The organism is Streptomyces sp. MUSC 14 (assembly GCF_001866675.1).
GTDB lineage: Bacteria > Actinomycetota > Actinomycetes > Streptomycetales > Streptomycetaceae > Streptomyces.
Window position 1 is genome coordinate 112130 of the sequence record NZ_MLYN01000022.1, and the last position, 56208, is coordinate 168337.

The following is a 56208-nucleotide window of genomic DNA, read 5'->3' on the forward strand; positions in this document are numbered from 1 at the left end:
GGAGCGGCGCTGGTGGGTCGAGCAGTGGCCGGACGGGGTGGCGTACGTCGCCGGGCTGGTCGCGCAGGACGTGCAGGACGCGCTGCTGGAGCGGTACGGCCGCTGGCCGCTGTGCCCGGTGTGCGGCTCGGGCGACCCGCACGCCCTCGACGTGGAGCCGGAGCTGGGCCCCGACCCGCACTGGGTCTGCCACAAGGCGGGCGTGAAGGTCGCGGCGGTCGGCTCGCTGGGCTCGGCCGCCGGCCCGGCGGCCTCGTCGTGAGGCGTGCGGCGTGCGGCGTATGGCGTGCGGCACCGGTGACCCCGTGACCCTCTACATCGACCCGCCCACCTGGCCCGGTCACGGACGCCTGTGGTCGCACCTGGTGAGCGATGTGTCGTACGACGAACTGCACGCGTTCGCCGTGAAATTGGACATCCCCGGCCGCGCCTTCGACGGCGACCACTACGACGTTCCGGAGCGCCGGTACGCGGACGTGGTGGCGGCGGGGGCGGTGGAGGTCAGCAGCCGCACGGTGGTGCGGCTGCTGCACGCCTCGGGGCTGCGGCGGCGTAAGCGCAGGGGGGATCAGGCGCGGCGCAGGTAGAGCGCGAGTCCCTCCTCCATGCCGTGCTCGGTCCGGGCGGTCCGCTCCTCCTCCGGGGTGGCCCGGGTGAAGCCGGCCCGCGCGACCACCCGCTGCGAGGGGATGTTGGTGTGCTCGATGGTCGCGACGACCGTCGAGACGTCGTCCCGGGCCAGCGCCCGCTCGGCCAGGGCGCGCAGCGCCTCGGTGGCGTAGCCGTGTCCCCGAGCGCCCTCGGCGAGGTCGTAGCCGACCTCGACCCGGCCCTCCTCGTTCGGGGCGCTGTGGAAGCCCATGCCGCCGATCGCGCGGCCGTCCTCGCGCCGGACGAGGGCGAAGACCCCGAACTCCGGCCGGTGCGTGCCCGCTTCGTACGCCTTCACCAGGAAGCCGGACGCGTCCCGGGTGCCCTCGTAGGGGCCGCCCTCGATCCAGTCGAAGCCGCCGTCGCCGCCGAGGCGCAGGTCGCGGGCGGCGGCCGGCCGGATGCCGACCAGGTCGAGCCGCTCGGCCGGGACGACCAGGTTGTTGTGCCAGCGCCACTCGGTGACCGGGGCGCGGCCGGGCAGCTCGCCCCGGCCGGTGGCCCACAGCAGGGTCGGCCAGGGCGCGGGACCGGGCTGGACCTGCGGGAAGATGCAGGTCAGAACGGATTCGGCCAGGTCCTCGTCCGGTGCGTAGGGGAGTCCGAGGCCCTCGGCGATGTCATGGGTGTGCAGCAGTACCTCGGCGATGCCCATCGCCGCGAAGCCCTCGCGGTCGGCGCTGCGGAACGGGTAGGGGTGGAAGGCGCGCACGCCGGGCGGGGTGGTGTCGACGGTGGCGGCGAGCAGTGCGCCGGTCGTCTCGATCACGTGCAGCAGGCCGGTGTTGTCGGTGCCCTCTTCGAGGGTGATCTCGAAGGGGACGTACGCCTCCCGGGCGCGTCCGGCGAGGTTGCCGGCGTAGCCCAGGAAGTCCTCGGCGACGTGGAACGCGGTGGCGTGGCAACTCCACTCCACCCGGCCCGCCTTGACGGCCGTCCAGTCCCGGTCCGCCGCCTGCCGCAGCGTCGCCGTACAGCTCGCGACGGCCCGCTTCACATCGTCCCCGCTGATCATTCGCATGGGGCGCACTGTAGGCGGGGGCGTCGGCTCAGGTCGACAGCAATTCCAGCTCGGATCCGAGGTTGTAGCGGGCCGTGGCCTCCCAGTGCTCCTGGCCGTACGGGGTGTGGAACAGGCGTGGCAGTGCGAGGAGTTGGCGCAGGATCGCGCAGCGGCCGTCCCGGAAGGCGTCGTTCGGCACGAAGTGGTACTCCTCGCGCACCTCGGCGGTGTAGGCGGCGTACGCCGACGGGGGCGCGGCCAGGATCGCGAGGTCCGCGTCGCACAGCACCTGGCCGTCGTGGTCGTCGCCGGCCGGGTCGTGCGTGACGGTGAGCCGGACCAGCCGGGCCACCTCGGCGGTCTGCTCCGGTGACACCCCCGCCTCCGGGAGCGCGCGCTCGGCGAGCCGCGCCGAGCGCTCCTCGTTCTCGGACCGGTCGGGCAGGTAGACGGCGTCGTGGAACCACGCGGCCAGCCGTACGACGTCCGGGTCGGCGGCGTGGTCCGCGAGGTCGTCGACGTGGTCGAGCACCGCCGCGAGGTGGGCCACCGTGTGGTACCGGCGCTGCGGCTCCTGCCAGCGGGCGAGCAGGTTGTCGGCGTACGGCGCGGGGTCGGGGCCGCCGCCGGGGGCGCGGGCGGCTTCCAGGGCGCGGGCGAAGCGGAGGCGCAGGGCGTCGAGGTCGGCCATGGGCTCATTGTGGCGTGCGGGTGGCTGATCGCCGCGTGCGGTCGGCCACGGGGTGGGGCAGGGCGTACCCTTTGGATTGGACTAGACCTCTAGAGCCGTACTTGGATACCTGGATCTGTAGCCGCGATGAATGGGGTGCCATGAGCAAGCGTGCAGTCCTGGAGGTGATCGCGCTCGACGTGGCGGACGCGGTCGCCGCCCAGGTGGGAGGCGCGGACCGGCTGGAGCTGGTCACCGAGATGGCGGCCGACGGGCTCACCCCCGCGACGGCCACCGTCGCCGGGATCCGGGCCGCCGTCGACATCGACCTGCGCGTGATGCTGCGGCTGTCGGACGGGTTCGCGGCGGGAGCCGCCGAGGACGTCGCCGCTCTGGTCCGGGCGGCGGGCGAGCTGCGGGAGGCGGGGGCCGACCAGTTCGTGCTCGGCTTCCTCGACGCGGACGGCGCGGTGGACCTGGCGGCGGTGGAGCGGGTGGTCGCCGCCCTGGACGGCTGCGCCTGGACCTTCCACCGGGCGATCGACCACGCCGCCGACCGCGACGCCCTGCGCAAACAACTCGCCGACCTGCCCGGCCTGGACGCCTACCTCACGGCGGGCGCCGCCGCCGGCGTGGACGAGGGGCTGCCCACGCTGGTCGCGGAGGCCGGCCGCCGTGGTGAGCCCGGGTACGACCAGACGGTCCTGGTCGGCGGCGGGCTGCGCCTGGAACACGTCCGCCCGCTGCGGAACGCGGGGATCGACGCGTTCCACATCGGCGGCGCGGCTCGCTCCGCGGGTTGGGACGGGTCTGTTTCCGAGGAGCTTGTGCGGGAATGGCGAAGGGCGGTGGACGGGGAGTAGGACAGCCCCGCCCACCACCGTCACCCTGTCGCGATCGCGACCAGGACGAACAGGAACACGAGCACGAAGCCGCTCAGCGGGAGCAGGCCGAACATGCCCGCCGGGCGGCGCAGGACCGGCTTGCCCGGGTCCAGGCCGGGGCCCATGGCGGCCATCGGCGGGGGGATCTTGCGGATCTTGGACAGGGCGAAGAGGTTGATCAGCAGCGTGATGGGCGTGATGATCACCGACATCGGGCCCCACCAGCCCTGCACCATCGTGTCCGACTGCATCTTGCGGAACACGGCGAGCGCGCAGGTCTGGCAGAAGGTGCCCTTCCGCCACAGGTTCCGCATCACGATCAGGAAGCCCTGGTGGCCACGGATCGTCACCCGCGTGGCCGGCCCGGCCCCGCACACGTCGCAGCCGGGCCCGGCGGGTGCCTGCTGGTAGGCGGCCTGCTGACCGTAGTCGACGGGACCCTGCTGGTACGGCGCCTGGGGCTGGCCGTAACCGCCGGGCGCCGGGGCGGGCTGATACGGCGCGGGGGCGGGCTGCTGGTACGCCCCGGGCGCCTGTGCGTACGGCCCGGGGGCCTGCTGGTACGGACCCGGCTGCTGCGGGTAGGCACCCGGCTGCTGGTAAGGCCCCGGCGCCTGCGGGTAACCGGGATACGGGGACGGCGGTGTGCTCAACGGAGGCCTTTCCATGGGGACGTGGCGGAACGGAGCAGCACCCTACTCATCGTTCTTCTCAGCCAGTTGCGCAGGCACCGGTGCCGCGTGCGTCACGATCAGTCCGGACACCGCTCGCGTGAGCGCCACGTACAGCCGCCGCAGGCCGGTCCGTTCGTCCGGCTCGCCGTCCACCACGGCCTGGGGCTCGTCCAGGGCGACGTAGTCGTACTCCAGGCCCTTGGCGAGGGAGGCCGGGACCAGGGTGAGGCGGGTCTCGCGGGTGGTCTCCTCGCCGGGGGCGAGATACGCGATCCCCGCCGCCGTCAGCGCCTCGGCCAGGACCGGGATCCGGGCGTCGGCGGCGATCAGGCCCGTCGAGCCCTCGTTGCCCAGCAACTCCTCGCAGGCGGCGACGACTTCGGCGGTGTCCGTGATGGCGCGGACCTCGAAGAAGCCCGGGTTCTCACGGACCGAGGCGACCGGGGTGAGGCCGGGCGCGATGTGCGGCAGGAGCCGGGAGGCGTACGTGATGACGTCCGTCGGCACACGGAAACCGGCCGTCAGCTCCTCGATCACGCCCTCGCGCTTGCCGAGGTGGGCCAGCGCCTCGTCCCAACTCCGGGTCGCCCACGGGGTCGTGCCCTGGGCCAGGTCGCCGAGGACGGTCGCGCTGCCGGTGGTGCAGCGGCGGCCCACCGAGCGGTACTGCATCGGGGACAGGTCCTGCGCCTCGTCCAGCACGACATGGCCGAGCGAGTGCGTGCGCTGGATGAGGTCGGCCGCCTCGTCGACCAGCACCGCGTCGGCCGGCGACCACCTGGCCGACTTCACGCTGCGCACCGGCCTGTCCCACAGGATCGTCTTCTGCTCGTCCTCGTCGAGGACCCCCTCGGCGTGCTCGGCGAGGAAGTCCGCGTCCGTCAGCAGGCGCAACACGAGCTTCGCCGGGTCGACGGCCGGCCAGAGAGCCTTCACGGCCGCCTTGACCGCGCTGTTGCGCGCCACCGCGTCCTGCACCCGGTCGTCCGGCGCCTCACCGGCCCGCTCCATCTGCACCAGCACCGCGTGCGCGATCCGCTGCGGCAGCGCCTCACGGGCGGCGCCGTACCGGATGTCCCGCTCCAGCAACTCCCGTACGACGTCTTCCAGTTCGTACGCCGGTACGCGCCAGCGCCGGGAGCCGCGCACCACCACGACCGGTTCCGTCGGCATGCTCACGTGCGCGTACAGCGCCCGGCGCAGCACCTCGGCCATCCGGGCGTCACCCTTGATCACGGCCGCCGCCGCCTCGTCCGCGCCGCGCACCTCCACGTGCGCCACCAGGTCGTCCACCGTGGCCTGCTGCACCGCCAGCTCGCCCAGCGCCGGGAGGACCTGCTCGATGTAGTGCAGGAACGACTTGTTCGGCCCGATGACGAGGGTGCCGGTGCGGGCCAGCCGCTCCCGGTGGGCGTAGAGGAGGTAGGCGACCCGGTGCAGGCCGACGGCGGTCTTTCCGGTGCCGGGCCCGCCCTGGACGCAGACGGTGCCGCCCAGCCCGGAGCGGACGATCTCGTCCTGCTCGGGCTGGATGGTGGCCACGATGTCCCGCATGGGGCCGACGCGCGGCCGCTCGATCTCCTGCTGGAGGAGCCTGCTGGTCTTCGCGCTCTCCTCCGGGTCGGACAGGTGCTCGTCCTCGTACGCCGTGAGGTCCCCGCCGGTGTAGCCGAAGCGGCGGCGCAGGCCGACGTCCTGCGGGTCCTTCTTGGAGGCGCGGTAGAACGGCTGCGAGACCGGGGCGCGCCAGTCGATGACCATGGGGTCGCCGTCGTGGTCGTGCACATGCCGGCGCCCGATGTAGAACTGCCCGCCCGTCTCCCACCGCCGCCCTTGCAAGGAAGGCGCTTCGCGCCTCTTTTTTGATTCCTCGGCGCCCTCCGCCTGATCCGCGCCCGGCGCGTGCAGGTAGTCCAGCCGGCCGAAGAACAGCGGGGTGTCGCTGAGGTCGGCCAGCGCCTTGATCCGGTCGTCGATCTGGCGGGCCAGCACCTGGGCGTTGACCCAGTTCGCGGCGACGTCCTTGATGTCCAGCGCCTCCACGTCCTCGCGCATGGCGCGCAGCGCGGCACGGGAGGACGTCAGATGGGCGCGCTCCCGGGCGAGCGGGTCGTCGAGCGGGGCGGCGGACGGGGCGTCGAGCGGCTCTTGGGCGGGCGTGGACAAGGGGGTGCCTCCGGTAGACCTGCTGGGTAGCTACGACGATGCCGCACGGTTACCGACCGGGCGGCGGCGCTCCGCTGAGGGGAGGCGGGCAAGAGAGGAGATTTTAGTCGGGGCGGGGAGACGAGCGCCAATGAATTTCCCGGGCGGTGTTCCCGGGCGGTGCCTCAGCTCCCGGTGTCCCGCGCTCGCACCGCGTCGAACAGGGGCCAGCCGTCCACCTCCGCCTCCACCGGCCCCGCCGCCGGAAACAGCCCACGTGCCAGAGCCTCGTCCAGCAACGCCCGCACGCTGCCGGGCTCGTGCAGGTTCAGGTACGCGCGGTCCGGCAGACGCATCGCGGCGCCCTCGTCGTGGTAGCCGTCGGCGATGATCCGGCCGGCCGCCGGCCGGAACACCAGACGCAGCCGGGCCCGGCTGCCGAGCCGCCACAGCGACACCGTGCTCGCGCACCCGGGACAGCCCCGCGCCCGATCGTGCCGGTGCCAGAAGCACCAGCCGTACACCGTGCCGTCCACCACCAGGCGACGGACCCTGCGTCTGCTCCCCATGACCGCACCCTAGGGGACCCGTCCCCCTCGAAGTAGGGGTCGAGGTCCACCCGGAGGTCTAGTCCGAGCCGCTCACAACTGGCTCTGGAGACCGATGCGGGTCCGGTGTCCGTGGAGCCACCATGGAGACATGAGCGCAGCAACCATCTCCCCGGCCCCGGCCGCCCGGCCCCCGTCCGGTGCCACGGCGACCGACGGCCCCCACCACCACCCGCTCGGCAACGCCCTGCGTGCCGTCAAGGTGTTCGCGGAGGCCGCCTTCAACGTGATCATCCTCGGCGAGTACGGCGAGGAAGCGGGCATACGCCGTCGGTGACGGGCCCCGGCCCCCACCGGCGCGCCGCCGGCTCAGCCCTCCGCGAGGAGCTCGTCCGCGTCCACGATCCGGTAGGCGTAGCCCTGTTCCGCCAGGAAGCGCTGGCGGTGGGCGGCGAAGTCCTGGTCGATCGTGTCGCGGGCGACCACCGAGTAGAAGTGCGCCTGATGGCCGTCGGCCTTGGGCCGCAGCACCCGCCCCAGCCGCTGAGCCTCCTCCTGCCGCGACCCGAACGTGCCCGACACCTGGACGGCGACCGTCGCCTCCGGCAGGTCGATGGAGAAGTTCGCGACCTTCGAGACGACCAGCACGCTGATCTCGCCCTCGCGGAAGGCGTCGAAGAGCTTCTCGCGCTGCGCGTTGGAGGTCTCGCCCTTGATGACCGGGGCGTTCAAGTGCTCGCCCAGCTCGTCGAGTTGGTCGATGTACTGCCCGATGACGAGGATCTGCTGCCCGGCGAACCGGCGCACGATCGCCTCGGTGACCTTCCGCTTGGTGTCCGTCGTCGCGCAGAAGCGGTACTTCTCCTCCGTCTCGGCGGTGGCGTACGCGAGCCGCTCGGAGTCGGTCAGGTTGACCCGCACCTCGACGCAGTCGGCGGGCGCGATGTACCCCTGCGCCTCGATCTCCTTCCAGGGCGCGTCGAACCGCTTCGGCCCGATCAGCGAGAACACGTCCGACTCACGGCCGTCCTCGCGCACCAGCGTGGCCGTCAGCCCCAGCCGCCGCCGCGCCTGCAGATCGGCGGTGAACTTGAAGACGGGAGCCGGCAGCAGATGCACCTCGTCGTAGACGATCAGGCCCCAGTCCCGGGAGTCGAACAGTTCCAGGTGCGGATAGACACCCTTCCGCCGCGTCGTCAGCACCTGGTACGTGGCGATCGTGACCGGCCGGATCTCCTTCCGCGTGCCGCTGTACTCGCCGATCTCGTCCTCGGTCAGCGAGGTCCGCTTCACCAGCTCGTGCTTCCACTGCCGGGCCGAGACGGTGTTCGTGACCAGGATCAGCGTCGTCGACTTCGCCTGGGCCATCGACCCGGCCCCGACCAGCGTCTTTCCGGCACCGCACGGCAGCACGACCACACCGCTGCCGCCGTGCCAGAAGTTCTCCACGGCCTGCTTCTGGTACGGCCGCAGCGCCCAGCCGTCCTCCAGCAGCTCGATCGGGTGCGCCTCGCCGTCGACGTACCCGGCGAGGTCCTCGGCCGGCCAGCCCAGCTTCAGCAGCACCTGCTTGATCTGCCCGCGCTCGGAGGGGTGCACGGCGACGGTGTCCGGGTCGATCCGGGCGCCCACCAGCGGGATGATCCGCTTGGACCGCAGCACCTCCTCCAGCACGGGCCGGTCGGTGCTGGTGAGCACCAGTCCGTGCGTGGGGTGCTTGGACAGGGTCAGCCGGCCGTAGCGGTCCATGGTCTCGGCGATGTCGACCAGCAGCGCGTGCGGCACCGGATACCGGCTGTACTGCACGAGCGCGTCCACGACCTGCTCGGCGTCGTGTCCGGCCGCGCGCGCGTTCCACAGTCCGAGCGGCGTGACCCGATAGGTGTGGATGTGCTCCGGCGCCCGCTCCAGCTCGGCGAACGGCGCGATGGCCCGCCGACAGTCGTCGGCCCGCTCGTGGTCGACTTCCAGGAGCAGGGTCTTGTCGGACTGGACGATTAGGCAGGACACACATACCTCCACGGATAGGATCTCCAGCGTGACAGACACTGCACCTGTCACCGCTCGGGCCATGCCCCGTGCCCGGCGCCGGAAGGGCGTACCGGCCAGCGCGCCGGGGATGCGCGCCGCTATCTATGTTCGCCCATCGCGTGAAACGGACGAGACGACCCTCGAGGAAGACATCGATGTCTCCGGCGGGTCTGGACGGTTCTTTCTGGGGGCTGCCAGGCTGTTGTTCACTTATTGTGAGCGGGAGGTCACTGGCGGACTGTCGGCCGTTGGCGGAGGGGCGCGCGATGCCACCACGGAAACCGATCCCGGGATCGGGTCACCAATCACCCCGCGTGGTGCTTGCCATCGAGCTGGCCCGGCTGCGCACCGAGTCCGGCCGGTCCCTGCGGGAGCTGGCCGGCAAGGTCGGGTGGGACCACTCGCAACTGCACAGTCTGGAGCGGGGCAAGACCCTCGGCGGACCCGAGATCATCGAGGCGCTCGACGTGGTCTACGGGACGAAGCCGCTGCTGATGCGGTTGTGGGAGATCGCCAAGCAGGAGACCGTGTTCCGCGACAAGTACGTGCGGTACATGGAGCTTGAGGCGGAAGCCGTGGTCATCGAGCACTATGCGGGGAGCTTCCTGCACGGCATGTTTCAGACCGAGGCGTACGCGAAGGCGTTGTTCTGGTCGACGCCGCATCTCCCCAGCCAGGTCCCGGAGTTGGAAGAACAGCTTGTCGGCCGCATGAGCAGGCAGGAGCTGCTGCTGTGCGAGTCGCCTCCACACCTGCGGGCGATCATCGACGAGGCGGTCCTGCGACGGCCACTCCTGGACGCCGGGGAATGGCGTGGACAACTTGCCCACATCGTCGAAATGGCGTCCCAGCCGCACGTGGCTGTCCAGGTTCTGCCGTACTCGGTGGGGTTGCATGATCTCCTCGGCGGACTGGTCGCCTTTCTCCGGGGCCTCGACGGGACCACAGCGGTCTGGGTGGAGAGCAGCAAGAGTGGTGAACTGCTGGAGGACGCAAGGGAAGTCGAACAACTCAGGTTGTCCTACGATGCACTTCGGGACGTGGCCCTTTCGCCCCAGGACTCGGTGGCGTTCATTGAGCAAGTGATGGAGGACAGCGCACCATGCGATCCCCTGGCATCGACCTGAGAGTTGCTTCGTGGCGCAAGTCCAGCTACAGCGACGGAGGCGCCGGCAACTGCATCGAGGTAGCGCACGACTTCCCCGCCGTCATCCCCGTCCGCGACAGCAAGGCGCCGCACGGCCCGGCCCTTGTCTTCCCGGCCGGCAGCTGGGCTTCGTTCGTCGCCGCCGTCAAGGGCGGCAGGCTCAAGGGCTGAGCCGCGGGCCGGGGTCAGTCCTCCGCCAGCTCCGCCACCCCCGTGATCCGGTGCAGCGGATACGTCCGTACCTCGTCCGCCGTGTGGTCGTAGGCCGTGACGAAGCCGCCCTCGACGCGGACCGGGGCGATGACGCGCTGGCTGGCCGAGCCCTCGGCGTTGACGTAGCCGATCCAGAGGGATTCGCCGGTCAGGACGGCGGCCTGCATGGTGGCCAGGGTCTCGGCGGAGGAGGTGCGCGGCAGCTCGCCGCCCGCCAGCGGGGCCCTGCTCCCGGTCCCGGTCTCGGAACCGGCGGGCTTGCGCGGGGCGGTGGCCGCGAGGTCGCCCGCCCGGATCGCGCGGATCGCCGCCGCGAGGAGCGTGGCGTCGGGCGGCGGCGGGCCGTCCGGGACCGGCTCGGGTGCCGTGCGCGGCGGGGTGCGGTGGGCGTGCGCGCGGGCGATCAGGACGTCGCCCTCGGCGGACTCGGCGGCCGGTGCGAAGCCCAGCGCGCGCAGGCCCTCCAGCAGGGCCGCCGGGTCGGACTGGGCGGCCAGCACGGTCGGGGCCAGCCGGCGCAGCCGCAGACCGGCGGCGCGCTTGTCGGCCAGGATCTCGTTCAGCAGGGCGTCGTCGTCGCAGCGGACGTACGCCGAGGCCGCGCCCACCCGCAGATGGCCGTGCTTGCGGGCCACGTCGTCGATCAGATAGGCGAGCGGCTGCGGGACCGGCGTACGGGAGTGCTCGGTGAGGAAGGCGTGCAGGTCGGAGGCGGTGCGGCCGGCGTCCAGGGCGCGGCGCACCGAGGCGGGCGTGAAGCGGTAGACCGTCGCCCCGCCCTTGGACTCGACGTCCGCGAGGACGTCCAGCGTGTCGGCGAGCGGCCGCTGGAGCGGGCCCGGCGCCACCGCCGTCAGGTCGGCCTGGAGCAGGACGTGGTCCAGGGGTTCGGGCAGCAGCGGGGCGAGGACACGGGCGGCGGCCGCCGTCGCCGCCGCCCGCTCGGCGGGAGAGAGCAGCGCCGGGGCGGGGCCGGGCGCGTGGTGGTGGACCGGCAGCTTGGCGCCCGGGCCCGCCGGATCCTCGGCGACCGGGGCCGGCGCCGGCGCCGGTGCGCCGAGCAGCGCGCGCCCCTGCGCCGACAGCGCGCCCCGGCCCGTGATCCCCAGCAGTTCCGCCTCCGACAGGGTCCAGCGGGCCAGCCGGGAGCGCAGGTCCTCCTCGCCGCCCTCCTGCCGGGGCCCGCGCAGCGGCCGCTCCCAGCCCAGCCGGTCCAGGACCGACCCGGTGTCCGGCGCCGTGCCGGTCGGCAGCCCGGCCAGCAGGGTCAGCACCCGGTGCCGTACCTCGGCGGCGGCCGAGCGGTCCAGGCCAGGGCCGAGCGCGGAGAGCGTACGGTCCTTCGCGTCCCGCCCGCCGACCAGCCCCGGCGTCCGGGTGCCCGCGAGCCAGGCCTCCGCGAGGCGGGTCCAGCGCTCGGCGGCGGGCCGCTCCAGCCACTCGTCGTAGCCGGGCGTGGCCGCGTACCGCTCGTCGGCCTCGCCGTCGGAGGCGATCAGACCGGCCGCGTACGCCAGCTCCACCCAGAACGCGGCGACCGGCTCGGAGACGTCCAGGGCGACGGCCGTGCGCTTCAGATCGCGCACGCTCAGCCCGCCGGCCCGCAGCACGCCCGGGCCGCCCTCGTCCCAGTCCTTCTGCAGCTCCTCGACGGTGGCGAGCGCGGTGTACGCCTGCCCGGCCGCCGTCGCGTCCACCACCTGCGGGCTGTGCGCGGCGGCCGGTTCGACGGCGGGTGGCAGCGGCTCCGGCGCGCGGTGGGCCCGGCCCTCGCGCAGATGCAGGGCCACCTCGCGGGGGAGCACGACCGTGCCGGGGGTGGTCGGCAGCAGCAGGCCCCGGTCCAGCAGCCAGCGCAGATGCGCGGCCGGATCGGCGGTGACCTGCCCGTACGGCGGCCCCCACACCAGCCGGTGCAGCACGTCGAGGGCCGCGTCCGGGGCCCCGGCGAGCAGCTTGGCCATCTTCTTGCGGTGGCCGAACAGCGCGGTGAGCGCGGCCACGGCGGACACGGCGTCGTGGGTCGACGGCAGCCCGGCCGTCGTCACGATCTCCTGTATCCGGCCCGGCGACATGCCCGACGTCGCCTCCTGCACGGACGGGCCGAGGCCGGTCGGAGAGGGGTGCTGCGGGGCCGGGGCGAGGAGTTCACGGGCGGTGCGCACGAGCCGCATCCGCTTGTCGTCGCCCCACACCAGGGCCTGCTCGCGCAGGGTGGCGACGGCCCTCGGCAGCGCGGCGGTCACGCTCTCGTCGGCCGCGTCGCCCGCCATCAGCCCGAGCAGCGTGGCGTACGACGCCGGCTCCGGGGCCACGGCCAGCGCCTCCGCCGTCTGCAGCGCGAACCGGTCCAGCCGCTCCAGCGCGCGCAGCACCGAGGCGCGGGTGCCGGCCCGGGTCGCGAGCTGGGTGAGGTCGGTCGGCACGGGCGTGATGAGGTCGGGCCGGCTGCGCAGGAGCGCGGACAGCGAGGCGTCGTCCCTGGCGCGCAACGCCTCCGCGAGGGATCGGGGAGCTGGTCGGGCCGCTTGGCTCATCTGACCCACGGTAGCGGGTGCGTCCGTTCCCGCCGAGTGACCGGGGGAGGGCGGCCAGGCGGTACCGTCCTCATCGGGGTTTCCACACCGTCGCCCCGGAGGGGTTCCGTTGGGGATCGAGAGTGACAAGGTCGTCTACGAGTACCTGAGCCGTGTCGGAGACATCGCTCAGCAACGGCAGCTGCCGTCGTCCACCCGCATGCGGCTGGTCTCGGAGCTGCGCAACGAGATCGACCGGCACCGGGCCAGGGTGACGGTGGACTCGCCCGCCGCCGTCCGCCGCATCCTGGACCGGCTCGGCAGCCCCGACGACGTGGTCGAGGCGGCGGGCGGAACGTCCGGCACCGGTGGTACCGGCGGTGTGCCGCAGCCGCCCGCCGCCGTACCCGTACAGCCCGCGCCGCGTGAGCGGAAGCGGCCCGCGAAGCCGGCGGAGGAGGACGCCGACGACGGCGCGGGACGGCCGAAGGGCCTGCGCCGGGTCGTACCCCGCCCGCGTTCCCGCCCCCGTCCCGCCGATCCCGAGCCCGCGGGCCCGTCCGTGCCGCGCGACGCGCCGTCCCCGGCGCGCCCCGGCCCGGTGTACGACTTCGGGGACGACCTCCCCCAGCCCGAGTGGTGGCGCACCGGCGACACCCCCTTCGGCGGGGCCGGCACCGACTCCGTGCCGGGGTTCGTGGGCGGTGTGGAGATCCCGGAGATGCTGCGGCGGCCGCAGAAGGAGACGGCCGCCGAGGAGCCGAAGAAGGAGCAGGAGGCCGAGGAGGAGGCGCCGGAGGCCACCGAGGAGGACGGGTCCGCCGGGCGCCGCCGCCTGCTGCCCCTGGGCCCCGCCGCCGGCTGGACCAACCCCCTCCTGCTGCTGGCCGCCGCCGCGCTGGTCGCCGGCGCGGTGCTCGGCAACTGGTTCGCGCTGCTGCTCGGCTGGGTGATCGCCTACGGCTCCCGCAGGCTGACCGCCGCGGAGACCAGGACGGCCGTGATGATCCTGCCCGGCGCGGCGGTGGCGGCGGGTCTGGTGTGGCTGTGGGGGCGGCAGGACGGCCGCTGGGGTCAGCCGATCGCGCAGGGACACATGGGGGACGCGGTCGCGGGGACGTGGCCGTGGGTGGTCCGGGGCGCGGCGATCGCGTCGGCGTTGTTCCTGGTGTGGCGGTCGCAGCGGCGCGGGTGAGGCGCCTCGCCCCCGCGGGGCGCTCGTACGCACCCGGCACAATGGGCGACATGACTCTCACCGTCGGCTTCGACCTCGACATGACCCTCATCGACTCCCGCCCCGGCATCCGTGCCTGCTACCTGGCGCTGGCGGAGCGGACCGGGACCTACATCGACGCCGACCTGGCGGTGACGCGGCTCGGGCCGCCGCTCGCGGAGGAGCTGGTCAACTGGTTCCCCGAGGAGCGGATCCCGGCGATGGCGGACCTGTACCGGGAGATGTACCCGACGATCGCCATCGCCGAGACCCCCGCCATGGACGGCGCGAGGGAAGCGATAGAGGCCGTACGGGCGGCCGGCGGGCGGACCATGGTCGTCACGGCGAAGTACGAGCCGAACGCCAAGCTGCACCTCGCGCACCTCGGCATCGAGCCCGACGTGGTCGTGGGCGACCTGTGGGCCGAGCAGAAGGCGCAGGCGCTGCGCGAGTACGGCGCGCATGTGTACGTCGGTGACCACATCGGGGACGTGCGCGGGGCGCGCACGGCGGACGCGCTGTCCCTCGCCGTGGCCACCGGGCCGTGCTCGGCGGAGGAACTGCGCGCCGCGGGCGCGGACGTCGTGCTGGACGACCTGTCCGCGTTCCCGGGGTGGTTCGACGGCTACCGCTCGGCGGCCGCGGCCCGCGCCTGACGCCGGCCGACCGCCACCGACCGCACCAGACCGGCGCCGGCGAGCAGGAAGCCGACGCCCATGAGCATGCTCAGCAGGTACATGTAGGTCGGGAAGGGCGTCGCGCCGAGGAACAGCGGGGTCACCGTGACGAGGGTGGCCAGCGCGCCGATGAAGAACACGACGGCACCGGCACGGATCAGTCGGTCGCCGGGCCCGGCGGAATTCGTTTGGGTTTTGTCACGCACCGGACCAGGGTAGTTCCCAGCCACGGTGAACAACCGGGGGACGTCTTGTCACCCGCCTGAAGAGCATTAGCCTTGGTAGCACTTGGTATCGCCAGGTAGCAGCGGGTCACGGCCGACCCGCTCGCTTGCTGTCGAGAGCCGTTTCCGAAGTAGTTTTCCCGACGAGACACGAGGACGAGGACAGACGTGCCTACCGGCAAGGTCAAGTGGTTCAACAGCGAGAAGGGCTTCGGCTTTCTCTCCCGCGACGACGGCGGTGACGTCTTCGTCCATTCCTCGGTTCTCCCCGACGGAGTCGACGTACTCAAGCCGGGACAGCGCGTGGAGTTCGGTGTCGTCGCCGGTCAGCGCGGTGACCAGGCGCTCTCGGTGACGGTCCTCGACCCGACGCCGTCGGTCGCGGCGGCCCAGCGCAAGAAGCCGGACGAACTGGCCTCGATCGTGCAGGACCTGACGACCCTTCTGGAGAACATCACGCCGATGTTGGAGAAGGGCCGTTACCCGGACAAGGTCTCCGGCAAGAAGATCGCCGGCCTGCTCCGCGCGGTCGCCGACCAGCTGGACGTGTGAGACCTCGGGCAAACCTCAGGGAAAAGCGAGCGCATCCCGGCCGAGGGGCGGCACCCGCCCCTCGGCCGCCGCACGTCAGGGGAACGAGAGCGCCTCGGGCGGGAGCGCGGGCAGCAGTCCCTCGGCCGCGGCGCGTGTGAGCAGGCCGCGGATCGCGGCGTAGCCGTCCTCGCCGAGGTCGGCGGTGAACTCGTTGACGTAGAGGCCGATGTGCTGGTCGGCGACGGCCGGGTCCATCTCCTGGGCGTGGGCCATGACGTAGGGCCGGGAGGCCTCGGGGTCGTCCCAGGCGGCCCGTACGGAGGTGCGCACTGACTCGGCGAGCCGGGTCAGGGTGTCCGCGCCCAGCGAGCGCTTGGCGATGATCGCGCCCAGCGGGATGGGCAGCCCGGTGGTGTGCTCCCAGTGCTCGCCCATGTCGGCGAGCTTGTGCAGCCCGTAGTTCTGGTACGTGAAACGGGCCTCGTGGATGACCAGTCCGGCGTCCACCTTGCCGTCCCGCACGGCCGGCATGATCTCGTGGAACGGCATGACCACGATCTCGCCGACGCCTCCCGGGAGGGTGTCGGCCGCCCAGAGGCGGAAGAGCAGGTACGCCGTCGACTTCTCGCTCGGGACCGCGACCGTCCGGCCCGTCAGGTCCGCGTCCGCCTCACGCGTGAGCACCAGCGGCCCGCAGCCCCGGCCCAGCGCGCCGCCGCACGGCAGCAGGGCGTACTCGCGAAGGACGTACGGCAGGACGGCGTACGACACCTTCAGCACGTCGAACTCGCCGCGCTCGGCCATGCCGTTGGTGATGTCGATGTCGGCGAACGTCACGTCCAGCGCGGGCGCGCCGGGGACGCGGCCGTGGGCGAGGGCGTCGAAGACGAAGGTGTCGTTCGGGCAGGGGGAGTACGCGATCTTCAGCGTCTGCTGCTGCTCACTGGTCGTCATGTCGGTTCCAACTCTCCAATGCGGGGGCGAGCTTCCCGAACGCCTCGGTGAGGGCGGCGAGGGCGTCGCCGATGCGCCACGCGGCGCGGTCGCGCGGGCCGACCGGGTTGGAGACCGCGCGGATCTCCAGGACGGCCGTCCCGTGCGCGTCGGCCGCCTCCGCCACCCCGAAGCCCTCCATGCCCTCGGCGAGCGCGCGGGGGTGCCGGGTGCGCAGCTCGGCGGCGCGGGCGGCGGTGCCGGTGACGGTGGAGACGGTGAGGATCGTGCCGGCGGGGGCGCCGGTGGCCCGGCACGCAACCCGTACGAGTGATCTCGGCGGGTCGTGGTGGATGGTGCCGAAGCCCAGTTCGGTGACCGGGAGGAAGCCGTCGGCGGTCTGTGCGCCCAGGTCGGCGACGGCGATCCGGTCGGCGACGACGAGCGAGCCGACGGGGGCGTCGGGCGGGAAGCCGCCGCCGATCCCGGCCGAGACGACCAGGTCGTAGGGGGTGCCGGCGAGCCGGGCCGCGGTGAGCGCGGCGGCGGCGGAGGCGGCGGCGCGCGCGGGGCCGACACCGGCGGCGAGCAGGTCCCAGACTCCGGCCGCGCGCGCCGTGCGCGTCAGCTCCACGCCGGGCAGGCCGACGTGCTCGTCAGGGGAGTCCGGCGGGGAGAACGCCCGTGCCACCGCGTCCCGTTCGGCGGGGACGGCGGTGGCGACGAGGATGCGTGCGCGGGACGCGGACGACGGGGTCAGGAGGCCTTCTTCAGCTTGAAGGCCCACAGGCCCTTGCCCGGGCTGGTGGCGCCCATCTGGATGGAGACCGTGTTGGTGTCGCCCTGGGTGCCGTACTGGGCGTTGAAGAACGCGCTGCCCGGGATCGTGCGGTACGTCTTCTTGCTGGAGTCGGTGAACTGGCGGCCGTTCACCAGGATGACCCAGCCCGCGTCGGCGATCTTCGGGTCGACGCCGAAGCGGACGGTGTCGTCCGTGTCGACCGTGATCGACTTGACGTCGTTGATGTTCTTGGCGCACTTCGCCAGCGTCTTGGCGTCCAGCGCGTTGCCGTCGTTGTAGCAGAGCGCCTCGGAGTTGACCGAGCTCCGGCCGACGGTGATCGTCGCGACGGGCGTCGGCTTCTCACAGGCAGACAGCAGAAGCAGTCCGGCGGAAACGGCGCCGGCGGCGGCGACGGCGCGGCGGCGTCGCGAAGCGGATTGCAGCGTGGTCATGGCCGAAGGCTATCGGGCGCCCGGAGCCGTCCGGCCACGTGGGGTACGGCGTGCCCGGTTCGTTACGCCACGCGGGCCCTGGGACGGCCCCCGTGGCGGGCGGAGGCGAGCAGTCCGCGGAGCGTGCCGAGCCAGCCGACGGCGACGAACCCGGCGCCGACCAGCAGGCCGACGGTGCCGTCGAGCGGCAGCACGATGCCGACCGCGCCGCCGAACACCCAGGCCATCTGGAGCAGCGTCTCGGAGCGGGCGAAGGCCGAAGTGCGCACCTGCTCGGGCACGTCCCGCTGGATCAGCGCGTCCAGGGCCAGCTTGGCGAGCGCCTGGGCGAACCCGGCGACCGCGGCGAGGCAGGCCACCAGGAACGCGCCGAAGAACACGGCGGCCACGACCGCCGTGCCGAGCACCACGGCGACGACGGCCACGATGATGATCTCCGGGGCACGCGATCTCAGCCAGTTCCCGACCGCCGTCCCGAGGGCGTTGCCCACGCCGGCGGCGACGCCGACGATGCCCAGCGAGACCGCCGCGCTCTCCCCGGTCAGCGGGTGCTCGCGGAGCAGGAACGCGAGGAAGAAGATCAGGAAGCCGGACAGGCAGCGCAGGGCCGCGTTGGCGCCGAGCGCGTGCGTGACGGCGGGGCCCACGGTCCGCAGCCCCGGCCGCTTCGCCCGCTGGTTCCTGAGCGGCCCGCGCAGATGCTCCTCGTCGGCCGCGAGCAGCGCCCGGTCCTCGCCCTTGGCCGAGTCCACCTTGGGCGGCAGGGTGAACGACAGGAACGTTCCCGCGACGAAGATCACGAAGGCGCCGTAGAGCGGCCAGGGATCCCCGATCCTGTGCAGCCCCGCCGCGATCGGCGCGGCGGCGCCGGTGGCCAGCAGACCGGCGAGGGTGACCCGGGAGTTGGCCTTCACGAGCGAGAACCGGGGCGGCAGCAGCCGCGGTACGACGGCGCTGCGGACCACGCCGTACGCCTTGGACGCGACCAGCACGCCCAGCGCGGCCGGGTACAGCTCCAGGCTGCCGCTCGCCACCGCGCCGGAGATGATCAGCGCGAGCAGGGCGCGGGCCAGCATGGCCGCGGCCATCGCGGCGCGCCGCCCGTGCGGCAGCCGGTCCAGGAGCGGGCCGATGACCGGGGCGAGGACGGTGAACGGCGCCATCGTGATGGCGAGGTACAGCGCGACACGCCCACGTGCCTCGTCGGTGGGCACGGAGAAGAACACGGTGGAGGCGAGCGCCACGGTGACCATCACGTCGCCCGCGCCGTTCACCGCGTGCAGCTCGATCAGCTTGCCCAGCCCGGACTCGCCCGCGCCCTGGGCGTGCGTGGCCCGGCGGATGCCGCGCGCGGCACCGGTGACGGGAAAATGCAGGGCACGCCCGACAGAGCGGGCGGCTCCGCCGACGCGGGCCGCACCGCCGCCACGACCACTCGCCTTGTCCGCGGCTGCCACGACGTTCATAGTGCCCCGAGAAGCGGGCCGATAGTGCGAGGCCGGGCGAGTCGGGTGTGTGGGCGGGTGGCCGGGTGTGCGGGCGGGTGGGAAAAACCCACGAATCCCGTTCGGTGTAGCGTGCGTATCTCAGCCATAACGCAGAATGGATGGCAGAGGTGCGCCCAGCGCGCGGATGCAGACGTCGATGCGGTCCTACGGTCCGCTCCGTCGGCAGGCCCGCCGGAGGCAGGCCCACACGTGAGACGGCGTAGGAGAGAAGCGATACCTGTGAGCGCAGCGACAACGCGAAGCCGCACCCCCGACCGTCTGTGCGCGGAGGCGGTCGACCTCGCCCGCGCCGCCGCCGAGGAGGCCGCCGCACCCGGTGTGGTCGGTGAACACACCGGCCTGGTCTCCGAGGGCGACCGCGTTGTCTCCCACTTCTTCGAGTGCAAAGAGCTGGGCTACCGCGGCTGGCGCTGGGCCGTGACCGTGGCCCGCGCCTCCCGCGCCAAGATCGTCACACTCGACGAGGCCGTCCTGCTCCCCGGCCCCGACGCCCTCCTCGCCCCCGAATGGGTGCCCTGGAGCGAGCGGCTGCGCCCCGGCGACCTCGGCCCCGGCGACCTGCTGCCCACGGACCAGGAGGACCTGCGCCTGGAGCCCGGCTACACGGCCGAGGAGGAGCCGCCGCCGAACGCGCTGGTCTCCCACGAGATGGAGGAGCTGGCGGACGCGGAGGACGCCGAGGTCACCCCGGGCACCCCGGCCGTCCAGCTCACGGTCCCCTCCCGCGGCTCGATCGCCTCGGTCGCCGAGGAACTGGGCATGCGCCGCGCCCGCGTCCTGTCCCGCTACGGCCTGCACACCGCGGCCGACCGCTGGGACGAGGCCTTCGGCGCGAAGACCCCGATGGCCCAGGCGGCCCCGGCCACATGCATGACCTGCGGCTTCCTCGCCCCGATCGGCGGCTCGCTGGGCCAGGCCTTCGGCGTGTGCGCCAACGAGTTCGCCCCGGCCGACGGCCGCGTCGTCTCCCTCTCCTACGGCTGCGGCGGCCACTCCGAGGCCGCGGTCATGCCGAAGCCCCCGCAGGTGGCCCCGCCGGTCGTCGACGAGACGAAGGTCGACGCCTTCCCGCTGCGCCCTGCCCGCGACTCGGGCTCGGTCCCGGAGCCGGCCGACGAGGAGACGGCGGAGCTGGGCCACTCCTGACCCGGGCCCTGTCCAACGGCAGCCTCCGGGGGCGCAGTTGTTCCCGGAGGCCGTCGTGGAGGCGAACAGTGTCCCGGTGATCGCTCGCAGTTACCCTCCGGGGGCGCTGACCGGATGAAACGCACTGCTCCATAAGGGGTGACGCGTCCGCTCCGGCCGCCCATGGGGCGCCCCGCTCTTCGATCATCGCCGCGTCGGCACTCGGCCGGCGTTGAGGCGAGGAGTGGTGCGATGCGGGCGATGCGGCGCATCAGGTGGTCAGTGGTCGGTGCGGGTCTCGCGGCCCTTTCGCTGGTCGTGGGGCTTCAGGGGGCGGCGGCCGGGGCCGACGGACCCCCGGCCCCGGCACCGCACGGGCGGCTCCTCGCCTTCCCGCTGGCGGCGATCGAGGGGCTCGTCCAGCCGGAGTCGCCGCCGGCCGGCGCCGACGACTGGAGCTGCAAGCCGACGCGCGCGCATCCCCGCCCGGTCGTCCTGGTCCACGGCACCTGGGCGAACGCCCATGACAACTGGGGCCTCATGGCCCCGTACCTGAAGCAGCTCGGCTACTGCGTCTTCGCCGTCAACTACGGCGGGACACCTGGGAATCCGATCAAGGCCACCGCGCACGTCCCGGTGTCCGCCGGACAGATCGCCGACTACGTCGACCGCGTGCTCAAGGCCACCGGCGCCCACCAGGTCGACCTCGTCGGGCACTCCCAGGGCGGCGGTCTGACGCCCCGCTGGTACCTGCGGTTCGCGGGCGGCACGGACGCCGCCCATCCGCAGCGGAACAAGGTGCACAGCCTCATCGGACTGGCGCCGTCCAACCACGGCACGACCGCCTCCGGCCTCGGCACGCTCACCACGAAGCTGGGACTCAACAAGCCCGTGTCGGCGGTCCTCGGCGAGGCGTACGAGGACCAGCTGGTCGGCTCCGAGGTGAACACGACGCTGGACAAGGACGGGGACACCCGGCCGGGGGTCGACTACACCGTCATCGCCACCAAGTTCGACGAGGTCGTCACCCCCTACACGCACCAGTTCCTGACCGCGGGGCCGAAGGCGACCGTCAGGAACATCACGATCCAGGACGTCTGCCCCCGGGACCTCTCCGAGCACATCGGGCTCGCGTACGACGCCAACGCCGCCCAACTCGTCCGCAACGCCCTCGACCCCGCCCACGCGCAGCCCGTCGACTGCCACCTCTCCCTGCCCGTGCTCGGCGGCTGACGCGCCCGGCCCGGGCCCGCCGCCCTGCCGCCCGGCACCCGGGCCCCGGCCGCCCCGTGCGCGCTGTACCTTCGTCCTCACAGCGACGAGGTGGAGAGTGAACGTGAGCAGCAAGTACGTGCGGCCGGCGGCCGAGGGCGCCGACCCCTTCGGCACCGCCCGGCTGCGGCGCGGTGTGCTCGACGCCTGGGCCACCAGCCCCGCCCGGTTCCGGGAGGACGCCAACGCCGAGGAGGACCTGGTCCTGGGCGGCTACCGGGACCGGCTGGTCGTGGAGCTGGCGCAGAACGCCGCCGACGCCGCCGCCCGCGCGCACGCTCCGGGCCGGCTGCGGCTCACCCTCCAGGGCGGCGTCCTCGTCGCCGCCAACACCGGTGCCCCGCTGGACGCCGCCGGTGTCGAGTCGCTGTCCACCCTGCGGGCCTCCGCCAAACGGGACGCCGAGGGGGCCCGCAGCGCCGTGGGACGGTTCGGCGTCGGGTTCGCCGCCGTCATCGCGGTGACGGACGAGCCCGCGATCGTGGGACGCCACGGCGGGGTGCGCTGGTCGCTCGCCGAGGCGCGCGAGCTGGCCGCCGGAACCGCCCGGCACAGCCCGGGACTGGGCGACGAGGTCCGGCGGCGGGACGGCCATGTGCCGCTGCTGCGGCTGCCGTTCGCGGCCGAGGGCACCGCGCCGGAGTCGTACGACACCGCCGTCATCCTGCCGCTGCGGGACACGGCCGCCGCCGACCTCGCCGAACGGCTCCTCGACGCCGTGGACGACGCGCTGCTCCTCGCCCTGCCGGGCCTGGCGGAGGTCGTCGTCGAGGTCGACGGCCGGGAGCCGCGCGTCCTGCGCCGCCGTACCAGTGCCGCCGACGGCGCCGTCACCGTCGTGGAGGACTCGCGGGAGGGCACGACGCGGTGGCGCAGCGTCTGTGCCCACGGCGCGCTCACCGCCGACCTGCTCGCCGACCGGCCCGTGGAGGAGCGGCTGCGGCCCCACTGGTCCGTCACCTGGGCCGTGCCCGAGGACGCGGCCGGGCGGCCGGTGCGGCCGCGCACCGCGCCCGTCGTGCACGCGCCCACCCCGAGCGACGAGCCGCTCGGCGTCCCGGCCCTGCTCATCGCCTCCTTCCCGCTCGACGCCACCCGCCGGCACGCGGCCCCCGGCCCGCTCACCGACTTCCTGGTGCAGCGCGCGGCCGACGCGTACACCGAACTCCTCGCCGCCTGGCGCCCGGTGACGGACGGGATCATCGACCTCGTGCCCGGCCCGCTGGGCAAGGGCGCGCTGGACGGTGCCCTGCGGCAGGCCGTGCTGGAGCGGCTGCCGCGCACCGCCTTCCTGCCCCCGGCGCTCGCGCCGGGCGGCGAGGACGAGCTGCCCGAGGTGCTGCGGCCCCGGGACGCGGAGATCGTGGAGGGCGCCGGGGCGGACACCGTCCGGGTGCTCGCCGAGGTGCTGCCCACCCTGCTGCCCGCGGGCCTGGAACGACGCTCCGAGCTGCGCGGCCTGGGCGTCGCCCGGCTCTCCCTCGCCGACGCCGTCGACCGCCTCGCCGGACTGGAGAAGGACCCCGACTGGTGGTGGCGGCTCTACGACAGCCTCGCCGGGGTCGACCCCGACCGGCTCTCCGGGCTGCCCGTGCCACTCGCGGACGGCCGTACGGCCATCGGCCCGCGCCAGGTCCTCCTCCCCACCCCGGACGCCGCGCGGATCGACCCCGAAGTCCTCGGCCGGCTCGGGCTGAAGGTCGCCCACGAGAGCGCCGCGCACCCGCTGCTGGAGAAGCTGGGCGCCCTGCCCGCGAGCCCGCGCGCGGTGCTCACCACCCCGCAGGTCCGGGCCGCCGTCACCGCCTCGCTGGACGAGGAGGGGGCGCTGGGCTGGGAGGAGGACGCGCCGGACGCCGAGGAACTGGCCGACACCGTCCTGGCGTTGGTGCGCGACGCGGGGCTGGAACCCGGTGACGAGCCCTGGCTCGGCGCGCTCGCCCTGCCCGACGAGGACGGCGAACTGGCCCCGGCGGGCGAGCTGGTCCTGCCCGGCAGCGCCTTCGCCCGGGTGATCCGCGAGGACGAACTCGCCGCCGTGGACGCCGACCTGGCCGACAAGTGGGGCGAACAACCGCTGACCGCATGCGGGGTGCTCGCGAACTTCGCACTGGTCCGCGCCGCCGACGTCGTCCTCGACCCGGACGAACTGGAGCCCCGGGAGGGCGACTTCGCCGAACCCGACGACGCCGGGCTGCTCGACGCCGTCGACGTGTGGTGCGAGGACATCCTCGACCGCTTCCCCGACAGCCCCGTCCCGCCGGTCGCCACCGAGCTGATCGCCGTACGCGACCTGGACCTCGTGGACGACGACCGCTGGCCGGAGGCCCTCGCCCTGCTCGCCCAGCCGCCGCTGCGGGACGCCCTGACCCAGCCGGTCCGCATCCTGCTGCCCGACGGCACGCACGAGGTCGTACGGCCGTACACGGCCTGGTGGCTGCGCGGCCACCCCGTCCTCGACGGCCGCCGCCCCGCCGGCCTCCTCGCCGCAGGGGGCGACCCTCTTCTCCACGGCCTGTACGACGAGGCCGACGCGACCGGGTTCGAGGACGAGCAGGTGCTGCGCGCCCTCGGCGTGCGCACCTCGGTCGCGGCCCTGCTGGACGAGCCGGGCGGCGCCGCCGAACTGCTGGACCGCCTGTCCGACCCCGAGCGGCCTGTCTCCTCGGCCCAACTGCACGGCCTGTACGGCGCGTTGGCGGACCTGGACCCCGAGCAGGTGACCCTGCCGGACGAGCTGCGGGCCGTGACCGACGGACAGGTGGAGGTCGTGAACGCCACCGACGCCGTGGTCGTCGACTCCCCCGATCTGCTGCCCTTCACCTCCGGTGTGCCCCTGCTGCCGGTCCGCCCGGCCCGGGCCGGCGAGCTGGCGGAGCTGTTCCAGGTGCGGCGGCTGAGCGAGTCCGTCACCGGCGAGGTCCACTCGGAGGGCACCGAGCACGACGTACCGGACCCGGTGCGCGTCCTGCTCGGACCGCGCACCCCCGAGACCTACGTCGAACACGAGGAACTCCTCGTGGACGGTGTGGAGATCGACTGGCGCCTCACCACCGACGGCGTGCTGCACGCGGCCACACTGGAGGGCGTGGCCGCCGGACTGGCCTGGGCGGCGGGCCAGTGGCCGCGCCGCTTCGAGGTGGCCGCCCTGCTGGAGGACCCGTCCAGGACGGAGGAACTGGCCAGGGACCGCTGGTTCGACTGACGGCGGCCAGGCGCCCGCACGGGGCGGCTCCCACTGTTTCCTTGCGGAGGGAGCCGCCCCGATCCTCACTGCGGTGTGGTCGAGTACCGCTCGATGCTCGCGCGGCCTGTCGACCGGTCGAGCAGGCGCAGCTCCCACGGGCCCGTGTTCACATCGAAGTCCTTGCCGAACCCGACCCACTTGCCCGTCATACGTCGGCCTGTCGGCTCGACGAGCAGCTGAATCGCACCGTGGTACCGGGCGCCCTGGTAGTACCCGTTGGCCGCCGTCTGCTCGGTCCACGTACCGGTGACGATGCTCCGGTCAACGGTGAGATCCAGAGACAACGGGCTGTCCGGGTTGGTCGACGCTCCGGGCAGGCTCTGCGCTGTCAGCCGGTTGCCGTGCTGGACGATCACGACGTGGTGCTTGCAGTCGAACGTCTCGTCGCGGCTGGACGAGTAGAACTCGTACCGGGACAGCCAGATGCCCGCGTACGCGTTCTGCGGCTCTGGCTCCGGGCTTGTGGCAGTGTCAGCCATGCCGACTTCCCCAGCCTCCATGTCGTGGCCTCCTGCCCCGTCCGAGGACGAACCGGTCCGTCGTCGGGAACGTCGTACGCCGCAATCGCGGCGGAGATCGCCGGTAACGCGTCACGGACCCGCGTCTGCACCGACTCTCGATCCGAGCGGAGCCGCGCTGGGTCGATGCCCAGGGCATCCGCGATGGCTTCGAGCGTGCTGTCGCCGACTCCGCGCTCGCCACGTTCGATCTTCCGGATCGTGCCAAGGGCTACGCAGAAAGCTAGCGCGGCCCCTGGAAGCGCCGCACGGCCCCTGTTCCGGGGGTTCCGGCGCATGTGCGAGGCGATCACCGAAGAAAGCTGATGTACGGCTACGCGCGACGCTGCACACGCGGGAGGCATGGACCTGCGCGTCGTTGGACCGCCCCTCAGCCTTCCGGCGCGCCCGGTGTCCCCTGTATCGCCAAGGGGGCGGACTCGCTGTTCGCCGAGGTGGTGCTGGAGCTCGGCGGCCGTCTGATCGTGGTCATCCCCTCGCCCGACTACCGGCAGAACAAGGTCAAGCCCGGCCACGTGGAGACGTTCGACCGGCTCTTGGCGGCCACCGCCGAGGCCCTCGTCCTGGACCATGAGACCCGCGAACCGCTCGGCGTACGAGGACGCCAACCGCACGGTGTTGCGGCAAGCTGACCGGCTCGTCGCCATCTGGAACGGTGAGCCCCCGTCCGGCAAGGGCGGCGGCACCGCGGACACTGTCGTCGAAGCCCGCCAGGCCGGACTGCCGGTTGACGCCGTCCGGCCCGACGGAGCCGCGCGCCAGGGCTGAACAAACCTGGACCCGGCGGGCCTTGTCCGTTCCCGGCGTATGTCAAGGCCAACGTCATGAACAGGCAATGCCCGCCCCAAATCTGGCCGGAATTCGCTGTCGCCGTACAACCAGTCCCCGGGGCCACGGATCTGATCGCCTGAGTCGACCGACTCCACATCACTTCTCCCTCCAGGGGAACGCACATGCGCATACGAGCCACCGTCGCCGCTGTCACCGGCGCCCTGGCCCTCACCGCCCTCGCAGTCCCGGCCGCGCAGGCCGCCGCCGACTCGGGCACCCCCTACACGCTGAACGCGAGCTTCTCCCACCTGTCGATCGCCAAGGCGGTCAAGGTGGGCTCCACCAACGAGGTCAGCGTCTCGTACAGCTACACCCTGACGCACGGCAGCACCGTGAACATCGCCGCGAAGGACTTCGTCACCGACGCCTTCCTCTACCACGGCAGCTACACCGACACGGCCCCCGAGCTGTACGGCGACAACCCGGCGACCTGCACCGCCACCTCGTCGACGACGGCCACCTGCAAGGGCTCCATCAACATCTACCCGTCCGACGGCGACCTGAAGAACGCCTGGGCGGGCGGCTGGAGCGCGGCCGTCGAGGCAGTCGCCTTCAACGGGCAGAGCCAGAGCAACCCGGACATGAGCAAGGTCGGCTTCAAGGACCAGAGCGGTCTGGCCACCACCCTGGTCCAGCGCTACTCCAAGCTGACGACCGCTGCGAGCGCGACGTCCGTCACCAAGGGCAGGTCCGTCACCGTCACCGGCAGGCTGACCCGCGCCGACTGGGAGAAGCACACGTACAACACGTTCGGCGGCCAGTCGGTCAAGCTCCAGTTCCGCAAGGCCGGCACCAGCACGTACACCACGGTCAAGACGGTGACGACGGACTCCTCCGGCAACCTGAAGACGACGGCGACCGTCTCGGCCTCCGGCTACTGGCGCTACAGCTACGCCGGCGCCTCGACCACGCCCGGCGTCAGCGCCACGGGCGTGTACGTCGCCGCGAAGTAACCCGCGAAGTCCCCTAGTCGGGGAAGCGGCGGTCGACCCACTTCCAGATCCACTCCAGGGCGGCCGCCGCCACCACCGCTATGCCGACGGCGGTCCACGGCATGGTCACGCCCACCAGTTTCAGCGCGAAGAAGCTCTGCAGGGCCGGGACGACCAGCACCACCAGGAACGCCACGCCCATCGCGGCCACCAGGGTCACCCGCCACCAGGTGTAGGGCCGGGCGACGATCGCCAGGATCCACATGGAGATCAGGAACAGCGTCAGCGTGGCCGCGCTGGTCTCGGCGCCCAACTCGCCGCCACCACCGTAATGGTGACGGGCGATCAGATAGGTCACGAAGGTCGCCGCCCCGCACATCACGCCGCCCGGGATCGAGTACCGCATCACCCGCCGGACGAAATGGGGTTTCGCGCGCTCCGTGTTGGGGGCGAGGGCCAGGAAGAAGGCCGGGACGCCGATGGTGAGGGTGGACAGCATGGTCAAGTGGCGGGGCAGGAAGGGGTATTCGACCTGCCAGCAGACCACGAGGACCGCAAGCAGCACGGAGTACACGGTCTTCACCAGGAACAGCGTCGCCACGCGCGTGATGTTGCCGATCACCCGGCGCCCCTCGGCGACCACCGACGGCAGGCTCGCGAAGCTGTTGTCCAGCAGCACGATCTGCGCCACCGCCCGCGTCGCCTCCGAGCCGGAGCCCATGGCGACCCCGATGTCGGCGTCCTTCAGCGCGAGCACGTCGTTCACGCCGTCGCCGGTCATCGCGACCGTGTGCCCGCGCGACTGGAGCGCACCCACCATGTCCCGCTTCTGCTGCGGGGTGACCCGTCCGAAGACCGTCCCGGAGTCCAGTGCCCGCGCCATCCCCGCCGTGTCGCCGGGCAGCCGCCGCGCGTCGACCGTCGTGCCCTGTAGGCCCAGCTTGGCCGCGACCGCGCCGACCGAGACCGCGTTGTCCCCGGAGATGACCTTGGCGCGGACGTCCTGCTCGGCGAAGTAGCGCAGGGTGTCGGCCGCGTCCGGCCGCAGCCGCTGTTCGAGTACGACGAGGGCGGCGGCGCGGGCGCCACGGGCCGGCTCGGCGTCGTCCAGGTCGCGCACGGCGCGGGCCAGCAGCAGCACCCGCAGCCCCTGCTCGTTGAGCCGCTCGGTGTCGGCCAGGGCCGGGTCGCCGTCGGCGAGGAGCACGTCCGGGGCGCCCAGCAGCCAGGTGCTGGTCTCGCCGTCGCCCTCGCTGAACGCGGCCCCGCTGTACTTGCGGGCCGAGGAGAACGGCAGCGACTCCACACAGCGCCATTCGACGCTGTCGGGGTAGGCGTCGATGATCGCCTGGAGGGAGGCGTTGGGGCGCGGGTCGGACTCGCCGAGCGCGCCGAGGACCTTGCGTACGTAACTCTCGTCGTAGCCGTCGAGGATCCTGAGCCGGGTGACGTCCATGCCCCCCTCGGTGAGGGTGCCGGTCTTGTCCAGGCAGACGGTGTCGACGCGGGCCAGCCCCTCGATGGCCGGGAGCTCCTGCACCAGGCACTGCTTGCGGCCCAGCCGGATCACGCCGATCGCGAAGGCGACCGAGGTGAGCAGCACCAGCCCCTCGGGGACCATCGGGACGATCCCGCCGACGGTCCGCGCCACGGCGTCCTTCAGCTCGTTGCTCTTGACGACGAGCTGGGTGATGACGAGCCCGACGGCCGCCGGGACCATCATCCAGGTGACGTACTTGAGGATCGTGGAGATGCCGGTGCGCAGCTCGGAGTGGACCAGGGTGAAGCGGGAGGCCTCCTCGGCGAGCTGGGCGGCGTAGGCCTCGCGGCCGACCTTGGTGGCCTGGAAGGCGCCGCCGCCCGCGACGACGAAGCTGCCGGACATGACCGGGTCGCCGGAGCGCTTGACGACGGGGTCGGCCTCGCCGGTGAGCAGCGACTCGTCGATCTCCAGCCCGTCGGCCTCGGCGCACACCCCGTCCACGACGACCTTGTCCCCGGGGCCGATCTCGATCAGGTCGCCGAGCACGAGCTCGTCGGTCGCGACCTCGACGGCCGCCCCGTCCCGGCGCACCGTCGGTCTGGCCTCGCCGATCACCGCGAGCGAGTCGAGGGTCTGCTTGGCCCGCCACTCCTGGACGATGCCGATGCCGGTGTTGGCGAGGATCACGAAGCCGAACAGGCTGTCCTGGATCGGCGCGACGCACAGCATGATCACCCAGAGCACGCCGATGATCGCGTTGAACCGGGTGAAGACGTTCGCCCGCACGATCTCGCCGAGCGACCGGCTGCTGCGCACGGGAACGTCGTTGACCTGCCCGCGCCTGACGCGGTCCGCCACCTCGGCACCGGTCAGCCCGGCCGACCTGGTCATCGGCAGGGCCACCGGATGCACGGGGTCGAGTTCGGCGCCCGCGTCTATGTGGGTCATGTCATCGACGGTACGGCTACTTCGGCGTCGTCGCCTTCAGCGCCGTCGCCCGCTTGATCGCGGCGTCGCGCTTCCTGACGTACCAGATCCCGATCAGCCCCAGTCCGCCTCCGGCCAGGCAGGTCCACAGCCACCACAGGTGACCGTGGTCGTGGAACCAGCCGTAGAACGGCAGCTGGACCAGGAAGAGCACGAACCACACGATCGTGCCGCCGGTGATGGTGGCGACCACGGGGCCCTCCAGGGGCTCCGGTGCCTCGTGCTTCGGGGTCCATTTGGCCATGCGCACAGCTTAAGCGCCGCCGGTGTCTACGCGCGGAGATAGCGATCTATCACTCATACGTTCATACTGAAACCGTTTGTCTTTGTCCACTTCTGCTCGTATGAAACTCCAACGCGGCTCGGGGGAACCCCGTCGGAGATGAGGTCCCGCATGTCCACCTCGGCTCCCGCCAAGGCCCCCACGCCCGAGAAGGGCGCGCCGAACGGTGCGCTCGACCGCTATTTCAAGATCTCCGAGCGCGGCAGCACCGTCGCCCGCGAGATCCGCGGCGGTCTCGCCACCTTCTTCGCGATGGCGTACATCATCGTGCTGAACCCGATCATCCTCGGCAGCGCGAAGGACATGTACGGGCATCACCTGGACAACGGCCAGCTGGTGACCGCGACCGCGCTGACGGCCGCCTTCACCACCCTCCTCATGGGCGTCCTCGGCAACGTCCCGATCGCGCTCGCCGCCGGCCTCGGTGTGAACTCCGTCGTCGCCCTCCAGCTCGCGCCCCGGATGACCTGGCCGGACGCCATGGGCATGGTCGTGCTCGCCGGTTTCGTGGTCATGCTGTTGGTTGCCACCGGCCTGCGCGAGCGCGTGATGAACGCCGTGCCCTTCGGTCTGCGCAAGGCCATCTCGATCGGTATCGGCCTGTTCATCATGCTGATCGGCCTGGTCGACTCCGGCTTCGTCATGCGCATGCCCGACGCTGCCCAGACCACCGTCCCGCTCCAGCTCGGCGTCGGCGGCCACCTGCACGGCTGGCCCGTGCTGGTCTTCATCCTCGGCGTGCTGCTCACCTTCGCGCTGCTCGTCCGCAGGACCCCGGGCGCGATCCTGATCTCGATCGTCGGCATGACCGTCCTCGCGATGATCATCAACGCCGTCACCGCGGTCTCCTCCTGGGGCCTGACCGTCCCGAAGTGGCCGGGCAACCCGGTCTCCACCCCCGACTTCGGCCTGGTCGGCCAGGTCAGCCTGTTCGGCGGCTTCTCCCGGGTCGGCCTGCTGACCGGCATCCTGTTCGTCTTCACGGTCCTACTGTCGTGCTTCTTCGACGCGATGGGCACGATCATGGGCGTCAGCGACGAGGCCAAGCTGACCGACGCCCAGGGCTACATGCCGGGCATCAACAAGGTCCTCTTCATCGACGGCCTCTCCGTCGCGGCGGGCGGCGCCAGCTCCTCCTCGGCCACGACCGCGTTCGTGGAGTCCACGGCCGGTGTCGGCGAGGGCGCCCGGACGGGCCTCGCGAACGTCGTCACGGGCGGCCTCTTCGCCGTCGCGCTGTTCCTCACCCCGGTCGCCACGATGGTCCCGTCCCAGGCGGCCACCCCGGCGCTGATCGTGGTCGGCTTCCTGATCCTGTCGAACTCGATCAAGGAGATCGACTGGGCGGACTACACGATCGCCATCCCGGCCTTCGTGACCATGCTGATGATGCCGTTCACCTACTCGATCACCAACGGCATCGGCATGGGCTTCATCACCTTCACGGTGCTGCGCCTGGCCGCGGGCCGGTTCCGGGAGATCCCGGCGGCGATGTACGTCGTCTCGGCGGTCTTCGCCTTCTACTACCTGATGCCGGCCCTGGGCCTCATGTGATCGGCCGGGGCTCGGAGACCCCGTAGAACTTCTCCGTCTCGTCGACGGCGGCCTGGAACCGCACGTCGAAGTCGTCGCGAATGAGCGTCCGGATGACATAGTCCTGGACGCTCATTCCTCTTTTCGCCGCGTGGTGCCGGAGCCGTTCGAGCAGCTCCCCGTCTATCCGCAGGCTGAGCACACTGGTCCCCATGCCTACGAGGGTCGCCACATCCGGCCGCCCGATGCGTCACTTTCCGGAATCGACTCACTCATACGGGTGATGGAGAGGTTCAGTGGCCAGAGTCACGGGCATCGTGTCGGTGTCGCGGTGGTCTTTAGAGAGAGTAATGAGTTACTCTAAGGACATGCCGGACCTGGATCTCACCCATGGCGACGACGCAGCCGCCGTGAACTCCCTCCGCTCCGCCGTGATGCGGCTGAGCCGTCGGCTCAAGCACCAGCGGGTGGACGAGTCACTGAGCCCCACCGAGATGTCGGTGCTCGGCACGCTCTCCCGCTGCGGCTCGGCCACGCCGGGCGAACTCGCCCGCAAGGAGCACGTCCAGCCGCCGTCGATGACCCGCATCGTCGCGCTGCTCGAAGCCAAGGGGCTGGTCCGGCTGGAGCCGCACCCCGAGGACCGGCGCCAGAAGGTCGTCACCCAGACCGAACAGGCCGAGGCGATGCTCGAGGAGAGCCGCCGCAAGCGCAACGCGTTCCTGGCCGGACTGGTCGAGGGCCTGGACGAGGACGAGTGGGCGTCTTTGCGCGCCGCCGCCCCCGTGCTGGAGAAACTCGCACACCTGTAAGCCGCTTTATGGAGGAGGCGAACTCGCTTGAGTACGGGATCCGGAACACCTTCCGCCCCCGCACCGACCACTACTACCACCCCCGTTTCCCGTAAGACCTCCACGTCCTCGATGTTCAGCTCGCTGAGGGTCAGGAACTACCGCCTCTTCTTCCTGGGCCAGGTCGTCTCCAACACGGGCACCTGGATGCAGCGCATCGCCCAGGACTGGCTCGTCCTCAGCCTCACCGGCTCCTCCGCCGCCGTGGGCATCACGACAGCCCTCCAGTTCCTGCCGATGCTGCTCTTCGGCCTCTACGGCGGTGTCCTGGTCGACCGGCTCCCCAAGCGGCCCACGCTGCTGGTCACCCAGTCCTCGATGGCCCTGTCCGGCCTGGCGCTCGCCGCGCTGACCCTCTCCGGGCACGTCCAGGTCTGGCACGTCTACCTGGCCGCCTTCGCCGTCGGCCTCGCCACGGTCGTGGACAACCCGGCCCGGCAGTCCTTCGTCTCGGAGATGGTCGGTCCCGAGCAGCTGCAGAACGCCGTCAGCCTGAACTCGGCGAACTTCCAGTCCGCCCGCCTGATCGGCCCGGCCGTCGCCGGCCTCATGATCACCGGAGTGGGCACGGGCTGGGCGTTCCTCGCCAACGGCCTGTCGTTCGCCGCCCCCATCACCGGCCTGCTCCTGATGCGCGCCCGCGAGCTGCACGTCGTGCAGCGTACCCCGCGCGGCAAGGGCCAGCTGCGCGAGGGCCTGCAGTACGTCGCCGGGCGCCCGGACCTGATCTGGCCCATCGTGCTGGTCGGCTTCATCGGCACGTTCGGCTTCAACTTCCCGGTCTGGCTCTCCGCCTACGCCCAGCACGTCTTCCACGCCGGCGCCGGCGGCTACAGCCTCTTCAACACCCTGATGGCCGTCGGTTCCCTGGTCGGCGCCCTGCTGGCCGCCCGGCGCGGCACGGCACGGCTGCGCGTCCTGATCGCCGCCGCGGTGGCCTTCGGCACGCTGGAGATCGTGACCGCGCTGGCCCCGTCCTACTGGCTGTTCGCGCTGTTCATGGTCCCGATCGGGGTCTTCGGCATGACGGTGAACGTCACGGCGAACACCTCGGTCCAGATGGCCACCGACCCGGCCATGCGCGGCCGGGTGATGTCCCTGTTCATGATGGTCTTCATGGGCGGCACACCGCTGGGCGCCCCGGTCGTCGGCTGGATCACCGACACCTACGGCCCCCGCGTCGGCTTCGTCCTCGGCGGCGCCGTCTCGGCCGCGGCCGCCGTGACCATCGGCCTGGTCCTGACCCGCATCGGCGGCCTGCGCCTGTCGGTGGGCTGGCACCACGGCCACCCGAGAGTCCGCTTCGTCCCGCGCGAGCGGGAGGAACTGACCGCAGCGGCGTAGGCCTGCCGGCCGGGGGCGGGGGAGGGCGGCACCCGCGCCCTCCCTCTCCGGCCGATCGCCGTGAAGGGCATCCTGCCCTCGGGTGTCTGCGAAGGTGAGGGCATGAGACTCTTCGCGGCGGTGCTCCCGCCGGAGCACGTCGTCCAGGAGCTCGCCGCCGAGGTGGCCGGGTTGAAGCGGCTGCCCGCTCCGCAGGGGCTGCGCTGGACGGGCCGCCCCGGCTGGCACTTCACCCTCGCCTTCTACGGCGAGGTCGCGGACGACGTCGTACCCGACCTGTCCGACCGCCTGTCCCGCGCGGCCCACCGCACCGCCCCCTTCCGGCTGGCCGTCCGCGGCGGCGGCCAGTTCGGCCACGGCCGCGCGCTGTGGGCCGGGGCGTCCGGGGACCTCGCCGAGCTGCGCCTGCTGGCGGAGCGGGCGGAGTCGGCGGCACGCAAGGCGGGGCTGCCGACGGACGAGCACCGCCGCTACAAGGCCCATCTGACCCTGGCCCGCAGCAGGGACGGCTTCGACACCGGGCCGTACGTCGACGCGCTGGCGGAGTTCACCAGCAGTGCCTGGACGGTGGCCGACGTGGCGCTGGTGCGCAGCAATCTGCCGCGGTCCGGGGTGCCGGGGGAGCAGCCGCGGTACGAGGCGGTCGGGCGCTGGGCACTGGGCGGGGCCGGTTAGGCTCGATGCCGTGGACCCGAAAACCCGGAACCGGATCATGGCCGGTGTACTTGTGCTGATGTTCGTGGTGGTGGCCTTGGCTTCGGCGATGAAGTAGCCACATGAAGTAGTCACATGAAGCAGCCAGGGGCGTGGGGGAGTGTCCCCCACGCCCCCACGGTGCTACGGCCCTACCAGGCGAACGCCTCCGGCGACGGACCCGGGCCCGGAAAGACCTCGTTCAGCCCCGCCACCAGCTCCTCGCTCAGCTCCAGCTCGACGGCGCGCAGCGCGGAGCCGAGCTGCTCGGCCGTGCGCGGACCGACGATGGGACCGGTCACCCCCGGCCGGGTCAGCAGCCAGGCCAGAGCCACCTCGCCGGGCTCCAGGCCGTGCTTGTCGACCAGGTCCTCGTACGCCTGGATCCGGGCGCGGGCGGCCGGGTCGGCCAGGGTGTCGGCGGCGCGGCCCGAGGCGCGGCGACCGCCCTGGACCTCCTTCTTGATGACCCCGCCGAGCAGCCCGCCGTGCAGCGGGGACCAGGGGATGACCCCGAGGCCGTACTCCTGCGCGGCCGGGATGACCTCCATCTCGGCGCGCCGCTCGTGGAGGTTGTACAGGCACTGCTCGCTGACCAGCCCGATGGTGCCGCCACGCCGGGCGGCGGTCTCGTTGGCCTGGGCGATCTTGTAACCCGGGAAGTTGGAGGAGCCGACGTAGAGGATCTTGCCCTGCTGGACCAGGGTGTCGATCGCCTGCCAGATCTCGTCGAAGGGGGTGTCCCGGTCGATGTGGTGGAACTGGTACAGATCGATGTGATCGGTCTGGAGCCGCTTCAGGCTGGCGTCCACGGCCCGCCGGATGTTCAGCGCGGAGAGCTTGTCGTGGTTCGGCCAGGCCGGCTGGCCGTCGGCGGCCATGTTCGCGTAGACCTTGGTGGCGAGGACGACCTTGTCGCGCCGCGCGCCGCCCTTGGCGAACCAGTTGCCGATGATGCTCTCGGTGCGGCCCTTGTTCTCGCCCCACCCGTACACGTTGGCCGTGTCGAAGAGGTTGATGCCCGCGTCCAGCGCCGCGTCCATGATCGCGTGGCTGTCGCTCTCGTCCGTCTGCGGCCCGAAGTTCATCGTCCCGAGAACGAGCCGGCCGACCTTGAGTCCCGTGCGTCCTAGCTGCGTGTACTTCATGGTCCCCCAGCCAACGGCTTGAAGTGCGCTCTAGGCAAGCGGGGTTGGGCTAGTCGCGGGGGAAGCCGTCGGTCTTGAGGGTGAGGTCGACGATGGTTTTGGTGAGGTCCAGGTCGCTGCCGAAGTGGACCGTGGTCTCGATCTCGTAGTCGCCTTCCTTGGGCTGGGTGTAGATGTGGCACCGGCGCTGGTAGGGATCGGCGATGACGTAGACGGGGACTTCGGCGGTGGCGTAGGCGGCCCTCTTGGGGCCGTAGTCGTTGTGGGCTGTGCCCTTCGAGATGACCTCCGCGACGAACTCGACGTCGTCGCAGCGCCAGAGGCCCCCAGGGGTCTTCTCAGCGCCCTCGGCCACGAGGGTGACATCGGAGCAGAAACCGTTGAGGTGGCCCGGGTAGTCGACGCGGACATCCGACTTGATGCGCTTGCGCGGGTACCTGGTGCGCAACTGCTCGTAGATGTCGGCGATGATCTCCCAATGAGTGTCCCGCTGCGGTGACATGAAGATGGCCCCCTCGACGATCTCGACCTTGTATCCCTCGGGGGTGATCCGCTCAAGCGACTCGAACAGTTTGTCCAGAGTCAGCTCGCCGCTCTCCTCGGCCATCTCGGTCCTGTCTTCAAGGACGGTCATCGTGGCGCTCCTCCCCGGCTGCCCCACGGACAGATGCAGCCGCGCAGTACAACGATACGCACGGTGACCAGGACTCGCCGGATTCAGGTCAGCTTGTTCCGGCCGCGTACGCCTGTCCGACTCCCCACGCCTCCCGCATCGCCCCCGCGAACGCGCCCGCGATCCGGTGCTCCCCGCTCGCGTTGGGATGCGTGCCGTCGTAGGTGTCGGCGTGGATGTCGTACGCCTCGGGCGGCGAGGCCAGCAGCAGCGGGGAGCGGGGCTCGTCCAGGTCGGCGACCGTCTTGGCGAGCAGGGTGTTGAAGAGGTCCACCTGGGCCGCGAACGGCTCGTCCGCCGCGGCCCGGATGTTCGGGATCACCGGGAGGACGACCATGCGTATGCGCGGGGCGGCCTCCCGCGCGCCGGCGACGAACGCCCGTACGTTCTCCGCCGTCTGCTCCGCGTTCGTGTAGAAGCCCAGGTCGATCAGGCCGAGGGAGACCAGCAGCACGTCCGGGCGGTGGACGCGCACCGTCTCGCCGATCAGCGGGGCCATGTGCAGCCAGCCCTCGCCCCAGCCCGCCAGGTGGCGGCGCGGGAAGCCGGGCTCGGCGTAGGCGTACGACGTCGGCGCGTCGGACGACTTGTCGTACAGCTCCTCGCGCGGGCCGACGAACGTGAACGGGCCGTCGTACGCCTCACACAGGTGCCGCCACAACCGGTAGCGCCAGGTGTGCTCGCCCGCGCTCCCGATCGTCATGGAGTCACCTACGGGCATGAATCTGAGCATCCGCTCATGATGGACGATCACACACACCGGTGGGGTGTGAGGCCCACCACGTCGGGGTCCGTCCGGGCGGGGATGGCAGGCTGGGGGGATGCGCCGATCGTTCGCCGTCCTCGCCCCAGTGCTGCTCGTGGGTGTCTGCGCGCTGCCCGTCTCCGCCGCCGAAAGCGGCGCCGGCGACCAGGGGTTCACCCTCAGGGACCCACGGATCGCCGAGTCCAGCGGTCTCGCCGCCTCCCGGCAGCACCCCGGCATCTACTGGACGCACAACGACAGCGGCGACGGCCCGTACCTCTACGCCGTGGACGGCCGGACCGGGAAGACGGTCGCCCGGATCACCCTGCGCGGCATCGGCTCCCCGCGCGACGTCGAGGCCGTCTCCATCGGCCCGGACGACCAGATCTACGCCGGCGACATCGGCGACAACCTCGACGGCTCGTGGCCGTACGTGTGGATCTACAAGCTGCCCGAGCCGAAGGTACTCAAGGACCAGACGGTCACCGCCACGCAGTACGTCGTGAAGTACGCGAACGGACCCCGCAACGCCGAGTCGCTGGTCGTGCACCCGAAGACCGGGCGCGTCTACATCATCGACAAGAAGGAGGACGGCGGGCACCTCTACGAGGGCCCGGCCACCCTCTCCACCTCCGGCGCGAACGTCTTCCGGCCCGTCGCCGCCGTCGACCTGTGGGCCACGGACGCCGCCTTCTCGCCGGACGGCCGGCAGCTCGCCGTGCGCGGCTACTTCGGCGGGATCCACTACGACTGGAACGGCGGCCGCATCAAGCGTGAGGGCCAGCTCGACATGCCCATACAGAGGCAGGGAGAGGGCATCACCTACTCCGCCGACGGGACCAAGCTGCTCTACAGCTCCGAGGGCGCGGGCAGCCAGGTCGAGGCGGCGGACGCCCCCGGCCGGGCCGTCGGCGCCAAGTCGTCGTCCGGCGGCGCGAGTTCGGCGGCCGGTCCGGGCGGCGGCAGCGGCAACTACAAGACCGGTGCCGCGATCGTCGCCGCCGTGGTGGCCGCCCTCCTCGGGCTGCGGTGGCTGCGGCGCAGGGGCTGAACGGTCACTGGCCGCCGGGCCCCGCCCACTTCCCCGGCGGTGTCTCCGGAGCCGTCCCCGGGGGTGACTGCGGAGGCGCCTCCTGCACCGGCCGCACCTCGTAGTGCAGCGTCGGCGCCCGCATCACCTTGTGCGAGAGCGGCACCAACACCCCCTGCACGATCGGGTACTTGTGCCGCAGCAGCCGTGCCGCGTGCCGGTCCTCCGCGCTGCCGTGCTCCAGCAGCCGGGCCCGCGCGTGGATCTCCGGTCCGGTGGGTGCCCCGCGCACGGTGGCGGGGGCCAGCTCCACCTCGGGGTTGCCGCGCAGCCGCTTGACCTTCCAGGTGGTGCCCGGGGTGCGGAAATAGGCGTGGTCCCCCTCGACGGCGATGTTCACCGGGGTGCCGACGCCGGTGCCGTCCCGCCTGTGGGTCGTGAGCAGGGCGGCGTACTGCTTGACGAACGGGGCGAGCGCGGGGCTCGTACGCACACTGGCCATGTCTCCATGGAGGCACCGGACGCCCGGATTCTCAAGTGCGGAGCGGGTGGGAGCGCTCCCGCAGGGTCGTGGCTCCCCTTCCTGTCCGACCGGACTGACAGGAACCGGACTGACAGGAAGGGGGCGGCAGGAGATCGCCTCAGTGGAGGCAGAGGCAGAACGGATGGCCGGCCGGGTCCGCGTAGATCCGCCAGTTGGCCTCCGAGTGGAGCTGGTCCGTCCGCTCCAGCACCGTGGCGCCGAGGGAGAGCGCCCGCTTCTCCTCGCCGTCGAGGTCGTCCACGTCGAAATCCAGGTGGAGCTGCTGCGGGCGCTCCTGGCCGGGCCATTCGGGCGCTCGGTAGCCGTCCACCCGCTGGCAGGCCAGCGGCGTCCCCTCGAACCCGTGCACCTCGACCCAGCCGGGATCGTTCGGGTGCGCGACCACCCGCCCGCCGAGCAGCTCCGCGTAGAACTCGGCGAGCCGCATCGGATCGGCGCAGTCCAGCGCGACCGCCTGCAACTTTCGAATCACTTCCGACACCCCTCGCTCTTCAGCCACTTCCGCGACGCCCCCGTACGGGAGGTGTCGTACCCGCCGCGGCGGCGGGCATGCGCGGCGGTCCCCCGGCTCGTGCTCCGTCCGCGCTCCGTCATGCGCTGAGCGGACACGGCAGGTCGCCGCGCTCGCGATGCGGGGAACAGGTGACGATGGCCAGGGAAAGGTACGAGGGGCGTTCGAGGCAGAAGCCGAGCGACACGTCACCGCCCGAGGCCGGCCGCTCCCGGGCGGAGCCGACGAGGGCGGTGAGGTGTCCGGCGTCCCGCTGGGCCGCGGCGGCGAACCGGGGCGCGTACTCGGCCGGTCGCCGCCCGGGCCAGACCGCCGCCTCCTGTGTGTCGTCCCAGCTGCCGCGCACCAGGGAACGCGGCTTGACCAGCCAGTACGCCGTCTCGATCGGCGGCGGATCCGATGCCGGGAACTCCGCTGCCACGTCCCGGTAGCGCTTGAGCAGGCGCTCTGCCGGTACGTCGCCGCCGGAGACCGGAGCCGGTGGGGGATCGGGGTGCGGGGGCCGCCGTAGGGCCTCGTTGCCGAAGCGTTCTTTGGGGCCGGTCCAGAGGTGGCGGTGGTGGTGCACGAGTCGTTCCCGGTTGTTCGAGCTGCTCCGGAGACGCCGGCCGGGCCGGAACGGATGGGGCCCGGCCCGGCCGACGTGAGGACGGGGATTCGAGGATCAGACGGTCAGCCCGAACCGCGCCGGGTCGATGCCGGCCACGAGGGAGTGCGCGCATGAGCGGGTACGACCGGCGACGGGACACGACATGCAATGCGCTCTCCTGGCTCCCCAACTACCGCCAAATCATGGCGTGTTGGGCCTCAGGATGCGTGTCGCGCCCGTCGCTGACTTCCAACGGTCAGGATCTTGCCACGCCCCACTGACAATCACGCCCGTGGAAGTCGTCGTACTCCGGGCGGGAGTTCCGTACGACCTGCGCCCACCTCCGAGATCAGGCCGTTGGAGCGACGGGTGGACAGCCTCTTCCGGTCCACACCGCCGGCGACGAGGGCGGCTTTCTGCTCGCGGTCGAGTCACAGGGCAGACCGGACCCGGACGAACACGACAGCTGGACCTACTACTTGGCGTACGGCCCATCAGGGTGGGCAGCGGTTTTCACACCAGCATGCAGGTGTTCCCGCTCGTGCTGGGGCCGAAGACCGTGCCCGTGATCACCGATCCGGAGGAAGCGGTGAGGGATATTCCCGCCACGGTGTTCTCCGCGCTCGTCCACGCCAAGGATCCGGGTCTGCTTGCGATACTGGATGAGGTGGCACCGGTGGTGGGGCCCGACCAGGACTGGGCGGAAATGGAACTGGGTCTGGGCGAGAGCCCGGCCCTTGACCACTGGAGGGAACTGATGAGCGCGTACGCCCCGAACTTTCCCGGCAGCGGCACCGTGATGGAGGAGGCGTGGCGCAAGGTCCACGCGGACGGTGAGGCGAAGGGCGAGGCGAAGGGCGAGGCCAGGGCCGTCCTTCGGGTGCTTGCTGCGCGCGGTGTCGAGGTCTCCGACTCCGCCCGGGAGCGGGTCATGGCCTGCGCTGACCTGGAGGTACTGGAGAGCGCTCGACCGCTGCGCGATCGTGACGAGCGCCGAGGAGTTGTTCGCCGGGCAGTAGGACGGCCGGACTCCGTACGGCGAAAGGGCGCCCGGAGACTTCTCGCCGGGCGCCCTTCAGCGTGCTGCCTGTCGAGAGGTCAGAGCTTCTCGATCACGAAGTCGATGCACTTCGTCAGGGCCTCGACGTCCGCCGGGTCGATCGCCGGGAACATGGCGACGCGGAGCTGGTTGCGGCCGAGCTTGCGGTAGGGATCGGTGTCGACGATGCCGTTGGCGCGCAGGACCTTGGCGACGGCGGCGGCGTCGATCTCGTCGGCGAAGTCGATCGTGCCGATGACCTGCGAGCGCTTGGCCGGGTCGGTGACGAACGGGGTGGCGTACTTGGACTCTTCCGCCCAGGTGTAGAGGCGGGTGGAGGAGTCCTTCGTGCGGCCCGTGGAGAAGGCGAGGCCGCCCTGGCCGTTGAGCCACTCCAGCTGCTCGTTGAGCAGGAAGAGCGTGGCGAGGGCCGGGGTGTTGTACGTCTGGTTCTTGCGGGAGTTGTCGATCGCCGTGGGGAGGGAGAAGAACTCCGGGACGTGACGGCCGCTCGCGTGAATGCGCTCCGCGCGCTCGATCGCGGACGGGGAGAAGACACCGATCCACAGGCCGCCGTCGGAGGCGAAGGACTTCTGCGGGGCGAAGTAGTAGACGTCGGTCTCGGACACGTCGACCGGGAGGCCGCCGGCGCCGGAGGTGGCGTCCACGAGGACGAGCGCGCCCTCGTCGGCGCCGGCCACGCGCTTGATCGGCATGGCGACGCCGGTGGACGTCTCGTTGTGCGTGAAGGCGTAGACGTCGACGCCCGCCTCGGCCTGCGGCTCGGGGTGGGTGCCGGGCTCGGTGGCGATGACGGTGGGCTCGGCCAGCCAGGGAGCGAGCTTGGCGGCCTTGGCGAACTTGGAGGAGAACTCGCCGAAGTTGAGGTGCTGCGACTTGTTCTCGATCAGGCCGTGGGTGGCGATGTCCCAGAAGGCGGTCGAGCCGCCGTTGCCGAGAACCACCTCGTAGCCGTCGGGCAGGGAGAACAGCTCGGAGATGCCTTCGCGGACCTTGCCGACCAGGTTCTTGACGGGCGCCTGGCGGTGGGAGGTGCCCAGCAGGGACGAACCGGTCGCGGCGAGGGCGTCCAGCGCCTCGGTGCGCACCTTGGAGGGGCCCGCGCCGAATCGTCCGTCGGCGGGCTTGATGTCAGCGGGAATCTGGATGTCGGCCACGAGTCGGAGGGTATCCGGTGGGCGAAACCGGGCGGAACCGTGTCCGTCCGATGAGACAAGATCGTCCGTCGCTGGGACTCGTGAATTAGTACGACGATATGGGCGAGGCTGTGGAAAACTTTCGGTGACTGAGCGTGATCGGATGCATCCTGGACGCATGACAGATCTCGCCGAGGCGCTGCGCAGGGCCGTCCGGGGAGAGGTGGGCTTCGACGTCACCTCCCGGGCGCTGGTCACGATGGACGCGTCCAACTACCGACGGGTCCCGCTCGGCGTCGTCGCCCCGAGAGACGCCGACGACGTGGCCGCCGCGCTGGCGGTGTGCCGGGCGCGCGGGGTGCCGGTGGTGGCGCGCGGCGGGGGCACGTCGATCGCCGGGCAGGCGACGGGCACGGGCGTGGTGCTGGACTTCACGCGGCACATGAACGGCCTGGTGTCGATCGACCCCGAGGCCCGCACGGCCGTCGTCCAGCCCGGCCTCGTCCTCGACCGGCTCCAGGAGGCCGCCGCCCCGCACGGCCTGCGCTTCGGCCCGGACCCGTCCACGCACAGCAGGTGCACGCTCGGCGGAATGATCGGCAACAACTCGTGCGGCTCCCACTCGGTCGCCTGGGGGACCACCGCGGACAGCGTGCGCGAGCTGTCCGTCGTCACCGCGCGCGGGCAGCGGCTGCGGCTGGGGCGGGACTGGGCCGGAGCGCCGGACGGGCTGCGGGAGCTGGCGGCGGGCGAGCTGTCCCGGCTGCGCACCGGCTTCCCCGAACTGCCGCGCCGCATCTCGGGGTACGCGTTGGACGCGCTGCTGCCCGAGCAGGGCGCCGACGTGGCCCGCTCCTTCTGCGGCTCCGAGGGCACGCTCGGCATCCTGACCGAGGCGGTCGTACGGCTGGTGCGGGCGCCGCGCGCGCGTGCGCTCGCCGTGCTGGGATACGGCGACGAGAGCGCGGCGGCCGAGGCCGCGGCCGGACTCCTCCCGCTCGGCCCGCTGACGGTGGAGGGCATGGCGGCCGACCTGGTCCGTTCGGCGGCCGGGCTGCCGAAGGGCGGGGCCTGGCTGTTCGTGGAGACCGGCGGCGAGTCGGCGGGCGAGGCCCGCGCGCGTGCGGAGGAGATCGTCCGCGCGGCCGACGTGGTCGACGCCCTGGTGGTGACGGACGCCGGCGCCCAGCGGGCCCTGTGGCGCATCCGCGAGGACGCGAGCGGCACGGCGACCCGCCTGCCCGACGGCTCCGAGGCCTGGCCCGGCTGGGAGGACTGCGCGGTGCCGCCCGCCCGGCTCGGCGCCTACCTGCGCGACTTCCGCGCGCTGCTGTTTGCGCACGGACTGCGCGGCACGCCGTACGGCCACTTCGGCGACGGCTGCATCCACGTCCGCATCGACTTCGACCTGCTCACCGAGGCCGGAGTCGGGCGCTTCCGCCGCTTCTCCGAGGAGCTGGCCGACCTGGTCGTGGAGCACGGCGGCTCGCTGTCCGGGGAGCACGGCGACGGACAGGCCCGCGCGGAGCTGCTGCCGCGCATGTACGGCGCCGGGACGATCCGGCTCTTCGAGCGGGCCAAGGCGCTCTGGGACCCCGACGACCTGCTCAACCCCGGCATGCTGGTCCGCCCCGCCCCGCTGGACACCAACCTCCGCTTCTCGGCGCTGCCGGGTCGGCCCGTCGACGTGGAGTTCGGCTATCCGGCCGACGGCGGTGACTTCCGCGCGGCCGTCCGCCGCTGCGTGGGCGTGGCCAAGTGCCGTACGGCCACGGCGTCCGGCCCGGCCGTGATGTGCCCGTCCTTCCGGGCGACGGGCGAGGAGGAGCACTCCACGCGCGGCCGGGCCCGGCTGCTGCACGAGATGCTGGCGGGCGAACTGGTCACCGACGGCTGGCGGTCCACGGAGGTCCGCGACGCCCTCGACCTGTGCCTGTCCTGCAAGGGCTGCCGCTCGGACTGCCCGGTCGGCGTCGACATGGCCACCTACAAGGCCGAGTTCCTGCACCACCACTACGCCGGCCGGCGCCGCCCCGCGGCTCACCACAGCATGGGCCGGCTGCCCGAGTGGCTGCGCTGGGCGGCCCGCACGCGCACGGCCCCGCTGCTCAACGCGCTGGCCTCGCTGCGGCCGTTCGCCGCCGTCGGCAAACGCCTGGGCGGGATCGCGGCCGAGCGGGACATCCCCCGGCTGGCGACACGGACGTTCACCGGCTGGTGGCGCACGCGGCGGGCGGCCCCCGCGCCCGAGCCCGCGGGCAAGCTGGTCGTGCTGTGGCCGGACACCTTCACCGAGCACCTGTCCCCGTCCGTGGGCCGGGCCGCCGTCCGGGTGCTGGAGGCCGCCGGGCTGCGGGTGACCCTGCCGCCGGCCCTGCTGCCGCGCGCGGCAGCGCTCGGCACGGGGCGCAGCAGATCGGCCGCCGCACTCCTCACCGCCCGCCGGGCCCGGGTCTGCTGCGGCCTGACGTACGTCTCCACCGGCCAACTCGACCGCGCCCGGGTGGTGTTGCGCCGCACGCTGGACCTGATGGAGCCGGTGCTGCGAGCGCGCGTCCCGGTCGTCGTCCTGGAGCCGAGCTGCGCGGCGGCCCTGCGCACCGACCTGCCCGAGCTGCTGCCCGGCGACCCGCGGGCGGCCGAGCTGTCCGCGGCCGTCCTCACCTTCGCCGAGGCCCTGGAGCGGCACGCCCCGCACTGGACGCCGCCGGCCGTCGACCGCCCGGTCGCCGGCCAGACCCACTGCCACCAGCACGCGGTCCTCGGCGACCGCCCCGACCGCCGGCTGCGCGAAGCCGCGGGCCTCACCGGCGAACTGAGCGGCGGCTGCTGCGGCCTCGCGGGCAACTTCGGCTTCGAGAAGGGCCACTTCGAGGTGTCGAAGGCCTGCGCGGAGGACCAGCTCCTGCCCTCGCTGCGCGCCGCGCCCGAGGAGGCGCTCGTCCTGGCCGACGGCTTCTCCTGCCGCACCCAGCTGGCGCAACTGGCCGGGGTGCGCGGCAGACACCTGGCGGAGGTGCTGGCGCAGGCGCTGGATGCGGCGGAGCCGAGGGCCGGTTCATAAGGGAGTACTCAGGTTCATAAGAGAACTCTCAGGTTCGAGTGGTTCTCTCAGGAACCACCAAGGTTTTCACAGCGCCCCTTTGCCAACTTTGCCGTTCAGGGTCTGCGGTGGCGTGTAGGTTCTTCGATGTCGGGAGCCGGACGCGGAATTCTCGAAAAGACAAGAACTGCGAAAAACTAGGAGTAGGAAATGGGCTTCAACAAGCTTGTCCCGCTGCCCCCCAAGCCCAAGAAGCAGCTCCCCCCGCCGCCGCACCCGAAGCCGAAGCCGCGGAAGCACCAGCCGAAGCCGCTGCCCAAGCCCCTCCCCGGCCAGGGCCAGTAACCCCGAGCTGATCCGAAAGGGGTCGATGGTGCACCGTCGGCCCCCTTTCTCTGTTCATTCCGGAATCTCCGGAGTCATGGAAACAATTCCGGAAGCAAATTCGGGAAGATGATCCGGAAGGGGGTCGGATGATCGACGACGGTGAAGAATTCGAGGGCGGCGAGTACGGGACGCCCACGATTCCCGCCCGAGTGGCATTCCGTCGTTTCTGGCCGCTGACCCGGGGCCTCAGGAAATGGCTGCTCGTCGTCTGGGTGTGCACGGTGATCGCCGCGCTCGCCGAGACCGAGGCCGTCCTGCTGTTCGGCGACCTCACCGACCACGCCCTGCGGAAGGGGTCACTGGCCGCGTTCTGGGCGCCGGCCCTGAAGTGGCTGGGCGTCGCCGTCGTCGGCGCGTTCGTCGCGTACGCCGGCAACTCCCTGGCCGCCTGGGCGACCGAACGCTTCGTGATGCGGTTGCGCGAGCACGTCTTCGACCATGTCCAGCAACTGCCCCCGCACTTCTTCCAGCGCCACCGCCAGGGAGATCTGCTCTCCCGGCTGACCAGCGACGTCGAGGCGATCGAGACGCTGGTCGTGTCCGGCCTGGTCGGTGCCGCCTCGGCCGCCTTCTCCGCCCTCTTCTACGCCGCCGCCGCGTTCTGGCTGCGCTGGGACCTGGCCGCCGCCACCTTCGTGCTCGCGCCCCTGTTCTGGCTCGCCGCGCGCCGCTTCTCCGGTTCCATCAAGGACGTCTCGCGCGCGGGCCGGGTCGCCGACGGCGCGATCACCTCCGTGGTCGAGGAGTCCCTCGGCAACATCGTGCTCACCCAGGCCTACGACCGCCGCGACGCCGAACGCCGTCGGCTGAGCGAGGAGGCGAACGCCTGGTTCCGCGCCTCGGTCCGCTCCACCCGCCTGGGCGAGGCCTACGAACAGCTCGTCCAGGTCATCGAGACGGTCTGTGTGCTCGCGGTGATCGGCATCGGCGCCTGGGAGATCTCCACCGGCCGCATGACCCTCGGCCAACTCCTCGCCTTCGCCGCCTTCCTCGGCTACCTCTACCCGCCCGTGCGCGGCCTCGCCCAGCTCGGCCTCACGATCACCGCCGCCACGGCGGGCGCTGAGCGCCTCATCGAGATCCTCGACGTCCGCCCCTCGGTCACCGACCCCCCACGCGGCACGCAGACCGGCCGCCCGGACGGGACGGTCGAGGTCCGGCGGGCCACCTTCGCCTACCCCGGCGCCGAGAAGACCACCCTCGAAGACCTCTCCTTCACGGTCAGCCCCGGCGAGCTGGTGATCGTCACCGGCCCGAGCGGCGCAGGGAAGTCCACGGTCTCCAAGCTCCTGCTCCGCTTCTACGACCCCGACGCGGGCGAGGTCCTGCTGGACGGCGTACCGCTGCGTGACTTCCCGCTGGCCCGCCTGCGCGAGTACGTCACCCTGCTCCCGCAGGAGACCCTCGTCCTGCACGACACGGTCCGCGCCAACATCGCCTGCGGCCGGCCCGGCGCCAGCGAGCAGGCCATCGAGGGGGCGGCGAAGGCAGCCGACGCCCACGAGTTCATCGTCCGCCTTCCCGACGGCTACGACACCAGGGTCGACCCCAACTCGGCCCGCCTGTCCGGCGGCCAGCTCCAGCGCCTGGCCATCGCCCGCGCGATCCTGCGCGACGCCCCGGTCCTGGTCCTGGACGAGCCGACGACGGGCCTGGACGCGATGGCCGCCCGCCGCGTCGTGAAGCCTCTTCGCCGGCTGATGGCGGGCCGCACGACGATCATGATCACTCACGACCTCAACCTGGCCCCCGACGCCGACCGCGTCCTCGTGGTGGACCGCGGCCGCGTCGTCGAGACCGGCCGCCACGACGAACTCCTGGCCAGGGGCGGCGCGTACGCCCGGCTGCACCGCTCGCAGAACAACGCGGTCATGGACACGGGCGAACTGCGCATGCCGCTGTGGGAGGAGGCTTCGGCGCAGCCGCAGTCGCAGGCGTACGACCACGCCGCCTACGTTCCCGCACAGACATGGACAGCGCCCCGGCCGGCCTACGAGCCCTGCGGCACCGTGCCCTCGTACCTCCCCGACGGCCGCCCGCTGTTCCGGGACGTGGAGAGAGCGAACGGGGTGCCGGATCCCACGATCCGGGACAGCTACTAAAGGGGTTCACGCTCCTGTCGAAGTCTATTACCCTGAACTTGTTAGTACATCGCGATAGACGTACTCGATCAAGTCCAGGACAGCCCGTGACCGCCGCCCCCAGCACCCACACCTCCAACGCCGCCACGTCGGCCGCCACCCCGTCCGGTCCACCGCGCCGCTTCGGTGCGCCCGGCTCACTCGGCCCGGTCGGGCTGGTGCTGGCCGGTGGCATCTCGGTCCAGTTCGGCGGTGCGCTCGCCGTGACCCTGATGCCCCGCGCCGGCGCGCCGGGCGTCGTCACCCTCCGGCTCCTCGCGGCGGCGATCGTCCTCCTCGTGGTCTGCCGCCCCCGGCTGCGCGGCCACTCGCGCGCCGACTGGGGCACGGTGATCGCGTTCGGTATCGCCATGGCCGCGATGAACGGGCTCTTCTACGAGGCGGTCGCCCGCATCCCGCTGGGCCCGGCGGTCACCCTCGAAGTACTCGGCCCGCTCGCCCTGTCCGTCCTGGCCTCCCGCCGCGCGATCAACGCGGTGTGGGCGGGCCTGGCCCTGCTCGGTGTGTTCCTGCTGGGCGGCGGAGGCTTCAGCGCTCTGGACCCCACCGGTGTCGGATTCGCCCTGGGCGCAGGCGCCATGTGGGCGATCTACATACTCTTCAGCGCCCGCACGGGCCGCCGCTTCCCCCAGGCGGACGGCCTGGCCCTGGCCATGGCGGTGGCGGCACTCCTCTTCCTCCCCCTGGGTATCACCGCGGCGGGCACCCGCCTGCTGAACCCCACCACCGTCGCCCTCGGCTCGGCCGTGGCCCTGCTCTCCTCGGTCCTCCCCTACACCCTCGAACTCCTGGCCCTGCGCCGCCTGCCCGCCTCCACCTTCGCCATCCTGATGAGCCTGGAACCGGCCATCGCGGCCACGGCGGGCTTCCTCGTCCTGGGCCAGTCCCTGTCCTGGTCGGAGGCGGCCGCCATCACCCTGGTCATCGCCGCGAGCATCGGCGCGGTCCGCACCCAGGTGGGCCGCGGCGAGGCCCGGGTGGAGCCGGCACCGGAGGCGTGACGTCCCCCGGGGGTCGTTCGGTCGCTTCAGCCCTTGACCGACTGCGTGAAGGCCGACCAGGCGCGCGTGGGGAAGAGGGGGACGGGGCCGACTTCGACGCACTGGCCTCCGGTGTCACCGCTGTAGGACGACCTACGCCATATCGCGCCCGACAGCTTTGAGCCCGTCTCCATCGGCGATGCGCTGGGGTCGAGTTTGCGGATGTTCACGTCACCACCTCCCGTCACCGAGGGCAGCGACTTGGGCGCGTAAGGGAGCCGGCCTGTGGAAAACTGATTCATGCAAGCGTGCTTGATTGTTTCTGCCCTCACTGCCATGCTCCCCCCATGGCCGACCCGACGCCCGTCATCGATGACCTGCGTGCCGAGAGTGATGAACTGGATCAACTGGTAGGCGAGTTGGGGCCGGAGCAATGGGCACTGCCCACCCCCGCCCCCGGCTGGACCGTTGCCCACCAGGTAGCCCACCTGCACTGGACCGACCGCTCGGCGCTGCTTGCCGTGACCGACGCGGACGCCTTCCGCGCGCTGGTCGAGAAGGCCCTTGCCGCCCCCGACTCCTTCGTGGACGAGGGCGCGGACGAGGGCGCCCGGCTCGCGCCCGCCGAGCTGCTGTCGGCCTGGCGCGAGGGGCGCACCGCCCTCGACCAGGCCCTGCGCGGCGCCCCGCCCGGCGCCCGTTTCCCCTGGTACGGCCCGCCGATGTCGGCCGCCTCCATGGCCACCGCCCGCCTGATGGAGACCTGGGCCCACGGCCTGGACATCGCTGACGCCCTGGGTGTGGTGCGCCCACCCACCGAGCGGCTCAGGCATGTGGCCCGACTCGGGGTGCGGACACGCGACTTCGCCTACACCGTCCACCAGCTGACCCCTCCCGCCGAAGAGTTCCGCGTCGAACTCACCGCGCCGACGGGGGAGACGTGGGCATACGGCCCCGAGAATCCCCCCCAGCGCGTCACCGGCCCCGCCCTCGACTTCTGCCTCCTGGTCACCCAGCGAGCCCACCGCGCCGACCTCGGCCTGACCGCCGTGGGCCCGGACGCCGACCGCTGGCTGGACATCGCCCAGGCCTTCGCGGGGCCGCCCGGCGCCGGTCGGCCGTCGAAGGAGGGAGAGCGGTGAACCCCCTGCGCATCGGCAACTTCTCCGGCTTCTACGGCGACCGCGCGAGTGCCCTGCGCGAAATGCTCACCGGCGGCGAACTCGACGTCCTCACCGGCGACTACCTCGCCGAACTCACCATGCTGATCCTCGCCCGTGACCGGCTGAAGGACCCCGACGCCGGATTCGCCCGCACCTTCCCGCGCCAGCTGGAGAACTGCCTCGGGCTCGCCCACGAGCGCGGGGTGAAGATCGTCACCAACGCCGGAGGGCTCAATCCGGCCGGACTGGCCAGACTGATAAGGGAGTTGGCGGACCGGACCGGCATCCCGGTCACCGTCGCGCACGTCGAGGGCGACGACCTCACCGCCGCGTACCCCGGCACCCTCGCCGCCCACGCCTACCTCGGCGGCTTGGGTATCGCCGAGTGTCTGCGGGCCGGTGCGGACATCGTCGTCACCGGGCGCGTGACCGACGCGGCCCTGGTCACCGGACCCGCCGCCGCGCACTTCGGCTGGCGGCCCGAGGAGCACGACCGGCTCGCGGGCGCCGTCGTCGCCGGGCATGTGCTGGAGTGCGGGACGCAGGCGACCGGCGGGAACTACTCCTTCTTCCAGGAGGGCGACGTCCGCCGTCCCGGGTTCCCGCTCGCCGAGATCCACGCCGACGGCACCAGCGTGATCACCAAGCACCCCGGCACCGGCGGCCTGGTCGACGTCGGCACCGTCACCGCACAGCTGCTGTACGAGACCGGCGGCGGGCGGTACGCCGGGCCCGACGTCACCGCCCGGCTGGACACCGTACGGCTGAGCCAGGACGGGGCGGACCGGGTGCGGATCGAAGGGGTGCGGGGCGAAGCACCGCCGCCGGACCTGAAAGTCGGGCTCAACCGGCTCGGGGGCTTCCGCAACGAGGTCGTCTTCGTCCTCACCGGGCTCGACATCGAGGCCAAGGCCGCGCTGGTGCGGGAGCAGCTCGGCGACGCGCTCGCCAAGTCCCCGCCCGCCGACGTCCGTTGGGAGCTGGTGCGGACCGACCGGGGCGACGCGGACACCGAGGAGACCGCCAGCGCCCTGCTGCGGCTCGTCGTACGGGACGCGGACGAACGGGTCGTCGGGCGGGCGCTGGGCGGGGCCGCCGTGGAGCTGGCGCTGGCCAGCTACCCCGGGTTCCATGTGCTCTCGCCACCGGAAAAGGCCTCGCCCTATGGGGTTTTCGAGGATGCGTACGTCCCCCATGGCGCCGTCGACCATATGGCCGTCCTCCACGACGGGCGTCGTGTCCCTGTGGCGCCGCCCCGGGAGACCCGGCCCCTGGACGGCGCACCCGAGCCGGATCTCCCCGAGCCCCTGCCGCCCGGGCCGACCCGTCGCGCCCCCCTCGGGCTGGTCGTCGGCGCCCGCAGCGGGGACAAGGGCGGGAACGCCAACGTGGGGGTGTGGGCCCGCAGCGACGAGGCCTGGCGGTGGCTCGCGCACGAGCTGACCGTCGAGAGGTTCCGGCAACTGATCCCCGAGAGCCGGGACCTGCCCGTCACCCGGCATCCGCTGGCGAACCTCCGTGCGGTCAACTTCGTCGTCGAGGGCATCCTCGGCGCGGGCGTCGCCGCCCGGCACCGCTTCGACCCGCAGGCCAAGGCCCTCGGCGAATGGCTGCGCTCCCGCCACCTGGACATCCCGGAGGCCCTGTTGTGACCACCCTGACCTCGGCCCTCGACCCGGCCGGCCCCGACCACCGCGCGCACCGCGAGGCCATGCTCGCCAAGCTCGCCGAACTCGACGCCGAGCACGCCAAGGCGCTCGCGGGCGGCGGCGAGAAGTACGTCCAGCGGCATCGGAAGCGGGGCAAGCTGCTCGTCCGGGAGCGCATCGAGCTGCTGCTCGACCCGGACACGCCGTTCCTGGAGCTGTCGCCGCTCGCCGCCTGGGGCAGCGCCTCCCCCGAGTACACCGTCGGCGCCTCGCTCGTGACCGGGATCGGAGTGGTCGAGGGCGTGGAGTGCCTGATCACGGCCAACGACCCGACCGTGCGCGGCGGCGCGAGCAACCCGTGGAGCCTGAAGAAGGCCCTGCGCGCCAATGACATCGCGCTGGCCAACCGGCTGCCCTGTATCAGCCTGGTGGAGTCGGGCGGCGCGGACCTGCCGTCGCAGAAGGAGATCTTCATCCCGGGCGGCGCCATCTTCCGCGACCTCACGCGTCTGTCCGCCGCCGGCATCCCGACCGTCGCCGTCGTCTTCGGCAACTCGACGGCCGGCGGTGCGTACATCCCCGGCATGTCCGATCACGTGATCATGGTCAAGGAGCGGGCGAAGGTCTTCCTCGGCGGGCCGCCGCTGGTGAAGATGGCCACCGGCGAGGAGAGCGACGACGAGTCCCTGGGCGGCGCGGAGATGCACGCGCGCGTGTCGGGCCTCGCCGACTACTTCGCCGTCGACGAGCCGGACGCGCTGCGGCAGGCGCGGCGGGTGGTCGCCCGCCTCAACCACCGCAAGGCGTACCCGGATCCGGCGCCCGCCGAGCCGCCCAAGTACGACCAGGAAGAACTGCTGGGCATCGTCCCCGGCGATCTGAGGATCCCCTTCGACCCGCGCGAGGTCATCGCCCGGATCGTGGACGCCTCCGACTTCGACGAGTTCAAGCCGCTGTACGGGACCAGTCTGGTCACCGGCTGGGCCGCCCTGCACGGATATCCGGTCGGCATCCTCGCCAACGCCCAGGGGGTCCTGTTCAGCGCGGAGTCGCAGAAGGCCGCCCAGTTCATCCAGCTCGCCAACCAGCGCGACATCCCGCTGCTCTTCCTGCACAACACCACCGGCTACATGGTCGGCAAGGAGTACGAACAGGGCGGGATCATCAAACACGGCTCGATGATGATCAACGCGGTCAGCAACAGCAGGGTTCCGCACCTGTCCCTGCTCATGGGGGCGTCGTACGGCGCCGGGCACTACGGCATGTGCGGGCGCGCCTACGACCCCCGGTTCCTGTTCGCCTGGCCGAGCGCCAAGTCCGCCGTGATGGGGCCGCAGCAGCTCGCGGGCGTGCTGTCGATCGTCGCCCGCCAGTCGGCGGCGGCCAGGGGAGCGCCGTACGACGAGGACGCGGACGCGGCGCTGCGCGCGATGGTGGAGCAGCAGATCGAGTCCGAGTCGCTGCCGATGTTCCTGTCCGGGCGGCTGTACGACGACGGCGTCATCGACCCGCGCGACACTCGCACCGTCCTCGGCCTGTGCCTGTCCGCGATCCACACCGCGCCCTACGAGGGCGCGCGTGGCGGCTTCGGCGTCTTCCGGATGTGAGGGATTCCGTGATCTCTGCGATTTCGACAGTGCTCGTCGCCAACCGGGGCGAGATCGCCTGCCGGATCTTCCGCACCTGCCGTGAGTCGGGAATCCGGACGGTCGCCGTGCACTCGGACGCCGACGAGAACGCGCTCCACGCGCGCGTGGCCGACACGGCGGTACGGCTGCCGGGCGCGGCGCCCGCCGAGACGTATCTGCGCGGCGACCTGATCGTGAAGGCGGCCCTCGCCGCCGGCGCGGACGCCGTGCACCCCGGCTACGGCTTCCTCTCCGAGAACCCCGACTTCGCCCGCGCCGTGCTCGACGCCGGCCTGACCTGGATCGGCCCGCCCCCGGAGGCCATCGAGGCGATGGCGTCCAAGACCCGCGCGAAGGAGCTGATGGGTCTCGCGCCCCTCGACGCGGCGCAGGTCACGGAGGCCGAGCTGCCGGTACTGGTGAAGGCGGCCGCCGGCGGCGGGGGGCGCGGGATGCGGATCGTGCGCCGCCTGGAGGAGCTGAGCACCGCACTGGAGGCCGCGCGCGCCGAGGCCGCGAGCGCCTTCGGTGACGGCGAGGTCTTCGTGGAGCCGTATCTGGAGCACGGCCGCCATGTCGAGGTGCAGATCCTCGCCGACGCCCACGGCACCGTGTGGCCGCTCGGCACCCGCGACTGCTCCCTCCAGCGCCGCCACCAGAAGGTGATCGAGGAGGCCCCGGCGCCCGGACTCCCCGAGGGGCTCACGGAGCAGCTGTACGCGCTGGCCGTGCAGGCCGCGCGCGCCGTCGCCTACGTGGGCGCGGGCACCGTCGAGTTCCTCGTCGCCGACGGCCGCGCGCACTTCCTGGAGATGAACACCCGCCTCCAGGTCGAACACCGCGTGACGGAGGAGGTGTTCGGGCTCGACCTGGTCGCCGAACAGCTCCGCGTCGCCGAAGGCCACGCGCTGCCGAAAGAGCCGCCACGCGCGCGTGGGCACGCGATCGAGGCCCGCCTGTACGCCGAGGACCCCGCCCGCGACTGGGCCCCGCAGACCGGCACCCTGCACCGGCTGGCCGTACCGGCCGGTGTCCGGCTCGACACCGGCTATACCGACGGTGACGCCATCGGCGTCCACTACGACCCGATGCTGGCCAAGGTCGTCGCCCACGCAGCCACCCGCGCGGAGGCGATCCGCAGGCTCGCCGGAGCACTGGAGCGCGCGGAGATCCACGGCCCGGCCACCAACCGCGCCCTGCTGATCCGCTCCCTGCGCCACGAGGAGTTCACCAGCGGCCGCATGGACACCGGCTTCTACGACCGTCACCTCACCGCACTGACCGAGCCCGCCCCCGACCCGTACGCTCCCCTCGCTGCGGCCCTCGCCGACGCCCACGGCCGCTCCCGCTTCGGCGGCTGGCGCAACCTGCCCTCACAGCCGCAGGCGAAGCGGTACGCGGTGGCGGGGGAGGAGCAGGAGGTCCGCTACTGGCACACGAGGGAAGGCCTGGGGGCGGACGGGGTACGCGTCGTGCACGCCGACGAGCGCGCGGTCGTACTCGAAGTGGACGGTGTGGAACGGAAGTTCGTGATCGCTCGCTACGGCGACGAGGTGTACGTGGGCACCACCCGCCTCACCGCCCTGCCCCGTTTCCCCGACCCCACCGCCCGGCTCGCCCCCGGTTCCCTGCTCGCGCCGATGCCGGGCACGGTCGTCCGCGTCGCCGAGGGACTGGCGGAGGGGGCGGCGGTCCGGGCCGGCCAAGGCCTCGTCTGGCTGGAGGCGATGAAGATGCAGCACCGGATCTCGGCGCCGGTCACCGGAACCCTGACCGCGCTGCACGCCAGGACCGGCCAGCAGGTGGAACCCGGAATGCTGCTCGCCGTAGTGCAGGAAACCTCTTCTTAGGAGCCTCATGTCTCCCGTCATCGAAACCGAAGAGCACAAAGCCCTCCGCTCAGCGGTAGCCGCCCTCGGCAAGCGCTACGGACGCGACTACCTCGTCCAGGCGGTCGCCGCCGGAAAGCCCCCCACCGAACTCTGGTCCGAGGCCGGAAAACTCGGCTACCTCGGCGTCAACCTCCCGGAGGAGTACGGCGGCGGAGGCGGCGGCATCAGCGAACTCTCCATCGTGCTGGAAGAACTGGGCGCCGCGGGCTCGCCGCTGCTGATGCTCGTCGTCTCGCCCGCCATCTGCGGAACGGTCGTCTCCCGCTTCGGCACCGAGGCCCAGAAACAGACCTGGCTCCCCGGCATCGCCGACGGCACCCGGCTCATGGCCTTCGGCATCACCGAACCCGACGCCGGCTCCAACTCCCACCGCATCACCACGACCGCGCGCAAGGACGGCGCCGACTGGCTGCTCAGCGGCCGCAAGGTCTTCATCTCCGGTGTCGACATCGCCGACGCCGTCCTGATCGTCGGCCGCACCGAGGACGCCCGCACCGGACGCCTCAAGCCCTGCCTGTTCATCGTCCCGACGGACGCCGAAGGCTTCGAAAAGCGCCCCATCGACATGGAACTGAGCGCGGCCGAGAAGCAGTTCGAGCTGGTCCTGGACGACGTGCGGCTGCCCGCCGACGCGCTCGTCGGCGACGAGGACGCGGGTCTGCTGCAACTGTTCGCCGGACTCAACCCCGAGCGGATCATGACCGCCGCGTTCGCCATCGGGATGGGCCGGTACGCGCTCGCCAAGGCGATCGAGTACGCCCGCGACCGCACCGTCTGGGAGGCTCCCATCGGCGCCCACCAGGCCGTCGCGCACCCCCTGGCCCAGGCGCACATCGACCTGGAGCTGGCCAGGCTGATGATGCAGAAGGCGGCCCACCTCTACGACGCCGGCGACGACATGGGCGCGGGCGAGGCCGCCAACATGGCGAAGTACGCGGCCGGGGAGGCCTGTGTGAAGGCCGTCGACCAGGCCGTGCACACGCTCGGCGGCAACGGCCTCACGCGCGAGTTCGGTCTCGCCTCGCTGATAACGGCCGCGCGTGTGGCTCGTATCGCGCCGGTGAGCCGGGAGATGATTCTCAACTACGTCTCCCACCAGACGCTCGGCCTGCCCAAGTCGTACTGAGCCGAGCCGCACCGAACCGCCGCTTCCGCCTGGAGGAACCGTGTTCCGCAGCGAGTACGCAGACGTTCCGCCCGTAGAACTCCCCATCCACGAGGCCGTCCTGGGCCGGGCGGCCGAGTTCGGCGACCTGCCCGCGCTGATCGACGGCACGGACGGCACCACGCTCACGTACGAGCAGGTGGACCGGTTCCACCGGCGCGTCGCCGCCGGGCTCGCCGACGCCGGCGTACGCAAGGGCGACGTCCTCGCCCTGCACAGCCCCAACACGATCGCCTTCCCGACCGCCTTCTACGCGGCCACGCGCGCGGGTGCCTCCGTCACCACGGTGCACCCGCTCGCCACGCCCGAGGAGTTCGCCAAACAGCTCCGCGACAGCGCCGCCCGTTGGATCGTCACCGTCTCACCGCTGCTCGGCACGGCCCGCCGGGCCGCCGAACTCGCGGGCGGCGTACGGGAGATATTCGTCTGCGACGGCGCGAGCGGGCACCGCTCGCTGACCGACATGCTCGCGACCACCGCCCCCGAGCCGCGGCCCGCCCTGGACCCGGCCGAGGACATCGCGGCCCTGCCGTACTCCTCCGGCACCACCGGCGTCCCCAAGGGCGTCATGCTCACCCACCGGCAGATCGCCACCAACCTCGCCCAGCTGGAGCCCGCCGTCCCGGCCGCCCCCGGCGACCGCGTCCTCGCCGTCCTGCCGTTCTTCCACATCTACGGCCTCACCGCCCTCATGAACGCGCCGCTGCGCCAGGGCGCCACGGTCGTCGTACTGCCCCGCTTCGAGCTGGAGACCTTCCTCGCGGCCATCCAGAACCACCGCATCACCGGCCTGTACGTGGCCCCGCCGATCGTCCTCG

Annotated in this window: 51 protein-coding genes and 3 pseudogenes (2 of these 54 only partly in view); 30 read left to right on the forward strand and 24 right to left on the reverse strand. The window is 72.2% G+C overall.

Going from position 1 to position 56208, the window contains the following annotated elements:
• A protein-coding gene (locus BIV25_RS13645) for a hypothetical protein (protein WP_071372546.1) crosses the window boundary here: on the forward strand, window positions 1-262 show its 3' portion. 149 nt of this gene lie to the left of the window's left edge; 262 of the gene's 411 nt are visible here — the last part of the coding sequence; its start codon lies off the left edge, out of view; the stop codon is at window positions 260-262.
• A gap of 43 nt (window positions 263-305) precedes the next feature.
• Entirely contained in the window at window positions 306-587 is a 282-nt protein-coding gene (locus tag BIV25_RS13650; RefSeq protein ID WP_071372644.1) for a DUF4031 domain-containing protein, read from the forward strand.
• Here BIV25_RS13650 and BIV25_RS13655 read toward each other — a convergent pair.
• Together BIV25_RS13655 and BIV25_RS13660 are read right to left on the reverse strand one after the other, a co-directional pair.
• Window positions 569-1648, reverse strand: a complete 1080-nt coding sequence (locus tag BIV25_RS13655) for a GNAT family N-acetyltransferase (RefSeq protein WP_071372643.1) — start codon at window positions 1646-1648, stop codon at window positions 569-571. The two genes, BIV25_RS13650 and BIV25_RS13655, sit on opposite strands and share 19 nt — an antisense overlap.
• 52 nt (window positions 1649-1700) lie before the next feature.
• Window positions 1701-2345, reverse strand: coding sequence for a hypothetical protein (locus tag BIV25_RS13660; RefSeq protein WP_071372547.1), 645 nt, complete (start codon window positions 2343-2345; stop codon window positions 1701-1703).
• Between the two features lie 140 nt (window positions 2346-2485).
• On the opposite strand from BIV25_RS13660, the gene BIV25_RS13665 reads away from it, so the two are divergent.
• Window positions 2486-3187, forward strand: coding sequence for a copper homeostasis protein CutC (locus tag BIV25_RS13665; protein ID WP_071372548.1), 702 nt, complete (start codon window positions 2486-2488; stop codon window positions 3185-3187).
• 20 nt (window positions 3188-3207) lie between these two features.
• Here BIV25_RS13665 and BIV25_RS13670 read toward each other — a convergent pair whose 3' ends face one another.
• From BIV25_RS13670 to BIV25_RS13680, 3 genes are all read right to left on the reverse strand, one after another.
• Window positions 3208-3861: a hypothetical protein gene (locus BIV25_RS13670; protein WP_071372549.1), complete on the reverse strand. Its 654-nt coding sequence runs from the start codon at window positions 3859-3861 to the stop codon at window positions 3208-3210.
• A gap of 42 nt (window positions 3862-3903) precedes the next feature.
• Entirely contained in the window at window positions 3904-6048 is a 2145-nt protein-coding gene (locus tag BIV25_RS13675) for a UvrD-helicase domain-containing protein (protein ID WP_071372550.1), read from the reverse strand.
• A 164-nt stretch (window positions 6049-6212) separates the two neighbouring features.
• Window positions 6213-6596 carry a hypothetical protein gene (locus BIV25_RS13680; RefSeq protein ID WP_071372551.1) on the reverse strand — a complete coding sequence of 128 codons (384 nt, stop codon included), beginning with the start codon at window positions 6594-6596 and terminating at the stop codon, window positions 6213-6215.
• Between the two features lie 130 nt (window positions 6597-6726).
• On the opposite strand from BIV25_RS13680, the gene BIV25_RS13685 reads away from it, so the two are divergent.
• Complete coding sequence (locus BIV25_RS13685; RefSeq protein ID WP_071372552.1) at window positions 6727-6912, forward strand: hypothetical protein; 186 nt, start codon at window positions 6727-6729, stop codon at window positions 6910-6912.
• 32 nt (window positions 6913-6944) lie between these two features.
• On the opposite strand, the gene BIV25_RS13690 is transcribed toward BIV25_RS13685, so the two are convergent.
• Complete coding sequence (locus BIV25_RS13690) at window positions 6945-8585, reverse strand: DNA repair helicase XPB (RefSeq protein ID WP_071372553.1); 1641 nt, start codon at window positions 8583-8585, stop codon at window positions 6945-6947.
• 335 nt (window positions 8586-8920) lie between these two features.
• Here BIV25_RS13690 and BIV25_RS13695 point away from each other — a divergent pair, with 335 nt between their 5' ends.
• Both BIV25_RS13695 and BIV25_RS13700 read left to right on the forward strand, forming a co-directional pair.
• Window positions 8921-9733, forward strand: coding sequence for a helix-turn-helix transcriptional regulator (locus tag BIV25_RS13695; RefSeq protein WP_177235263.1), 813 nt, complete (start codon window positions 8921-8923; stop codon window positions 9731-9733).
• Window positions 9709-9924 (forward strand): DUF397 domain-containing protein, encoded by a 216-nt coding sequence (locus BIV25_RS13700; RefSeq protein ID WP_071372555.1) that lies wholly within the window; start codon window positions 9709-9711, stop codon window positions 9922-9924. Before BIV25_RS13695 ends, BIV25_RS13700 begins: the two co-directional genes overlap by 25 nt.
• Before the next feature lie 14 nt (window positions 9925-9938).
• On the opposite strand, the gene BIV25_RS13705 is transcribed toward BIV25_RS13700, so the two are convergent.
• Window positions 9939-12503 carry a helicase C-terminal domain-containing protein gene (locus tag BIV25_RS13705; protein WP_071372556.1) on the reverse strand — a complete coding sequence of 855 codons (2565 nt, stop codon included), beginning with the start codon at window positions 12501-12503 and terminating at the stop codon, window positions 9939-9941.
• A 109-nt stretch (window positions 12504-12612) separates the two neighbouring features.
• On the opposite strand from BIV25_RS13705, the gene BIV25_RS13710 reads away from it, so the two are divergent.
• Entirely contained in the window at window positions 12613-13677 is a 1065-nt protein-coding gene (locus BIV25_RS13710) for a hypothetical protein (RefSeq protein ID WP_071372557.1), read from the forward strand.
• 50 nt (window positions 13678-13727) lie between these two features.
• On the forward strand, window positions 13728-14351 hold the full coding sequence (locus BIV25_RS13715; RefSeq protein ID WP_107486106.1) for an HAD family hydrolase: 624 nt from the start codon (window positions 13728-13730) through the stop codon (window positions 14349-14351).
• Here BIV25_RS13715 and BIV25_RS13720 read toward each other — a convergent pair.
• The gene (locus tag BIV25_RS13720) at window positions 14321-14578 is read right to left on the reverse strand and encodes a hypothetical protein (protein WP_071372559.1); all 258 of its coding nucleotides are present in this window, start codon (window positions 14576-14578) and stop codon (window positions 14321-14323) included. The genes BIV25_RS13715 and BIV25_RS13720 overlap by 31 nt on opposite strands.
• A gap of 186 nt (window positions 14579-14764) precedes the next feature.
• Between BIV25_RS13720 and BIV25_RS54075 the strand changes: the two genes are divergently transcribed.
• Complete coding sequence (locus tag BIV25_RS54075) at window positions 14765-15148, forward strand: cold-shock protein (RefSeq protein ID WP_071372560.1); 384 nt, start codon at window positions 14765-14767, stop codon at window positions 15146-15148.
• A gap of 75 nt (window positions 15149-15223) precedes the next feature.
• Here the strand turns inward: BIV25_RS54075 and BIV25_RS13730 are convergent, their stop codons facing one another.
• From BIV25_RS13730 to BIV25_RS13745, 4 genes are all read right to left on the reverse strand, one after another.
• Window positions 15224-16084, reverse strand: a complete 861-nt coding sequence (locus BIV25_RS13730) for a 1,4-dihydroxy-6-naphthoate synthase (RefSeq protein WP_071372561.1) — start codon at window positions 16082-16084, stop codon at window positions 15224-15226.
• A complete protein-coding gene (locus BIV25_RS13735) occupies window positions 16071-16850 on the reverse strand; it encodes a futalosine hydrolase (RefSeq protein ID WP_177235264.1) in 780 nt (259 codons plus the stop codon). The genes BIV25_RS13730 and BIV25_RS13735 overlap by 14 nt, the downstream gene beginning before the upstream one ends.
• Window positions 16820-17299 carry a DUF2771 domain-containing protein gene (locus BIV25_RS13740; RefSeq protein ID WP_071372563.1) on the reverse strand — a complete coding sequence of 160 codons (480 nt, stop codon included), beginning with the start codon at window positions 17297-17299 and terminating at the stop codon, window positions 16820-16822. Before BIV25_RS13740 ends, BIV25_RS13735 begins: the two co-directional genes overlap by 31 nt.
• Before the next feature lie 62 nt (window positions 17300-17361).
• Window positions 17362-18765, reverse strand: a complete 1404-nt coding sequence (locus tag BIV25_RS13745; protein ID WP_071372564.1) for an MFS transporter — start codon at window positions 18763-18765, stop codon at window positions 17362-17364.
• Between the two features lie 261 nt (window positions 18766-19026).
• Here BIV25_RS13745 and BIV25_RS13750 point away from each other — a divergent pair, with 261 nt between their 5' ends.
• The 3 genes from BIV25_RS13750 to BIV25_RS13760 all read left to right on the forward strand — a co-directional run bounded on the left by BIV25_RS13750 (window position 19027) and on the right by BIV25_RS13760 (window position 24409).
• Complete coding sequence (locus tag BIV25_RS13750) at window positions 19027-19953, forward strand: DUF3027 domain-containing protein (protein WP_071372565.1); 927 nt, start codon at window positions 19027-19029, stop codon at window positions 19951-19953.
• Between the two features lie 240 nt (window positions 19954-20193).
• Window positions 20194-21165, forward strand: a complete 972-nt coding sequence (locus tag BIV25_RS13755; protein ID WP_071372645.1) for a triacylglycerol lipase — start codon at window positions 20194-20196, stop codon at window positions 21163-21165.
• 103 nt (window positions 21166-21268) lie between these two features.
• The gene (locus tag BIV25_RS13760; protein ID WP_071372646.1) at window positions 21269-24409 is read left to right on the forward strand and encodes a sacsin N-terminal ATP-binding-like domain-containing protein; all 3141 of its coding nucleotides are present in this window, start codon (window positions 21269-21271) and stop codon (window positions 24407-24409) included.
• Window positions 24410-24474: 65 nt separating this feature from the next.
• Here BIV25_RS13760 and BIV25_RS13765 read toward each other — a convergent pair.
• A pseudogene (locus tag BIV25_RS13765) lies at window positions 24475-24975 on the reverse strand (XRE family transcriptional regulator); the annotation flags it as partial.
• A gap of 383 nt (window positions 24976-25358) precedes the next feature.
• On the opposite strand from BIV25_RS13765, the pseudogene BIV25_RS13770 reads away from it, so the two are divergent.
• A pseudogene (locus BIV25_RS13770) lies at window positions 25359-25737 on the forward strand (hypothetical protein); the annotation flags it as partial.
• A 185-nt stretch (window positions 25738-25922) separates the two neighbouring features.
• Window positions 25923-26753, forward strand: coding sequence for a hypothetical protein (locus tag BIV25_RS13775; protein WP_071372566.1), 831 nt, complete (start codon window positions 25923-25925; stop codon window positions 26751-26753).
• Window positions 26754-26766: 13 nt separating this feature from the next.
• Here BIV25_RS13775 and BIV25_RS13780 read toward each other — a convergent pair whose 3' ends face one another.
• Together BIV25_RS13780 and BIV25_RS13785 are read right to left on the reverse strand one after the other, a co-directional pair.
• Window positions 26767-29163: an HAD-IC family P-type ATPase gene (locus tag BIV25_RS13780; protein ID WP_071372567.1), complete on the reverse strand. Its 2397-nt coding sequence runs from the start codon at window positions 29161-29163 to the stop codon at window positions 26767-26769.
• 16 nt (window positions 29164-29179) lie between these two features.
• The gene (locus BIV25_RS13785) at window positions 29180-29446 is read right to left on the reverse strand and encodes a DUF2530 domain-containing protein (RefSeq protein ID WP_071372568.1); all 267 of its coding nucleotides are present in this window, start codon (window positions 29444-29446) and stop codon (window positions 29180-29182) included.
• A gap of 150 nt (window positions 29447-29596) precedes the next feature.
• Between BIV25_RS13785 and BIV25_RS13790 the strand changes: the two genes are divergently transcribed.
• Window positions 29597-31039 carry an NCS2 family permease gene (locus BIV25_RS13790; protein ID WP_071372569.1) on the forward strand — a complete coding sequence of 481 codons (1443 nt, stop codon included), beginning with the start codon at window positions 29597-29599 and terminating at the stop codon, window positions 31037-31039.
• On the opposite strand, the gene BIV25_RS13795 is transcribed toward BIV25_RS13790, so the two are convergent.
• A complete protein-coding gene (locus BIV25_RS13795; RefSeq protein WP_071372647.1) occupies window positions 31032-31232 on the reverse strand; it encodes a ribbon-helix-helix protein, CopG family in 201 nt (66 codons plus the stop codon). The genes BIV25_RS13790 and BIV25_RS13795 overlap by 8 nt on opposite strands.
• 154 nt (window positions 31233-31386) lie before the next feature.
• Here BIV25_RS13795 and BIV25_RS13800 point away from each other — a divergent pair, with 154 nt between their 5' ends.
• The 3 genes from BIV25_RS13800 to thpR all read left to right on the forward strand — a co-directional run bounded on the left by BIV25_RS13800 (window position 31387) and on the right by thpR (window position 33888).
• Window positions 31387-31830 carry a MarR family winged helix-turn-helix transcriptional regulator gene (locus BIV25_RS13800; RefSeq protein WP_071372570.1) on the forward strand — a complete coding sequence of 148 codons (444 nt, stop codon included), beginning with the start codon at window positions 31387-31389 and terminating at the stop codon, window positions 31828-31830.
• Between the two features lie 27 nt (window positions 31831-31857).
• Window positions 31858-33213: an MFS transporter gene (locus BIV25_RS13805; RefSeq protein ID WP_305729320.1), complete on the forward strand. Its 1356-nt coding sequence runs from the start codon at window positions 31858-31860 to the stop codon at window positions 33211-33213.
• A gap of 102 nt (window positions 33214-33315) precedes the next feature.
• Window positions 33316-33888, forward strand: coding sequence for an RNA 2',3'-cyclic phosphodiesterase (gene thpR / locus BIV25_RS13810; protein ID WP_071372572.1), 573 nt, complete (start codon window positions 33316-33318; stop codon window positions 33886-33888).
• A 170-nt stretch (window positions 33889-34058) separates the two neighbouring features.
• Here thpR and BIV25_RS13815 read toward each other — a convergent pair whose 3' ends face one another.
• The 3 genes from BIV25_RS13815 to BIV25_RS13825 form a co-directional block, all read right to left on the reverse strand.
• Window positions 34059-35054 (reverse strand): aldo/keto reductase, encoded by a 996-nt coding sequence (locus BIV25_RS13815; RefSeq protein WP_071372573.1) that lies wholly within the window; start codon window positions 35052-35054, stop codon window positions 34059-34061.
• Between the two features lie 49 nt (window positions 35055-35103).
• Window positions 35104-35688 carry a Uma2 family endonuclease gene (locus tag BIV25_RS13820; protein ID WP_071372574.1) on the reverse strand — a complete coding sequence of 195 codons (585 nt, stop codon included), beginning with the start codon at window positions 35686-35688 and terminating at the stop codon, window positions 35104-35106.
• Window positions 35689-35776: 88 nt separating this feature from the next.
• Window positions 35777-36460 carry an SGNH/GDSL hydrolase family protein gene (locus tag BIV25_RS13825; RefSeq protein WP_071372575.1) on the reverse strand — a complete coding sequence of 228 codons (684 nt, stop codon included), beginning with the start codon at window positions 36458-36460 and terminating at the stop codon, window positions 35777-35779.
• Between the two features lie 88 nt (window positions 36461-36548).
• On the opposite strand from BIV25_RS13825, the gene BIV25_RS13830 reads away from it, so the two are divergent.
• Window positions 36549-37523 carry a PD40 domain-containing protein gene (locus BIV25_RS13830; protein ID WP_071372576.1) on the forward strand — a complete coding sequence of 325 codons (975 nt, stop codon included), beginning with the start codon at window positions 36549-36551 and terminating at the stop codon, window positions 37521-37523.
• A gap of 79 nt (window positions 37524-37602) precedes the next feature.
• Here the strand turns inward: BIV25_RS13830 and BIV25_RS13835 are convergent.
• The 3 genes and pseudogenes from BIV25_RS13835 to BIV25_RS13845 form a co-directional block, all read right to left on the reverse strand.
• A pseudogene (locus BIV25_RS13835) lies at window positions 37603-38004 on the reverse strand (PPOX class F420-dependent oxidoreductase); the annotation flags it as partial.
• Window positions 38005-38143: 139 nt separating this feature from the next.
• Complete coding sequence (locus BIV25_RS13840; RefSeq protein ID WP_071372648.1) at window positions 38144-38518, reverse strand: VOC family protein; 375 nt, start codon at window positions 38516-38518, stop codon at window positions 38144-38146.
• 118 nt (window positions 38519-38636) lie between these two features.
• Window positions 38637-39125 carry a hypothetical protein gene (locus tag BIV25_RS13845; protein WP_071372577.1) on the reverse strand — a complete coding sequence of 163 codons (489 nt, stop codon included), beginning with the start codon at window positions 39123-39125 and terminating at the stop codon, window positions 38637-38639.
• 550 nt (window positions 39126-39675) lie between these two features.
• Here BIV25_RS13845 and BIV25_RS13850 point away from each other — a divergent pair.
• Window positions 39676-40356 carry a hypothetical protein gene (locus tag BIV25_RS13850; protein WP_177235268.1) on the forward strand — a complete coding sequence of 227 codons (681 nt, stop codon included), beginning with the start codon at window positions 39676-39678 and terminating at the stop codon, window positions 40354-40356.
• On the opposite strand, the gene serC is transcribed toward BIV25_RS13850, so the two are convergent.
• Complete coding sequence (gene serC / locus BIV25_RS13855; RefSeq protein ID WP_071372579.1) at window positions 40245-41363, reverse strand: phosphoserine transaminase; 1119 nt, start codon at window positions 41361-41363, stop codon at window positions 40245-40247. The genes BIV25_RS13850 and serC overlap by 112 nt on opposite strands.
• Before the next feature lie 157 nt (window positions 41364-41520).
• Here serC and BIV25_RS13860 point away from each other — a divergent pair, with 157 nt between their 5' ends.
• The 4 genes from BIV25_RS13860 to BIV25_RS13870 all read left to right on the forward strand — a co-directional run bounded on the left by BIV25_RS13860 (window position 41521) and on the right by BIV25_RS13870 (window position 47914).
• Window positions 41521-44406, forward strand: a complete 2886-nt coding sequence (locus tag BIV25_RS13860; RefSeq protein WP_071372580.1) for an FAD-binding and (Fe-S)-binding domain-containing protein — start codon at window positions 41521-41523, stop codon at window positions 44404-44406.
• A gap of 189 nt (window positions 44407-44595) precedes the next feature.
• Window positions 44596-44730 (forward strand): hypothetical protein, encoded by a 135-nt coding sequence (locus tag BIV25_RS52685; protein ID WP_256255794.1) that lies wholly within the window; start codon window positions 44596-44598, stop codon window positions 44728-44730.
• A gap of 128 nt (window positions 44731-44858) precedes the next feature.
• Window positions 44859-46874 (forward strand): ABC transporter ATP-binding protein, encoded by a 2016-nt coding sequence (locus BIV25_RS13865; protein WP_071372581.1) that lies wholly within the window; start codon window positions 44859-44861, stop codon window positions 46872-46874.
• Window positions 46875-46960: 86 nt separating this feature from the next.
• A complete protein-coding gene (locus tag BIV25_RS13870; protein ID WP_071372582.1) occupies window positions 46961-47914 on the forward strand; it encodes a DMT family transporter in 954 nt (317 codons plus the stop codon).
• Between the two features lie 26 nt (window positions 47915-47940).
• Here BIV25_RS13870 and BIV25_RS49215 read toward each other — a convergent pair whose 3' ends face one another.
• Window positions 47941-48123 (reverse strand): DUF397 domain-containing protein, encoded by a 183-nt coding sequence (locus BIV25_RS49215; protein WP_071372583.1) that lies wholly within the window; start codon window positions 48121-48123, stop codon window positions 47941-47943.
• A gap of 117 nt (window positions 48124-48240) precedes the next feature.
• Between BIV25_RS49215 and BIV25_RS13880 the strand changes: the two genes are divergently transcribed.
• The 6 genes in view from BIV25_RS13880 to BIV25_RS13905 are tightly spaced (at most 40 nt apart) and all read left to right on the forward strand, a layout consistent with a single transcriptional unit that may run on beyond the window.
• Window positions 48241-49035, forward strand: coding sequence for a TIGR03084 family metal-binding protein (locus BIV25_RS13880; protein WP_071372584.1), 795 nt, complete (start codon window positions 48241-48243; stop codon window positions 49033-49035).
• Window positions 49032-50708 carry an acyclic terpene utilization AtuA family protein gene (locus BIV25_RS13885; protein ID WP_071372585.1) on the forward strand — a complete coding sequence of 559 codons (1677 nt, stop codon included), beginning with the start codon at window positions 49032-49034 and terminating at the stop codon, window positions 50706-50708. Before BIV25_RS13880 ends, BIV25_RS13885 begins: the two co-directional genes overlap by 4 nt.
• Window positions 50705-52312: an acyl-CoA carboxylase subunit beta gene (locus BIV25_RS13890; protein ID WP_071372586.1), complete on the forward strand. Its 1608-nt coding sequence runs from the start codon at window positions 50705-50707 to the stop codon at window positions 52310-52312. The genes BIV25_RS13885 and BIV25_RS13890 overlap by 4 nt, the downstream gene beginning before the upstream one ends.
• A gap of 8 nt (window positions 52313-52320) precedes the next feature.
• Entirely contained in the window at window positions 52321-54183 is a 1863-nt protein-coding gene (locus BIV25_RS13895) for a biotin carboxylase N-terminal domain-containing protein (protein WP_218158459.1), read from the forward strand.
• Window positions 54184-54190: 7 nt separating this feature from the next.
• The gene (locus tag BIV25_RS13900; RefSeq protein WP_071372587.1) at window positions 54191-55351 is read left to right on the forward strand and encodes an acyl-CoA dehydrogenase family protein; all 1161 of its coding nucleotides are present in this window, start codon (window positions 54191-54193) and stop codon (window positions 55349-55351) included.
• 40 nt (window positions 55352-55391) lie between these two features.
• A protein-coding gene (locus BIV25_RS13905) for a 4-coumarate--CoA ligase family protein (protein ID WP_071372588.1) crosses the window boundary here: on the forward strand, window positions 55392-56208 show its 5' portion. The gene runs 752 nt beyond the window's last position; only the first 817 of its 1569 coding nucleotides appear in the window; its start codon is at window positions 55392-55394; the stop codon falls past the right edge of the window.

What these genes read in the sequence shown, in the direction of transcription:
- BIV25_RS13660 (WP_071372547.1), bottom strand. Translation starts at nt 2,345, where the DNA reads ATGGCCGACCTCGACGCCCTGCGCCTCCGCTTCGCCCGCGCCCTGGAA.
- BIV25_RS13665 (WP_071372548.1), top strand. Translation starts at nt 2,486, where the DNA reads ATGAGCAAGCGTGCAGTCCTGGAGGTGATCGCGCTCGACGTGGCGGAC.
- BIV25_RS13680 (WP_071372551.1), bottom strand. Translation starts at nt 6,596, where the DNA reads ATGGGGAGCAGACGCAGGGTCCGTCGCCTGGTGGTGGACGGCACGGTG.
- BIV25_RS13685 (WP_071372552.1), top strand. Translation starts at nt 6,727, where the DNA reads ATGAGCGCAGCAACCATCTCCCCGGCCCCGGCCGCCCGGCCCCCGTCC.
- BIV25_RS13700 (WP_071372555.1), top strand. Translation starts at nt 9,709, where the DNA reads ATGCGATCCCCTGGCATCGACCTGAGAGTTGCTTCGTGGCGCAAGTCC.
- BIV25_RS13705 (WP_071372556.1), bottom strand. Translation starts at nt 12,503, where the DNA reads ATGAGCCAAGCGGCCCGACCAGCTCCCCGATCCCTCGCGGAGGCGTTG.
- BIV25_RS13715 (WP_107486106.1), top strand. Translation starts at nt 13,728, where the DNA reads ATGACTCTCACCGTCGGCTTCGACCTCGACATGACCCTCATCGACTCC.
- BIV25_RS13730 (WP_071372561.1), bottom strand. Translation starts at nt 16,084, where the DNA reads ATGACGACCAGTGAGCAGCAGCAGACGCTGAAGATCGCGTACTCCCCC.
- BIV25_RS13740 (WP_071372563.1), bottom strand. Translation starts at nt 17,299, where the DNA reads ATGACCACGCTGCAATCCGCTTCGCGACGCCGCCGCGCCGTCGCCGCC.
- BIV25_RS13745 (WP_071372564.1), bottom strand. Translation starts at nt 18,765, where the DNA reads ATGAACGTCGTGGCAGCCGCGGACAAGGCGAGTGGTCGTGGCGGCGGT.
- BIV25_RS13755 (WP_071372645.1), top strand. Translation starts at nt 20,194, where the DNA reads ATGCGGCGCATCAGGTGGTCAGTGGTCGGTGCGGGTCTCGCGGCCCTT.
- BIV25_RS13775 (WP_071372566.1), top strand. Translation starts at nt 25,923, where the DNA reads ATGCGCATACGAGCCACCGTCGCCGCTGTCACCGGCGCCCTGGCCCTC.
- BIV25_RS13780 (WP_071372567.1), bottom strand. Translation starts at nt 29,163, where the DNA reads ATGACCCACATAGACGCGGGCGCCGAACTCGACCCCGTGCATCCGGTG.
- BIV25_RS13785 (WP_071372568.1), bottom strand. Translation starts at nt 29,446, where the DNA reads ATGGCCAAATGGACCCCGAAGCACGAGGCACCGGAGCCCCTGGAGGGC.
- BIV25_RS13790 (WP_071372569.1), top strand. Translation starts at nt 29,597, where the DNA reads ATGTCCACCTCGGCTCCCGCCAAGGCCCCCACGCCCGAGAAGGGCGCG.
- BIV25_RS13795 (WP_071372647.1), bottom strand. Translation starts at nt 31,232, where the DNA reads ATGGGGACCAGTGTGCTCAGCCTGCGGATAGACGGGGAGCTGCTCGAA.
- BIV25_RS13800 (WP_071372570.1), top strand. Translation starts at nt 31,387, where the DNA reads ATGCCGGACCTGGATCTCACCCATGGCGACGACGCAGCCGCCGTGAAC.
- thpR (WP_071372572.1), top strand. Translation starts at nt 33,316, where the DNA reads ATGAGACTCTTCGCGGCGGTGCTCCCGCCGGAGCACGTCGTCCAGGAG.
- BIV25_RS13815 (WP_071372573.1), bottom strand. Translation starts at nt 35,054, where the DNA reads ATGAAGTACACGCAGCTAGGACGCACGGGACTCAAGGTCGGCCGGCTC.
- BIV25_RS13820 (WP_071372574.1), bottom strand. Translation starts at nt 35,688, where the DNA reads ATGACCGTCCTTGAAGACAGGACCGAGATGGCCGAGGAGAGCGGCGAG.
- BIV25_RS13825 (WP_071372575.1), bottom strand. Translation starts at nt 36,460, where the DNA reads ATGCTCAGATTCATGCCCGTAGGTGACTCCATGACGATCGGGAGCGCG.
- BIV25_RS13830 (WP_071372576.1), top strand. Translation starts at nt 36,549, where the DNA reads ATGCGCCGATCGTTCGCCGTCCTCGCCCCAGTGCTGCTCGTGGGTGTC.
- BIV25_RS13860 (WP_071372580.1), top strand. Translation starts at nt 41,521, where the DNA reads ATGACAGATCTCGCCGAGGCGCTGCGCAGGGCCGTCCGGGGAGAGGTG.
- BIV25_RS52685 (WP_256255794.1), top strand. Translation starts at nt 44,596, where the DNA reads ATGGGCTTCAACAAGCTTGTCCCGCTGCCCCCCAAGCCCAAGAAGCAG.
- BIV25_RS13865 (WP_071372581.1), top strand. Translation starts at nt 44,859, where the DNA reads ATGATCGACGACGGTGAAGAATTCGAGGGCGGCGAGTACGGGACGCCC.
- BIV25_RS13880 (WP_071372584.1), top strand. Translation starts at nt 48,241, where the DNA reads ATGGCCGACCCGACGCCCGTCATCGATGACCTGCGTGCCGAGAGTGAT.
- BIV25_RS13900 (WP_071372587.1), top strand. Translation starts at nt 54,191, where the DNA reads ATGTCTCCCGTCATCGAAACCGAAGAGCACAAAGCCCTCCGCTCAGCG.